The following is a 56,052-nucleotide window of genomic DNA, read 5'->3' as shown; positions in this document are numbered from 1 at the left end:
GCACGTTGGGGAAGGTGAATCCGCAGGCGGTCATGAACACGAACAGAGGGATGACCGTTCCCCACAGGCCGAGCCCGAGCTGGTCGGTGACGATGATCGCGGCGCCAGCGAGCACGAGCACAGCGGTCGAGTACGCCATCACCCACTGCGGGCCGAAACGCGCAGCCAGCCTCGATGCGACCTGCACGCCGATCACGACGCCCAGCGAGTTCATGGCGAAGAGCATGCCGTACTGCTGCGCGTCGAGCCCGTGGGTCTGCTGGAAGAGGAACGGCGACGCCGAGAGGTAGGAGAACAGGCCCGAGAAGGTCATGCCGCCGATGATGAGCACGCCGATGAAGACACGGTCCGAGAACACGGAGCGGTAGCGCTGCAGCACCGTCGCCCCGCCGCGCTCCTGCCGCCGGGCCTTGGGCAGGGTCTCCGGGATGTAGAGCGCCGCCGCCAGCAGCATGACGACTCCGTAGACGGCGAGCACGACGAAGATGCCGCGCCATGGCATCAGGGTGAGCAGCCACGAACCGATGAGCGGCGCGATGACGGGCGCCACCCCGGTCACGAGTGCGAGGCGAGACAGCATGACGACGAGGCGGCGTCCGCCGAACAGATCGCGGACGATCGCCATGGCCACGACGCCGCCGGCCGCGGCACCGATGCCCATGACGACTCTCGATGCGCTCAGCAGTCCGAGGTCGGGGGCGAACGCGGCGGCGACGCTGGCGACGACGTGGAGTGCGGTGACCGCGACAAGCGGCAGCCGGCGGCCGATCTTGTCGCTGAGCGGTCCCACGACGAGCTGCCCGATCGCGAATCCGATCATGGTGCCGGTCAGCGTCAGCTGGATGGCCGCCGCGGTGGTCTGGAAGTCGTCCTCGAGCACGGGGAACGCCGGTAGATACAGGTCGATCGTGAAGGGACCGAGCGCGGTGAGCGCACCGAGCACGATGATGTACAGCACCCGCCGAGAAGTGGGGATCGAGTCGCCCGGGTGCAGCATGATCGGCGCGGTGGCCGGGTTCGAGCCGAGCACGCGGATCGCGCCGGTCGGCGTGGAGGTGCGGATGCTGCCGGTGGAGGTCCGGATGCTGCCGGTCGGGGTTCGTTCGACCGGCGGTGTCGAGATGGTGTCTGTGCGTGGAGCGTCGGGCACGACGGTCCTTCCGGTGTCTGGGCGCGTGCGACGTCGAATCGATTCGACGTTGGGGGAAGCATCAATGCTATCGGCTCGATCCCGACCGTCCGTGCGCTGCGGGGTCGAAAACGCACCTCAGAGCGCTCTTCGACGTGCGTTTTCGACCTGGCACCGCCGACCAAGACCGGCGGCCGCTGCGGCCGCGGCTGGTGTCAGCGCGCGACTCGCTGCAGACCCGATTCCAGGTCGGCGATGAGATCGCTGACATCCTCGATGCCGACCGACAGCCGTACGACGTTCTCCGGCACGGCGAGCGCCGTCCCGCGGACGGAGGCGTGCGTCATCTCCGGCGGGTAGCCGATCAGCGACTCGACGCCGCCGAGCGATTCGGCGAGCTGGAACAACTCGGTCGACTCCGCGAACGCGCGCGCCGCGGCAGGTCCGGCTGACAGTGCGAGCGACAGCATCCCGCCGAAGCCGCTCATCTGCCGTGCGGCGACCTCATGGCCCGGGTGGGCGGCGAGCCCCGGATAGAAAACCTGCTCGAACTCGGGGCGTTCCGCCGCCCATTCGGCGATGGCCTGCGCGTTCTCGGAGTGCTGCCGCATCCGCACCGCCAGCGTCTTGATCCCGCGTGTCGTGAGCCATGCATCCAGCGGGGCGGAGACCGCTCCGACGGCGAACTGCTGGAACTTCACCTGCTCGAAAAATCGATCGTCGGCGAACACCACCGCTCCGCCCAACACATCCGAGTGCCCGCCGAGATACTTCGTCGTGGAGTGCACGACGAGGTCGGCGCCGAGCGAGAGCGGCTGCTGCAACGCCGGCGACGCGAACGTGTTGTCGACGACGACGACCGCGCCAGCCGCGTGGCCGATCTCAGCGATCTGTGCGATGTCGATGACCTTCAGCAGCGGGTTGCTCGGCGTCTCGAGCCAGACGATCTTGGTCTCGGGACGAAGGGCGGCACGGATGACGTCGGCATCGGCCAGTTCGACCGTCGTCGTCTGGATCCCCCACGGTGCGAGCACCTTCGTCAGCAGGCGGTACGTGCCGCCGTAGACGTCATTGCCCAGCAGCACGTGGTCACCCGGGGCGAGCAGCCCGCGCAGCAGCGCATCCTCCGCTGCGAGGCCCGAGGCGAACGACAGGGCGGCATGGCCACCCTCGAGAGCGGCGAGCTGGGTCTCCAGCGAGGAGCGCGTGGGGTTGCCCGCCCGGTTGTATTCGTAGCCCTCGCGGAACCCGCCGATGCCGTCCTGCACATGCGTGGACGACTGGTAGATCGGCGGGATGATCGCACCCGTCGTCGGGTCGAACTCCTGCCCGGCGTGGATGGCTCGGGTGGCGAAAGCGTGGTCGGACATGGCCTCAGCCTACGACTGCCGCTTCAGCGGCATCCCCTCCTGTTACGCCCCGAGACGCCGTGCCCGCCGCTCCGGCAGACAGATACGCGAGGAGGTCCTGCCGGGTGAGGACGGTGTGCGGCTTGCCGTCTTCGGTGACCAGCAGCGCATCGACGTCGGCGAGCGCCGCTCTCGCCTGCGCCACAGGGGCATGGATGCCGATGAGGGGCAGCCGCTCCGCCGCGTGGGCCCCGACCGCGTCGGTCGGCTTCGCATCGCCGCTGAAGAGGAGATCCAGCAGCCCCTTCTCATCGACGGTGCCGAGCACCTCACCCATCATGACGGGCGGCTCGGCGCTGAGGACGACCAGCTGCGAGACGCCGTACTCGGCCATCATGCCGATCGCCTCGAGCACCGTGTCGCTCGGGTGCGCGTGCACGAGGTCGGGCAGACGCACGCCGGCCGTTCGAGATGCCTGGGCCGCACGGGCGTTCAGCACATCGGCGACGGTCTCGCCCTCGTCGATCTCGCTGAAACCGTAAGAGCGCATCCAGCCGTCGTTGAAGATCTTGCCGAGGTACCCGCGACCGCCGTCGGGCAGCAGCACGACCATGACCGCATCCGCCGGCAGCGATCGCGCCACCCGGAGCGCGCCGACCACGGCCATCCCGCTGGATCCCCCGACGAGGATCCCCTCCTCGCGGGCCAGCCGGCGCGTCATCGCGAAGGCGTCGGCGTCGCTGACCGCGACGATCTCGTGGGGCACCTGCGGATCGTATGCGCCCGGCCAGATGTCCTCGCCGACGCCCTCGACCAGGTACGGCCGCCCCGTGCCGCCGCTGTAGACGCTTCCCTCCGGGTCGACTCCGATGATGCGGACCCGGTCGTCGGAGATCTCGCGCAGGTAGCGCCCGGTACCCGTGATCGTCCCTCCGGTGCCCACGCCCGCGACGAAGTGCGTCACCGAGCCGTCGGTGTCACGCCAGATCTCCGGACCCGTCGTCTCATAGTGGCTGCGCGGGCCATTCTGGTTCTCGTACTGATTGGGCTTGAATGCACCGGGGATATCGCGCGCCAGCCGGTCGCTCACGCTGTAGTAGGACTCCGGGCTGTCGGCCGGTACCGATGTCGGCGTCACCACGACCTCGGCTCCGTAGGCGCGCAGCACGTCGATCTTGTCGGCACCGACCTTGTCGGGCAGCACGAAGACGCACCGGTAGCCGCGCTGCTGCGCCACCAGCGCCAGACCCACCCCGGTGTTGCCGCTGGTGGGCTCGACGATCGTGCCGCCGGGAGCGAGTTCGCCGGCAGCCTCGGCGGCGTCGATGATGCGCGTCGCGATCCTGTCCTTCGCCGATCCGCCGGGGTTCAGGTACTCGAGCTTCACGAGCACGGTGCACGCCACGCCCTCGGTGACGTGGTGCAGCTTCACCAGAGGGGTGTCACCGACGAGATCGATGATGGATTCGGCGTACTTCATGCCTTCAGGGTACGTGCGCGGATGCCGCGGCCGGGGGTGTGTTTCCCGGCCGCGGCATCCGTCGCCTCACTGGTCGGCAAATCAGCCCTTGGTCGACCCTGCCAACAGGCCCCGGACGAAGTAGCGCTGCAGAGCGAAGAACACGATCAGCGGAACGATGATCGACACGAAGGCACCGGCGGTCAGCAGGTACCATCCCTCGCCGCGACCGGTGATCTCGGCCAGCACCTTCGTGATCGGGGAAGCGGCGCCGTCTGCGAACACCAGAGCGACGAGCAGGTCGTTCCAGACCCAGAGGAACTGGAAGATCGCCACCGAGGCGATGGCGGGCATCGTTAGCGGCAGCACCACGCGGAAGAAGATCTGTCCGCGGGAGGCTCCGTCGACGCGTGCGGCCTCGATGATCTCGCCGGGGATCTCCGACATGAAGTTGTGCAGCAGGTAGATCGCCAGCGGCAGCGCGAACATGGTGTGGGCGATCCACACCTGCGCATAGCCGCCCGCGACGTCGAGCCCCAGCGTGATCTGCAGACCGAACAGGTTGATTCCCCGCGAGAACGACGACAGCAGCGGCACCAGAGCCATCTGGATCGGCACGATCTGCAGCGCGAACACGAAGATGAACAGCGCGTTTCGCCCCTTGAACTCGATCCACGAGAACGCGTACGCCGCCATCGCCGCGATCATCAGGGGGATGATCGTGGCCGGGATGGTGATGACGATCGAGTTGAAGAAGGACTCCAGGATCGTCAGCTGCGTCGTGCCGGACTGCAGCACCGCCGCATAGTTGTCCAGCGTCAGCTGTGGGTTGGTGAAAACCGTCCACCAGCCGGAGCTGTCGATGGCGTCCCGATCGCGGAACGACGAGATGAACAGGCCCAGCGTGGGCATGGTCCACAGCACTGCGATGACGATCGAGGCGACGGTGGCCCATGGCCGGCTGAGGCGCTTGCGCGCTCGACCGGCGGAGGCCTCGAAGCGTCCGGCGGTCGTGATCGACCTCGTGCTGGCGCCGGTCTCTGACTTCACGGTGTCGGTCATCGGATCTCCCGCTGCTTCTTGATCTGGCGCGCGTTGTAGATGACGATCGGCAGCACCAGGATGAACAGGATGACGGAGAGCGCAGCGCTGCGTCCCGCCTCGAACTTGGAGAACTGGGTGTACATCTCATTCGCCAGAACCGACGTGCCGTAGTTTCCGCCGGTCATCGTCCGCACGATGTCGAACACCTTCAGGGAGGCGATCGAGATCGTCGTCAGCACCACGATGAGTGCCGGGCGGATCGACGGGATCGTCACCGATCGGAAGCGTTCCCAGGCGTTCGCGCCGTCGAGTTCCGCCGCTTCCAGCAGCTCGGCAGGCACGCCCTTGATGGATGCCGAGAGCACCACCATCGCGAAACCGGTCTGCACCCAGATCAGCACCACGATGAGGGCGAGGTTGTTCCATGGGTTGTTCAGCAGGAACTGCTGCGGTTCTCCGCCGAACCAGACCAGGATCTGGTTGAGCAGGCCGATCTGCTCGAACTCGGGACCGCGATAGGCGTACACGAAGCGCCAGATGATGCTGGCACCGACGAACGAGATCGCCATCGGCATGAAGACCAGCAGCTTGTAGATCTTCTCGCCGCGGGTGCGGTCGATGAAGACCGCGTAGGCGAGCCCGACCATCGTGGAGATGGTCGGCACGAGCAGCACCCAGACGATCGTGTTGATCACCGAGGTGACGCCGTCGGACTGCGTGAAGATCCAGAGGTAGTTGGAGAAGCCGACGAAGTCGTTGCCCGTGGAGTTCCAGAACGACGCGTACACGGTCTGGATCGAGGGCAGGATGAGCCCGGCGAGCAGCAGCAGCATCGCCGGCCCCATGAAGGCGACCAGCTGGATGAGGTATCCGGCTCCGGCACGGGAGCGGTAGTCGAGGAAGAAGAACAGCGCGCCGACGGCGACTGCGACCCCCATCGCCCAGTAGTACGAGTTGAAGAACCACATCACCGCGAGCGGGATGAGCAGGCACATCGCGAGGCGGATGCCCGTGTAGAGCGCGCCCTTGCGCGGCGCGATGTCGACGAGAAGCAGGATCACCACCACGACCACCGCGAAGGCGATGACCACGGCGACAGCCTGGAGGATCGGCGGGAGCGCCCCGATCCATTGGAAGAACACAGTAGCGTTCACGGATTCCCCTTCATGAGACGGAGCTGATCAGCGGAGAGCGCGGCGGTGCGCGGTCCGGGTGCGAGAAGGAGGGCCGCCCATCGGGCGGCCCTCCTCATCCGATCAGCTGGACGGCCAGCCGGTCTGGATCTGTGTGAGCACCTCGTCCGTCGAGGTTCCGTTGATCCAGGCGACCATACCCTTCCAGAACGTGCCGGACCCGACGGCACCGGGCATCTGGTCAGAACCGTCGAAGCGGAACGTCACCGAGTCGTCCTGGAGGAGCTTGATGGACTCCTGCAGGATCGGATCCTCGACCACGTCGAGGTTGACGCCCTTGTTGGCCGACGTCACGCCACCCAGCGCCAGACGGCTGTCCGCCCACTCGGGGCTCGAGAGGTACTCGAGCACCTTCTGCGTCGCCTCGGAGTCGCTGAACGCGCCGACGATCTCGCCGCCACCCGTGATGAGCGTCTCGTCCGGGCTGGTGCTCGGCAGCAGGAACGCCCAGACGTCGCCGTCCTCGGCGAAGTTGGTGCCCTCGGGGAAGAAGCCCGAGAGGAACGACGCCTGGTGGGTCAGTGCGCACTCGCCGCTGGCAACCTTCGCGGCGACGTCGCCGAATGCGGTCGAGTTGATCGAGCGCACGTCACCGAAGCCGCCGTTGACGTACTCCGGGTTCAACAGCAGTTCGCCGGTCGCGTCGAACGCCGCCTTGATCTGCGGGTCGGTGAAGGGGATCTCATTCTTGACCCACTGGTCGTAGACGTCAGGGCCGGCGTTGCGCAGCACGAGGTCTTCGATCCAGTCGGTGCCGGGCCATCCGGTCGCGACGCCCGACTCGAAGCCGGCACACCACGGCGCCTGGCCGCTTGCGGTCTTGATCGTCTCGGTGAGCGTGAGCAGCTCTTCCCAGCTCGTCGGCTCCTCGACGCCCCACTCGGCGAACTTGGTCGGCGAGTACCAGACCCAGCCCTTGACGCTGGCCATCAGCGGCGCGCCGTAGAACTCGTCCTCGTACGTGCCGAACTCGACCCAGCCCTCGGTCCAGTACTCGTTCGCGTTCTCCTCGACGGCGTCGGGCGCCGGCTTCAGCAGGTCACGCGATGCGTAGTCGGCGAACAGACCCGGCTGCGGGAAGATCGCGATGTCAGGCGGGTTGCCGCCCTGCGCGCGGGTGCCGAGCTGGGTCTCGAAGTCCTGGCTGCCCTCGTACTTGATCTCGATGTCGTTCTCCTTCTCGAAGTCCGCCCAGGACTCCTGAAGAAGTTCCGCCTCGGCGTCGACGATGGTGCCGTAGATCGTGACGGTGTTGTCTCCGCCGTCGCCGCCGCCATCGCCTCCCCCGGTGGGCGCACCAGGAGCTCCACATCCCGCCAGGGCGATGCCCGTGACGCCGAGAAGGGCGAGCGGCGCGAGTCGCCGGTGTCGCTGTGACAGTGCCATGTGATTTCTCCTCTTCGAGTTCCACGTTCCCCGCAGGGGTGCGGCCGTCGGCCGCGCCGGTCCTGCACCCGAAGCCGCGCGGCGGCATCGTTTCGGGAACCGATTCCACGCCAACCTACTTGGCATGAGCATCCCGGCACAATGGGGATTGGTCACAAGCTCGCAACCATTGCCCGCCCGCATCTCCATGGCATGGGAGCGCTCCCGTCGCCCTTGTCTGAAACCGGTTCCCTTTTCTCGCCGCTGCGGCTACGCTGTGCACGGTGCGCGACGCCGCGCTCCGTCTTCGAGGAGGACTCATGAGCACGATCGCGGATGTCGCCGCCCGTGCCGGAGTCTCGAAAGCCACGGCCAGCAGAGCCCTCAGTGGTCGCGGCTACGTCTCGGAGAGCACGCGGCTCCGGGTGGCGGATGCTGCACGTGAGCTGGCATACGTGGCGGATTCCACGGCGACCAGCCTGGCCACCGGCCGCACGCACGCCGTCGGGGTGATCGTCCCCTCGGTCGAGCGATGGTTCTTCGCAGAGCTGATCGAGGGCATCCAGGGGGCGCTGTTGGAGCACGCCTACGATCTCGCCCTCTACAGCGCGCCCGACGGGTCCGACACGCGCTCCGCCGTGTTCGACGCGGTGCTGCCCCGGCGCCGATTCGACGGACTGATCGCTGCCGGCATCCAGCCCGGGTCGGACGAACTCGATCGCCTGCTCCAGCTGGGGCGGCCGCTCGTGAGCGTCGGCGCGTACGGCGAGGGCTCGAGCACGGTGTCGATCGACGACGCCGCAGCCGCTCGCATCGCCACCGAGCATCTCATCGATCTGGGGCACACCGTCATCGGTTTCATCGGCGGCTCCGCCGAGTCGCACGGTCACAGTTTCGGCGACGGCAGGCGGCTGGCGGGCTATCACGAGGCGATGCAGGCGGCGGGACTCGGCGCGCACATGCACGCCGTGCCCTCTCCCCCGACGATGCCCGGCGGCTATCAGGCGTCCGTCGACCTGCTCGGCGATCGGCGGCGACGTCCGAGCGCTGTCATCGGCGTCTGCGATGAGGCGGCGATCGGGGCCATCATCGCCGCGCGACGACTGGGCATCGCCGTGCCGACCGAGCTGAGCGTCGTCGGCATCGACGATCACCAGCACGCCGAGATGTTCTCGCTGACGACAATCCGGCAGCAGCCGCGCGAGCAGGGCCGAGAGGCGGTGCGGCTGCTGCGTCGCCTGCTGGAACGGCCGGACGGTGCCATCGAGCGCGTGGTGGCGGCATCCGCTCTCGTGGTGCGCAACTCGACCTCGCCGATCCGCTGAGATCCCGCAACCGCGCTGTCTTCCACGGATGCACGAAGGCCCCGGGGCGAACCCCGGGGCCTTCGTGAATCCTGAGACGCGATTACTTGAGGGTAACCGTTGCGCCTGCCTCTTCGAGAGCAGCCTTCGCCTTCTCGGCGGCCTCCTTGTTGGCGCCCTCGAGGACGGCCTTGGGAGCACCGTCGACGACGGCCTTGGCCTCGCCGAGACCGAGCGAGGTGAGCTCGCGAACGGTCTTGATGACCTGGATCTTCTTGTCGCCAGCAGCCTCGAGGATGACGTCGAACGAGTCCTTCTCCTCCTCGGCCTCGACGGCGCCACCAGCGCCGGCGGCGCCTGCGACGGCGACGGGGGCAGCAGCGGTGACCTCGAACTTCTCCTCGAACGCCTTCACGAAGTCGTTGAGCTCGACAAGGGTCAGGCCGGCAAACTGCTCGAGCAGCTCCTCGGTGGTGAGCTTCGCCATGATGTATCTCCTAATAGATGGGGTTTGTGAAAAAGATCGCCGGTCGCTTACGCGGCCTCAGCGGTCTCCAGCTTTTCGCGAAGCGCGTCGATGGTGGCCGCAGCCTTGCCCATCGTCGCCTTCATCATGCCCGCAGCCTTCGCAAGCAGAACCTCACGGCTCTCGAGCGAGGCGTACTTGTTGACCTCGTCGGCGGAGAGAGCGTTGCCCTCGAAGACGCCGGCCTTGATCACCAGAAGCGGGTTGGCCTTGGCGAAGTCACGCAGAGCCTTGGCGGTGGCGACGAAGTCGCCGTGCACGAACGCGACAGCCGACGGACCCTTGAGGTCGTCGTCCAGCGCACTGATCCCCGCGTTGTTCGCGGCGATCTTGGTCAGCGTGTTCTTCACCACGGCGTACTCGGCGTCCTGACGGATGCTGTTGCGCAGCTCCTTGAGCTGGGCAACCGTCAGACCGCGGTACTCGGTCAGCAGGACGGCGTTCGAGTTCTCGAATGACTTCGTGAGCTCGGCGACCGATGCATCCTTCTGCGCCATGGTCACTCCTTATGTGTACGAGGGACCTCACGGTGGTGAGGCTCCGACCTCGACCGCACGTCTGCAGAACAGCAGCGGTGCAACAGAAAAGCTCCGGCGCAAGCGCACGGAGCTTCGAGAAGATCGTGACACCTGCGCGGGCCCCTGCGATGCAGAGCTTCGATCGCCTCGCACTCGCGTGCACGACGATGACCAGCGGTCTTCGGTTGCCTCCACTCTAACCCACCGCGCGCGCTCACCCAAATCGTCTCAGTGCCTGTCCGCCGCACGCCCGGTGTGGCCCGCGAGTGCGTCGGCTGCCCGGATGAGCGCGAGATGCGACAGCGCCTGCGGGGTGTTGCCCGCGTGACGCCCCGCACCGACGTCGTACTCCTCGGCGAGCAGGCCGACGTCGTTGGGCAGCGCCAGGAGCCTCGCCATCAGTTCGTTCGCGTCGTCGACGCGCCCGCTGCCGGCATACTGCTCGACGAGCCAGAAGCTGCAGGCGAGGAACGGATGCTCGCCGCCCGGCAGTCCGTCGACGCCGGTCTCGGTGCGGTACCTGAGCAGGAATCCGTCGCGCAGCAGGGTGTCCTCCATGCGCGCGACGGTGCGCAGCATCCGCGGGTCGTCGGCGGCGCAGTACCCCACCTGCGGCAGCACCAGCAGCGAGGCGTCCACCTCGCGGGAGCCGTAGTGCTGCACGAAGCACCCGAGCTCCGGATCGACGCCGTGCTCGTCGATCTCCCGACGCAGGTCGTCGCGCACCCGCTCCCAGCGGTCGGCATCGCCGGTCAGGCCGTGCTCCCGCACCGCCCGCACACCGCGATCGAGAGCCGCCCACATCATGACGCGGGAATGCGTGAAGCGCTGGGGCTCGCCGCGGATCTCCCAGATGCCGTTGTCGGGCCGTTCGATCCCGTCGATGACGTTGCCGATGAGCGCCCGCTGCAACGGCCACGAGAAGTCTGTCTCGTCGAGACCCGCGATCCGCGCCGCTTCCAGGGCGACCAGCACCTCGCCGATCACGTCGCCCTGATACTGGCCGACGGCGCCGTTGCCGATGCGCACGGGAGCTGCACCGCCATAGCCGGGCAGGCTGGTGAGTTCGCGCTCGGTGAGATCGCGCTCACCGGCGATGCCGTACATGATCTGAACCTCATCCGGTTCGCCCGCGACCGCGCGAAGGAGCCACTGCCGCCAGTGATGCGCCTCGAGCAGGAACCCGTGGGCGATCAGCACCTCAAGGGTGAGGGCCGCGTCCCGCAGCCAGACGAACCGGTAGTCCCAGTTGCGGGATCCGCCGAACTCCTCGGGCAGCGACGTGGTGGCGGCGGCGACGATCCCGCCGGTGTCCTTGTTGGTGAGCGCGCGAAGGACGAGGAGCGAGCGCACGACCTCATCGCGGTGCGGTCCGTCGTGCTCGATGCCGCCGGCCCATCCCTGCCACCACGACCTCGTATGCGCGAACGCCTCTTCCACGTCGAGGGGCTCCGGCGGATGCCGGTGCGAGGCGAACCAGCTGAGGACGAGATCGCGCCTCTCGCCGGCCGCGACGGTCAGGTCGGCCCGGTGCACGTGGTCGTCGGCGACCAGCGCCACGCCGCGGACGATCACCGCCTCCGGGCCGGCGGTCGCGTGAAGGGCCGGCGCCTCGGCAGTGCCGACTTGACGCACCCAGGGGAGAGTCCGCGAGTAATCGAAGTGCAGTCGCAACTCGGTACAGAACTGGACGCTGCCCGAGATGCCGATCACACGGCGGACGACGTCGCTGCGGCTGTCGTGCAGCGGCATGAACTCGTGCACCTCGGCGATACCGGTCGTGGTCTCCCACCGGGTGACGAGGATGAAGGTGTCCGGCAGGTACCGCCTCTGCGCAGTGGCGGTGCTGTCGACCGGGCGAAGACTCCAGCATCCGTTGCTCGAATCGCCCAGGAGCGCACCGAACACCGACGGTGAGTCGAAGCGCGGCAGGCAGAGCCAATCGATGTCGCCGCCGCGCGAGACCATGGCCGCGGTGCGGCAATCACTGAGGAGCGCGTAGTCCTCGATCGGGGCTGGCATCGCAACGATTGTGTCATGGCCGCATCCCGGGCGAGCGGATACGGTGGAGCAATGACCGATGCGACGACGCTGGTGATCTTCGGGGTCTCAGGAGACCTCACCTCCCGGTTGCTGCTTCCGGCACTGGGGCAACTGCTCACACTCGAGACGTCCCGCCGCGTCCGGCTGATCGGTGCCGACCGGGAGGACTGGTCGGATGCCGACCTCCAGACGCTCGTGAGCACGGCCTTCGCCTCCGCTGATGCAGCAGGTGCGGTCTCGCGGGTCGACATCACCTACCGCAAGACCGACATCACACGGGCGGACGATCTCAGCGCGTTGCTCTCGGACTGCTCGGGGCAGGTCGCGCTGTATTTCGCCGTGCCGCCCGCGGTCACCACGGCCGCGTTCCAGGCGCTCACGCCCGAGATGCTGCCCGAAGGTGCGGTGCTGGTGATGGAGAAGCCTTTCGGCGTCGACGAGGCGAGCGCGCGGTCGCTGAATCGGGTACTCGCCAGGCTCGTCCCGGAGAGTCAGGTGTTCCGCGTCGACCATTTCCTGGGGCGCTCCACCACTCTTAATCTGCTGGGTGCGCGGTTCGCCAACCGGCTGCTGGAGCCGCTCTGGTCGGCCGAGAGCATCGAGTCGGTCGGCATCGTGTACGACGAGAAGCTGGGCCTCGAGGGGCGCGCCGGCTACTACGACAACGCCGGGGCCATGGTCGACATGATCCAGAGTCACCTCCTGCAGGTGCTCGCCGTGCTGGCGATGGAGGAGCCGGCCACGCTGGGCGAGGTCGACTTCCGCGCGGCGACCACGGCCGTGCTTCGGGCGACCACGGTGTGGGGGGATGACCCTGCCACCGCATCTCGGCGCGCGCGCTACACCGCGGGAACCGTCGCGGGCGTCGAGAAGCCGTCGTACGTCGACGAACCGGGCGTCGACCCGAGCCGCAACACCGAGACCCTCGCCGAGGCGACCTTCGAGGTGCGCAACGCCCGCTGGGCCGGCGTGCCCTTCACCCTCCGCTCAGGCAAGGCGCTGGGTGACCCGGCGCGGGAGATCGTCGTGCGTTTCCGGCCGGTCCGGCATGTGCCGACCGGCCTCACCGGGTCCGCCGACGGCGCGGTGCTCCGCTTCTCCCTCGGCCCCGACCGCATCTCGCTCGAGCTGAACCTCAACGGCGCCGACGACCCCTTCGAGCTGGAGCGTGCCACGCTCTCCGCCGATCTCGGTCAAGGCACGCTCCGCGCCTATGCGGAAGTGCTCTCCGGCGTGCTCGACGGCGATCCGACCCTCGCCGTCCGGGGTGACGCCGCAGAGCAGAGCTGGCGGATCATCGAGCCGATCCTCGCAGCCTGGCGGCGCGATGAGGTGCCACTGGACGAGTACGTCGCCGGCTCCGCCGGCCCCGCCTCGTGGGCCGCGGTGCGCTGACTTCGGTAATTGCGTCTGACGCCGAGTGCACCGGATGCTGTCGAATGCACGGGACATTTGCGTGAAGAAGCTGTGCATTCGGCGCGAACCCGCGCACTCGGTGGGGGCGCCGGTTCCGATCTTCAGGGAGACGCGATACTGAAGGAGGCGAGCCGCTCCGCCAATCGCCGTGCGGTCACGATGTGCTCGAAGCCCCATCGTGCGAATCGCCGCTGGGTGCGCCCGCGGATCCAGTCTTCACGCTGCTTCTCCTCGAGAAGCACCTGCTCGATGCTCTTTCCGGACCTCAGCGCCTCATCGAGGTACTTGCGCTCACCGTCGAACTCGCCGTAGCTGTCGACATCGTCGAGCCCGAAGTCGATGAAGTACCGCTTGCCGTCAGGTCCCTCGATCGGAACCTGCAGCTCGGGGGCCGCGAAGCCCAGCCGGTGCAGCTGCAGCCGGCTTACGCTCTCGCCGGGCAGCTGCGCTCGGCCGTCGGCGAATTCCGACACCCATCGCGCTTGACGGATTCCGCGCGCCCCGGAGGCGGCGGCCAGCCGCTCGCTCATCGCTTGACGCCAGGATGTGACCGCATCCAGGTCCCACTCCCACCGTCGCTCGGCCATCTGTCGTTCCGCAGCATCAGCGAGGGTCACGGCCGCTTCCAGAGGCAGGGTGCGGATGAGATCGAACACGGTGCGAGCGAGGCTGGTGCAGCGGATGCCGTCGATGGCACTCGTGTCGTCGACGGGCAACGGTGCGACATGCCGTCGCACATCCCGTGCACTCGAGATTCGCGACGGAGCGTCCGTGGTCATGTGCACCCGGGCGAACCTGATCCGGTACAGCGGCAACCTCCACAGCACGGCGGCCGAGGTGTGCGACATGACCGCGTTCCCAGAACAATCCCGCGCGACGGCGATGACGTGCGCTCGGTGGCGACCCTCGGGCCACAGCACCTCGCGGTCCTCGACGAGGATGTACCAACCGCGCCGGATATGGAACAGCATCCCTCCGCGCACTGCATCGGCGATGGACCGATCGGTCCATCCGTTCAGGAGGAGGTCCCGGCGGGAACGGACCAGATGCTCCAGGTGCGGTTCGGTGCGGGTGAGCATCCCTCACCCTGCTTCTCCGCCACGTCCGCCGGATGCCGGTGCCACGCGACCCGTGGAGAAGTTCTGCGATCGGTCGATCGTGCAGGACGAGGGCTACGCGCGCCGCGGATCGGCGACTGCACCGGATGCTGTCGACTGCGCGGGATATCCGCGCGGAGAAGCCGTGCGCTCGGCGCGATCCCGTGCACTCGGCGCAGCCGTGGGGCGAGACGACGGGGTTGGGGCGGAGGACAGGGGTGGGGACGAAGGGACAGGGCGGCGTGTGCGGACGGAGACGTCCGATGACGGGGTTAGGCTCGACAGGTGACCCCCGAACTCACCGCACGCATCGTCGCGGACTCCCGCGACCGCGTCGCGTGGATGAGGGCCAGATCACGCGGGATCACGGCGACGGATGTGGCCGGACTCACCAGCGAGAGATCGATCACTCGCGCCGCTGACGCCAAGCTGGGCGGCGGCCCACGCTTCGGGGGCAACGCCTACACCGACCACGGCCGACGGCGAGAGCCCGAGATCGCGGGCTGGGTGGCAGCCACTCACGGCATCCTGCCGTCCTCCGCTTTGTTCCGCGCCGAAGTCGAACATCGGCATCTCGCAACCCCCGACGGCATCGCTGTGGATACGGCCGGCCGCGTGCAGCTCGCCGAGATCAAGACCACCAATAAGCCGTGGCGGGGAATCCCCCGTACGTACCTGCGGCAGGTGTGGTGGCAGCAGCATGTGCTCGGCGCCGAGCGGACGCTCTTCGTCTGGGAGGAGCACAACGACTTCGCTCCGATCCACGACGAGCCTCGCTGCGTGTGGATCGACCGCGACGAGCGCGAGATCGCGAAGCTCGTCGGCCTCGCGACCTCGCTCATCGACGAGCTCTACCGCCGCACCACAGGACAGCAGCCGCCGACCCGAGTCATGGATGCCGTCGCCAGCCGCCGCGAGCAACTGCGCGAGCGAGACGCATTCCGGGCGCTCGCACTCGCGGACTGACGAGGGATCCTCGCGACTGTCCCCTCATCATCGGAGCGACAGCCACGCTGCCGAAGACCCGATCAGCCGACCAGCAGCAACCCACATGACCACCGAGGATCCCCGGCACAGTCACGGTCATCGAGCGCGGCTCGAGTAGTTGACGTGGGTCAACCATCAGCGTATAGTTGAGTCAGTTCAACTACTTTCGCGCGCCGCCGTCGTCGCAGCATCCGTTCTCTTCCCTGCGAAAGGTCGCCCATGACCACCGACTCCCCCACCCGTATGACGCACCGGCAGGTGCTCGAGGCACTCACCGGCCTCCTCCTCGGCATGTTCGTCTCGATGATCGCCGCCACCGTCGTCTCGACGTCCATGCCCGTGATCGTGCACGATCTCGGCGGCGATCAGGCGGCGTACACCTGGGTGATCACCGCCACCCTGCTGACCACGGCGATCTCGACCCCCATCTGGGGCAAGCTCGCCGACCTGTTCAACCGGAAGCTGCTGATCCAGATCGCGCTCGTGCTCTTCGTCGTCGCCACCGCCGCCGCCGGCTTCGCGCAGGACACGAACACGCTCATCGCCTTCCGTGCCGTCCAAGGACTCGGCGCCGGCGGACTCGCCGCCCTCAGCCAGGTGATCATGGCCGACATCATCAGCCCGCGCGAGCGCGGCCGCTACATGGGCCTGTTCGGCGCGGTGATGGCCGTCGCGACCGTCGGCGGACCGCTGCTCGGAGGGTGGATCACCGACGCGATCAACTGGCGCTGGAACTTCTTCGTCGCACTCCCGTTCGCGATCGCAGCCCTCATCCTTCTGCAGAAGACGCTGCATATCAGCCCTCAGAAGGCGCGCAAGGTCTCGATCGACTATGCCGGCATCGTGCTGCTGTCGACCGCGGTGTCGCTGCTTCTCATCTGGATCACCAACGCCGGCTCCAGCTTCGACTGGTGGGGCATCGAGACCGTCCTCATGCTCGGCGGCGTGCTCGTCGCCACGGTCGCCTTCATCGTGGTCGAGGTGAAGGTCACCGAGCCTCTCATTCCGCTGTCGCTGTTCCGCAGCCGCACCTTCACCCTGTCGGTGATCGCGTCGATCTCGATCGGCATCGCGATGTTCGGCACCTCGGTGTATCTCGCCCAGTACATGCAGCTGTCGCGGGGCGCCTCCCCCACCGAAGCAGGCCTGATGACGCTGCCGATGATGGCGGGACTCCTTCTCTCGTCGATCTTCATCGGCCAGCTCGTCACCCGCTACGGCCGCTGGAAGGGCTACCTGATCCTGGGCGCCGTGCTCCTGATCGCCGGGTCCACGATGCTGTCGACCTTGCACTACGACACGGACTTCGTCCTCGTGTCGATCTACATGTTCCTCACCGGCGCTGGCGTCGGCATGACCATGCAGAACCTCGTGCTCATCGTGCAGAACGTCGCCAAGCCCAGCGAGATGGGCGTGGCGAGTTCCGGCGTCACGTTCTTCCGCAGCCTCGGCGGCACGATCGGCGTCTCCGTGATGGGTGCCGTCGTCGCGAACACGATCACCGGACTGTTCGCCGAGGGCAAGGAGCAGCTCGCCAAGACGATCGCAGGCCTCGGCGAGAAGGGGGCCGCGGTCGCGGAGGAACTCGCCAGCGGCACGCTGCCGGAGGTTCGCCTGCTGCCCGAGCCCGTTCGCGTGATCGTCGAGGACTTCTATGCCCAGGCGATCTCGCACGCGTTCCTCATCGGAGTGCCGATCGCCGTGCTGAGCCTCATCGCGATCCTGTTCCTGCCGAACGCTCCGCTCACGACGATGACGACGGTCGAAAGGGCCCAGGCGGATGCCGCAGCGACGGCGACCGTCGAGGATGCCGCCGATGTGGCGCTCGCCGATGCGACGGCGTTGTCCGGCGCGCCGACGGGCAGTGCGCCGACCGTCCGCCGGCCTGCAGCGGATGGCGAGGGCGACGATGTCCGACGTTGAGGCACGGACCGCCGCCGTCCGCGCTCTGGAAGCGGAGTTCGGCGAGCTCATCACGCACTTCCGCCGGGTGATCCTGGAGAACGCGAACCGCGTCAGTCCCGGCATGCTCCCAGGCGCGTACAAGACGCTCACGACGATCGCCCGGTGCGAGGAGGTCACGGTGTCGGCGCTCGCGGAGCGGATGCTGGTGGACAAGAGTCAGGCGAGCCGGATGGTCCGCGAGCTCGAGGAACTCGGGCTCGTCGAGCGCTCCGCCGATCCCCGGGACGGCCGTTCGTTCCTGCTGCGACTGACGACCCTCGGCACCGATCGTTTGGCGGCCGCGCGTCTCCCGCAGGAGGGAATGCTGATGAACACCCTTCAGGACTGGAACCTGCAGGACATCGAGAACCTGACGCGGCTGCTGCATGCGCTCGCGAACGGTGTGACACCGGGCGCGGGCGACTAGTCGGACGGCACCGCCGTGCCGAGGATGCGTCGCGCTTCGAGCGCCACCTCCCCAGCGATCGTGTCGAGCAGGTCGGATCGCAGGTTCCACTGTTGCCAGTAGAGCTGGACCCGCAGCTCCGGGCCACCGAGCGGCACGAGCTCTCCTGTCTGCTGCGGAAGCGGTAGCATCCCCCAGCCGAGTCCGAGCCGCACCGCGAGTGCGTAGTCGTGGGACGCGGGCACGTAGTGCCGAGGCACACCCTGGTGCGAGACGCCCTGAGCGCTGAGCCACTCGTGTTGCAGTGCGTCGCGGCGGTCGAAGTCGACGAACGGTGCCCTCGTCAGGGCGTCCGGCGTCACGCCGTCCGGGAACCACCGGGTCGCGAACCCCTCCGTCGCCATGGCTCGGTACTCGAGTACCCCCAACGGCGTGGTCGAGCAGCCCGCCACCGGCGTCTCCTCGCTCGTGACCGCGGCCATGACCGTGCCGGATTCGAGGAGCCGGACTGTGAAGTTCTGGTCGTCGCGGTGCAGATCGAAGTCGATCTCATGCCGGTCGGACAGCCGCGCGAGAGGCGGGAGGAACCAGGTGGCCATCGAATCGGCGTTCACGGCAAGCGGCACGCGGATGCGCTCCGTCCCGCCGTCGGGGTCGAGTCCGGCGAGCGCGTCGTGCTCGAGGAGTGCCACCTGGCGGGCGAGTCTCACCACCGCCTCACCCGCTTCCGTCGTCCGCGCCGGTTTCGAACGGACGAGGAGGACGCGCCCGAGCTGCTGCTCGATGGTCTTCAGCCGCTGACTCACCGCCGAGGGGGTGATGTGAAGGCGCCGCGCTGCCGCATCGAGAGTGCCCTCGTCGACGACCGCCGCGACCGTCGCCGCGAGTTCCGGATCGATGCGCATGAAGCAATGCTAATGGTGCGGAAGGAATCTTCGCTGGTTTTGATGATGCGCGAGACATAGCGTGGAGTCATGCTTCCTCTGCTCGCCGGTCTCGGACTTGGACTGTCGCTCATCGTCGCCATCGGCGCACAGAACGTGTTCGTGCTGCGCCAGGGCATCCGCCGCGAGCATGTCATCGCCGTCGTCGCGATCTGCGCAGTGTCGGATGCCGTGCTCATCGTCGCCGGTGTCGCGGGTCTCGGGTTCGTGCTCTCCGCTGCACCGTGGCTGGTGTATCTGGCCCGGTGGGCAGGAGCGCTTTTCCTGCTCGGCTATGGGCTGCTCGCCGCACGACGCGCCTGGCGCGGCCAGGAAGGTGCAATGCGGGTCGAGGAGAGCGATCCGAACGAGTTCTCGTCGAGCAAGCAAGTGACCCGAGGCGGGACGACCACGCGCACCGCCCTCGCACCGGTCGCACTCACCGTGCTGGCCCTCACCTGGCTGAACCCGCATGTCTACCTCGACACGGTGCTCATGCTCGGCTCGATCGCGGCCACTCACGGCGACGACCGCTGGCTCTTCGCCGCCGGAGCCGTCGTCGCCAGCGCCGTCTGGTTCACCGCTCTCGGATTCGGTGCTCGCTACCTCGGGCGCTGGCTGCGCACCCCGCGATCGTGGCGCATTCTCGACGCGGCCATCGCGGTCATCATGATCGCAATCGCCGTCAGCCTCGTGCTTCCGGTCCTCGGCGGGTGAGTTTCGCTGCGCTCGGTGCCGGCGACGGTCACTGCACCGCGACGCGTCCGAGTTCGACGAGTGTCGCCTCCGGGGTGAGCGGATGAAAGGCTGCAGCTCTGATGTCGCGATAGCACCGTTCGATGATCGAACCGCGGAAGAACGATGCGCCGCCGGCGACCTGCATGGCCAGATCGCAGACCTCGACTCCGCGCTGTGCGATCTCCGCCTTGGCGGACATCACCGACAGGTACATGTCATATGAGGGCGTCGGGTCGTCACCGACGACCGCGAGTGCCCCGTCGAGGGCCCATGAGGCGATCCGCAGCTTCTGCCGCATCGTTCCGACGAGTCGCTGCACGAGCGGATCGGTGGCCCGCGGCCGGGCCGCAGCGAGAGCCGCCTCGTATGCGGCCTCGGAGACGCCGAGATAGGCCCCGGCGACGATCGAGAAGCCGATGCTCGCGATCACCTGAAGGGGCGGATCGACGATCCCATACGGCCGATCAGCGAGGACGCGCTCTGCAGACACGAACACATCGGTCAGCACGACGTCATCACTCGCCGTACCCCGCATCCCCAGGGTGTCCCAGGTCGCGTCGACCTCGACACCGTCTGCGCTCATGGGCACAGCCATGTTGAGCACCCGTCGTCCCCGCTCCGGGTCGTCGAGAACGAACATCGTCGACATCACCGTTCCATGAGAGGACTGGCTCGCGAAGCGTTTGCGACCCGAGACGCGATAGCCGCCTTCGGCTGCGACCGCCACTCCTGCCGGATGGGTGAAGTCTCCACCCCCTGTGGAGACCAGAACGATGCCCTCGTCGGCCACGCGGCGCAGCGTCGCCTCCGCGCCGGGCATGCCACGACGATGGCGCCAGGCCGTGAAACAGGTCACATGCTGATGCATGGCACTGGCGAGAGCGGTCGATCCGCAGTGATGGGCGAGTTCGCGTTGCAGAGCGGCGAGCTGTGCCACGGAGGCACCGTCGCCGCCCAGAGCGACAGGGACGGCCGCTTTCAGCAGCCCTGCCTGACGGAGCGCGTCATAGGCCTCTGTCACGAAGGTTCCATCACGGTCGTGCCTGGCGGCGTGCGCCGCGAGTGTCGGGCCGATCGCGGCTGCCCGCTCGAGGAGGGACGTGGCCCGGTGAGGGGTGGCGGTATCGGGCTGTTGTGTGATCGTCATGGTCTCAGCATCCGCGGGGCGATGCCGGTCGCCCCAGTGCGGATTCGGGACTCAGCCGGTACGAAAACAGGACTACCCGCGGCGAGCGAACGGGGCGACTATGGAGCATGACCGAATATGGGCGATACTGCCCGGTCGCCGTCGCCACCGAGATCGTCGCGGACCGGTGGACGCCGCTCGTGGTGCGCGAACTCATCCTCGGCAATACCCATTTCAACGACATCGCTCGGGCCATGCCGAGCATCTCGCGGTCACTTCTCGTTCAACGGTTGCGGCACCTCGAGCGGGCCGGTGTGCTGGAGCGGTGGCCGGCACCGACCGGACGCGGCACCGTCTACGTGCTCACTCCTGCGGGACGAGCCCTCGAGCGCGTCATCGATGCACTGGCCCGCTGGGCGATAGAATGGCACTTCGAGCAACTGGAGCCGCGGACCGTCGACGCTCAGACGCTCATGTGGTGGATCCATCGCCGGGTCGCGCCTGACCGCTTCCCGCCGGTGCGCGCCGTCGTCGAGTGGCAGCACACCGCGCCGAGGCCCGAGACGATCTGGTTCGTACTCGAGCACGGTGTGATCTCGGTATGCGTGCAGCACCCGGGGTTCGATGTAGACGTGGTGGTCAGGACCTCAACCGGGGACCTTGCTGACGTCTTCCAGGGAACGGCGAGCTGGGCCGAGGCCGTCGGCGCCGGCCGCATTGCCGTGACCGGCGCGCCTCGGCTGGTCTCGCTGCTGCCGACCTGGTTTCGCTGGAGTCCCTGGGTCGAGCCGACGCGGGAGCGCGCGCATCGGGTCGCCGGAGCGTGACCACGGACCGACCGGTTCCGCTCGCAGGTCGACATGCGAAAAGGCCCCCGCCTCACGGCGGGGGCCTTTCGCGGTGAGTCGACTCAGATCGCGTTGACGTCGAGCGGGATGCCGGGGCCGAACGTGGTCGACACCGCACCCTTCTGGATGTAACGGCCCTTCGAGCTCGACGGCTTCAGGCGGACGATCTCCTCGAGAGCGGCGTCGATGTTCTCGTTCAGCTGCTCGGTGGTGAACGAGGCCTTGCCGACGACGAAGTGCACGTTGGCGTGCTTGTCGACGCGGAACTCGATCTTTCCGCCCTTGATCTCCTCGACGGCCTTGGCCGGGTTCGGGGTCACGGTGCCGGTCTTCGGATTCGGCATGAGGCCGCGCGGACCCAGCACCTTACCGAGGCGACCGACCTGGCCCATGAGCTCAGGGGTGGAGACGGCGGCGTCGAACGACGTCCAGCCGCCGGCCACCCGCTCGATGAGCTCGGCGCCGCCGACCTCATCGGCGCCGGCCGCGATCGCGGCCTCGGCGGCGGGGCCGGTCGCGAACACGATGACGCGAGCGGTCTTGCCGGTGCCGTGGGGCAGGATGACGGTGCCGCGCACCATCTGGTCCGCCTTGCGGGGGTCGACAGCGAGCTTCAGCGCGACCTCGACGGTCGAGTCGAACTTCGCCGAGCCCGTCTCCTTGGCCAGGGCGACAGCCTCAGCGGGAGTGTAGAAACGGTCTGCCTCGATCTTCTCGACGGCAGCCTTGTAAGCCTTGGACTTCGTAGCCATGATTATTCTCCTCAGCCCTCGACCGTGATGCCCATGGAGCGGGCGGTTCCGGCGATGATCGAGATCGCGGCCTCGATGTCGTTCGCGTTCAGGTCGGCCTGCTTGGTCTCGGCGATCTGACGGACCTGGTCCTTGGTGATCTTCGCGACCTTGACGGTGTGCGGGGTCGCCGAACCCTTGGGGATGCCGGCGGCCTTCTTGATGAGCTCCGCAGCGGGCGGGGTCTTCAGGATGAACGTGAAGCTGCGGTCCTCGTAGACGGTGATCTCCACGGGGATGACGTTGCCGCGCTGCGACTCGGTCGCGGCGTTGTACGCCTTGCAGAACTCCATGATGTTGACGCCATGCTGACCGAGCGCGGGGCCGATCGGCGGCGCCGGGTTGGCTGCACCGGCGTTGATCTGAAGCTTGATCAGGCCGGTCACCTTCTTCTTCGGTGCCATTCTTGTTTCCTTTCATTCGAGCGGATGCCTGGCATCCGTTCTCCCGCGAACCCGGCATCTCCGGGCTGCGGTCGCCTGCGTGCACGCCGAAGCGGCACACAAACCACACAAGTCTACCCGATCCGGGCCGCCACCCGTAGCCACGCGTGTCAGGCCGAAACGCACAGGGGCCGCCGGTCTTCGATGCGTTTGCGACCGTGCATCCGACGCGGGCACTCCGCCTAGTCGCGGTAGAGCGCCACCATCCGCTCCCCGAGCTCGCGGAGCGCTGCTCGCACCTCGGCGGGTTCGACCACCTCCACGGCCCCCGTCCACCCCGCGAGCTGCTCGGCCAGGGCCTCCACCCGATGCGCGCTGACCTCCATCCACACGCCTCCGGCGTCGGCGAGCGCCTCGTCCAGCATCCGAGCCTGCGCCCCGAAACGATCACTGAGCGCCCTGGCCGCCCAGGGCTCGACACGCACGACCGCACGTACAGCCCCGCGGAAACCCTCGACCCGCTCGACCATCTCGGCCCAGGCGCGCGCCCGATCGAATCCCGCCGACGCAGCGCCTGGGACCGAGAGCACGCGGAGTTCCGCGATCCGGTCCGCCCGCAGCGTCCGCAGCCGGTTCTCATCCGCGACATCCGTCCCCGGGCGCACGGGCGCTGCGATCAGGTACCAACGGGATCCTCTGCTGCCGACCATCAGCGGCACGAGCTCCGACTCGGTGTCACCGGAAGCTCCCTGGTATCGCACCTGCACGCGGGAGCCATCGGCGATCGCACGCTGCAGGTGCGCCACCACCGGCGGAGGAGGGTCGCCCTCGGTCGTACCCCATGGCGCGTCACGGATTGTGGCCGCGGCAATGCGCTGTGCACCCTCGCGAAACGGCTCAGGCACAGCGCGGACGAGCTTGCGCATCGCCGCGATCCGCTCCGGTGACGTCGCACCGCTCTGAGTCAGCGCGACGAGCAGTGAGCTGACCTCGGCCTGAGTGAGGCCGGTGAGGTCGGTTCGCGCGCCTCCGATCAGACGCCAGCCCCCTCCCCTGCCCCGAGTCGGATAGATGGGCACGCCCGACATCGCGAGCGCCTCCAGGTCGCGGCGGGCTGTGGGCACGGACACCTCCAGCTCAGCGGCGAGCTCGGCGGCGGTGAGCTGCGGGCGCCCCTGGAGGAGAAGGAGAGCCTGGATCAGACGGTCGGCACGCATTCCAAAACTCTTTCTGAAGTGATCAATTGGTGATCACTTCAATCGAGAGCATAGAAGAAGTAGCAGAACAGCCCCTTCAGAAGGAGAATCTCATGTTCCGTGGCCTTGCCAACCTGAACCTCGTCGCAGCGGATATGGATGCCGCCGTCCGCTGGTACACGTCTGTCTTCGACGCGCCGCCGTACTTCGTGCGCCCGGAGCAGGGCCCCGCGCAGTACGTGGAGTGGCGATTCGGCGACGACGAAGACGAGTTCGCACTCATGGACGCACGCTTCCGCACCGCTCGGCGAGCCGGGCGGTGCGCTGATGAGCATGCACGTCGATGATGTCCGCGCCACCTTCGATCGCCTGATCGAATTGGGTGCTCGTGCGTTCGACCCGGTGACCCAGCGCGGAGACGGCTGGTGGTCGGCATCCGTCACCGATCCCTTCGGCAACCTGATCGGACTCATCCAGAGTCCGCACTGGGCCGCGCAGCACGCGAGCTGAGCGCACGAACGCCCCACCGGACTGGTCCGGTGGGGCGTTCTCGCGGGCTGATGCCTTAGAGCTTGGTGACCTGGTCGAACGACAGCTCGACCGGGGTCTCGCGCTCGAACAGGGAGACGAGCACCGTGAGCTTGCCGCTCTCGGGCTTGATCTCGCTGATCGAACCGGGAAGACCCGCGAACGAGCCCTCCTTGATGGTGATGGTCTCGCCGACCTCGAAGTCGACCTCTGCCGGCAGCGGACGGGCGACGGCCAGGCCGCCCTTCGAGGCGATGTTCTTCGCGGTCGGGACGTCCTTGACCTCGACGAGCGACTTCAGCATGTTGAAGGCCTCTTCGAAGCGCAGCGGCGTCGGGTTGTGCGCGTTGCCCACGAAGCCGGTGACGCCAGGGGTGTGGCGGACGACCGACCAGGTGTCTTCGGTGAGCTCCATCCGCACCAGCACGTAGCCGGGGATGCGCACGCGGGTGACCATCTTGCGCTGGCCGTTCTTGATCTCGACGACGTCCTCCATCGGGACCTCGACCTGATAGATCTCGTCCTCGACCTCGAGCGTGGACTTGCGTTGCTCGATGTTCGCCTTCACTTTGCGCTCGAACCCGGCGTAGGAGTGGATGACGTACCACTTGCCCGGGAGCATGCGCAGGTCGGCGCGGAAGGCCTCGTACGGGTCTTCCTCCACGTCCTCGTCATCGGAGCCCGTGGCATTCTCGTCGTCGCCGTTCACGTCTGGACCGTCATAGGGCTCGACCTCGTCGGCCGACGCGGCCTCGAGGTCGGCGACCTCCTCGGCCACGGCATCGTTGAGCACCTCAGCGGCGGCCTCGGACTCGGCTGCTTCGTTCAGGTTGAGAGCATCGTTCACGATCGCGTCCGCCTCCGGGTCGTCGATTTCGATTTCGTCGTCCGTGCTGCTGTCTTCAGCGTCGTCGCCCTCGATGTGCAGGGCGACGTGCTCTGCCGAGGTGACTGCCTTCTCCTCCGCGGCGAGGACGTTGCCCTCCTGGGCTTCGTCTTCCTCGCTGGACTGCTCTGCGGCTGTCGCCCAGTCGGCATCGTCGGAATATCGTTCAGACACGTTGTTTCTTTCCAATCACTGCGGCGCGAGCCGCGAGGGCGTCATCAGCCAGGGATTCCGAACACCCAGTGCGTGACCCAGGCGAACAGGCTGTCCAGGCCGTACACGATTCCCATGACGATGAGAACGAAGACGAGCACCACGGCAGTGAACTTGAACAGCTCCTTGCGTGTCGGGGTGACGACTTTGCGCAGCTCGGAGATGACCTGGCGGATGAACAGTGCGATCCCGCCGAAGAACCTCCCGAAGGCGTTCTGCTTCTTCTCACGGGTGGCGCCGGCCGCGACGACCTCGCCGCGCGGTTCGTCCTGATCCATCCTGAATGTACCTTTCGTGTGTCAGCGTTGCGCTGACGCGCAGGGCGGACAGGAATCGAACCTGCAACCTGCGGTTTTGGAGACCGCTGCTCTGCCAATTGAGCTACCGCCCTAGAGACCCGAGGTCTCGAGGAAGCCTGCGCTCCGCCTCCGAGTCTGCGATCAGTTGATCCCAGGCACGGCGAAAGAATGCAGACAACAACTGCTGTCCCAGCATACGGCATCCTCGACCCGCGCTCGAATCGGCACCCGGGAGCCGCGCGCGTCAGAAAGCTGCCGAAGACCGCGTCACCCGCGCCGCGCGGAATCCGCGGTATACGCCGCAGACCCGAACGCCTCTCAGGATGGTCGTGGCGTCGATCGAGTCTCACGGCACACAGTAATCGGGCCACCGGATCCAACGATGGGGCCAGGCGGTCGCTTCGGGCTCCCGGGGAAGCAGCTAGACCGCGAACTCAGGATCGAGGATGCCCCCGCGCGGTCTGCGGACGCCGGTGCCGCGAAGGCGCCGCCCGTCCGGCAGCTCGATGACACCCGGCTCGTCGTTCCATCACCCCACGCGCCGAGGTAGGGTTTTCCCCACCTCATCCGAGGGGTCGCCGCAGTGACCGGGGAGCACGCCGGCTCGTAGCGTCGAAGTCATGGTGAGCACCGAGAACCTGAACCTGTTCGCACAGTGGGCCGTCGATCTGATGGAGGCCCTCGGAAGCATCGGCGCCGGCGTCGCCGTGGCGGTGGAGAACCTCTTCCCACCGATCCCGAGCGAGATCATCCTGCCGCTGGCGGGCTTCGCCGCCAGCCGAGGGTCTTTTCCGCTGTGGGAGGTGCTGCTGTGGACGACCATCGGCTCCGTCGTCGGAGCCCTCGTGCTGTACGGGCTGGGGGCCTGGCTCGGCCCCGCTCGCCTTCGCCGCATCGCCGATCGGATGCCGCTGGTGAAGGTGAGTGACGTCGACCGCACCGACGCGTGGTTCTCGCGTCATGGTTCGAAGGCGGTGTTCTTCGGACGGATGATCCCGATCTTCCGCAGTCTCATCTCGATCCCCGCGGGGATCCAACGGATGCCGATCGGGCGGTTCATTCTGCTGACGACGGCCGGCAGCGCGATCTGGAACACGGTGTTCGTGGTGGCGGGCTACCTGCTCGGGGCGAACTGGCATCACGTCGAGCGGTACGCCGACGTGCTGCAGTATGTGGTGATCGGCGCCGTCGCGGTGGCCGCAATCGCGTTCGTGATCGTGCGACTGCGCCAGAGGAGCGACGGCAGAATGGTGTCATGAGCGGGGAGATCGTCGGCACGCCGAGCGAGAGTCCCCGGCCCTTGCCGACTCGGCGCGGGGCCGCGGTTCGCACTCTCACTCGGGGCGTGCTCAGCGCCGTGGCCGGGATCGGGTACGTGCCCGTCCTCGTGCTCGCATTGCTGATGGCCCCGGTGCGACCAGCGCAGACGGTCGCGCGCTGGATCGCTCGACGACTGACCTGGGCAGACGGCGTGTCTCGACGGGACCTTCCTGAGGGAGGGCGGCTCTTCGGCCTGCTGGCGACCTCCACTGTGCTCGGGATGCTGAGCGCGAGTGTCGTCACCTTGATCATCCTCGGCGCGAGCGTCAGCGTCCAGATGATCGTCGCGGCCGCGACCTCGGGACCCGTCACCCTGTTCAGCGCCGACCCGGGCCGAGTCACCTGGAGCACCGTCGCCGCGTTCACCGCACCCGGCGCTGTGCTGCTCTTCCTCGCGATCTCCGGCATCGCCGGAATCGCGTGGCTCGAGCGCCAGATGTGGACGGCGTTCGCCCGTCCCGGTGCCGGTGAGCTCGCGCAGGAGGTGACGCGTCTTCACACGACTCTCGACGACGTGGTCGCCGCCGTCGATGCCGAACGCCGACGGATCGAACGCGACATCCATGACGGGGTCCAGCAGCGGGTCGTCGCGCTGTCGCTTCTGCTCGCGCGCACCGAGCGCGCAGGAGAATCTGCCGAGGGCGCCGTGCTCTTGGGTCGGGCGCGCATCGAGGCGCAGCACCTCCTCGATGAACTGCGTGACGTCGCCTGGCGCACCTACCCGGCGATGCTCGCTCGCGACGGGCTCACAGTGGCACTCGAGGCGCTGCGCGATCGCACTCCGGTGGCTGTCCGGCTGCGCGCCGATGCGCGCCCCGTCGACCGCGTCGTGGAGACCACCGCGTACTTCGTCGCGAGCGAGGCCGTGACGAACGCCGTCAAGCACGCGAACGCCGCTGAGATCGAGATACGCACGCGGTTGGAGCACGGCACACTCGTCCTCACCGTCGAAGACGACGGCGTCGGCGGCGCCGACCCGACCGGGGCGGGACTGTCGGGGATCGCATCACGAGTCGCCGCACAGGACGGCAGGCTGCACATCGAAAGCCCGCACGGAGGCCCCACCAGGATCGAGGCGGTGATCCCGTGCGGATAGCGCTGGCCGACGACTCGGCACTCCTGCGGGAGGGGATCGCACAGTTGCTCACCGCCGAGGGGCACCACGTGACAGCAGCCGTCGGCACGGCCGACGAACTGATCGCCGCCATCGCCGAAGATGCACCGGAGGTCGTCATTGTCGACGTGCGGATGCCGCCGGACTACGTCGACGAAGGCGTCCGTGCAGCGCTGAGCATCCGCGCCGAGCACCCCGGCGTCGGAGTGCTCGTGCTGTCGCAGCACGTCGAGCGCCGGCACGCTCGCGATCTGCTGGACGGCCGCGGCGGCGTGGGGTATCTGCTGAAGGACCGCGTATCGGACATCGCCGGCTTTCTCGACGCGATCCAGCGAGTGGCCGACGGCGGCACCGCGTTCGACCCTGAGGTGATCCGTCAGCTCATCGCATCGCGGGCCGAGCCGGACCTGCGCCTGAGCGACCTGAGCGAGAGAGAACGCGCCGTTCTCGAACTCATGGCACAGGGTCACAGCAACGCGGCCATCGCCGAGCGCCTGTTCCTCAGCCTCAGCGGGATCGAGAAGCACATCAACACGATCTTCACCAAGCTCGCCGTCGACAGCGGAACCGCGTACAACCGACGGGTCCTGGCAGTTCTCGCGTTCCTCGGCCGCTGACGGCTCTCGCCAGGCCTGGATGCGACGAGGCGGCACCCGGACCGGGCGCCGCCTCGTCATCCCTGCGCATTCAGCCGATGCGGATGAGCTTCTTGTTCACGAACTCGTCGGCCGCGAGGTGCCCGAGCTCGCGGGCGGTGCCGCTGCGCTTGATCCCGCCGAAGGGCAGCTCCGGGCTGTCGGCGAGCACGAGGTTCACGTACACCATGCCCGCCTCGATCCGGTCGGCCACGCGCTGCGCCTGCTCCGGGTCGGTCGTGAAGACGTAGGAGCCCAGACCGAAGGTGGTGTCGTTGGCGAGCTGGACAGCGGCATCCTCGTCGGCGACGCGGTACACGACGGCCGCCGGGCCGAAGAGCTCCTCGTGATAGACGTTCATCGCGGGGGTCACGTCGGCGAGGACGGTCGGGGTGAAGAAGGCACCGTCGCGAGTGCCGCCGGTGAGCAGCGTCGCACCCTGCTCGACAGCCTGATCGATCTGCGCCTGCAGCCGTTCGGCTGCCGCCTCGGACGACACCGGGCCGAGCACGGTGTCATCGAGCATCGGGTCGGCCGGCTTCGCAGCGGCCATCGCGGCCGTGAACTTCTCCACGAACGCGTCATACAGCTCGTCGACGATGATGAAGCGCTTGGCGCCGTTGCATGCCTGACCGTTGTTGTCCAGACGTGCGTCGACGCCGGCCTGCACCGTCGCGTCGAGGTCGTCGGTGGAGAGCACGATGAACGGGTCAGACCCACCGAGTTCGAGCGCGACCTTCTTGAGGTGGCGCCCCGCGACCTCGGCGACGGCTGCACCGGCGCGCTCCGACCCCGTGAGTGAGACGCCCTGGACGCGCGGGTCCGCGATCATCCTCGCGATCTGCTCGTTCGTGGCCAGGACGTTCTGGTACGCGCCGGTCGGGAATCCCGCCTCGTCGTAGATCGCTGCGATCGCCGTGGAGGATTCGGGACACTGCGGTGCAGGCTTCAGCAGGATCGTGTTTCCGACGATCAGGTTCGGAGCCGCGAAACGCACGATCTGGTAGGCCGGGAAGTTCCACGGCATGATGCCGACGAGGGGTCCGAGCGAGGAACGTCGGATGATCGCCGATCCGTCACCTGCGATGTCGATCGGCTGGTCGGCCATGATGGCCTCGGCCTGGTCGGCGTAGTACTCGGCGATGTCGGCGGCGAAGTCGACCTCGCCCAGCGCCGCCTCGCGCGGCTTTCCCATCTCGCGCACGAAGATGTCGGCCAGCGCTTGGCGATGCTCGCGGTGAAGCTCGGCCACCCGGCGGACGAGGGCGGCGCGCTCGGCGACGCTCGACGAGCGGGACCATTCGCGGTGCGCGGTGTCTGCGGCCGCGATCGCCTCGTCGATCTGCTGATCGGTGAAGGTGTCGAAGGAGGCCAGGGTCTCCCCCGTCGCAGGATTGATGACGGCGTAGTCGGTCATGATTCTCGTCCTCTCACTCAGCTCTTCAGGCGACCGGGATCAGCGTGTACTTCGTCGACAGGTATTCATGGATGCCTTCGAAGCCGCCCTCGCGTCCGACGCCGGACTGCTTCACGCCGCCGAAGGGGGCCGCGGCATTCGACACGACGCCCACGTTGAGTCCCATCATGCCCGTCTCGAGGGCATCGATCATCCGCTGGCCGCGCTGCAGGTTCTCGGTGAACACGTACGACACCAGGCCGTACTCGGTGTCGTTGGCCAGACGCACGGCCTCCTCCTCCGATTCGAAGGTGGCGATGGCGAGCACCGGTCCGAAGATCTCTTCGCGGAGGATCGCACTGCCGGCGACGACGTCCGTGAGCACGGTCGGCTGGTAGAACGAACCGGTGCCTTCGAGCGCCTTGCCGCCGGCGAGCAGCGTCGCACCGCGCTCGACCGCGTCGTCGACGAGTTCGCCGGCCTTCGCCACGGCGTCGTCATCGATGAGCGGGCCGATGGCCACCCCCTCCTCGGTGCCGCGACCGATCCTCATCGACTTGACCCGCTCGGTGACGCGGCGTGCGAATTCGCTGGCGACGTCCTTGTGCACGATGAAACGGTTCGCGGCCGTGCACGCCTGACCGATGTTCCGGAACTTCGCAGCCAGCGCCCCCTCCACGGCCTTGTCGAGGTCGGCATCCTCGAACACGACGAAGGGCGCGTTGCCGCCGAGCTCCATCGACACCCGCAGCACGCCCTCAGCGGCCTGCGCGATGAGCTTGCGACCGACCTCGGTCGAGCCGGTGAACGACAGTTTCCGCAGCCGCGGATCGGCGATGATCGGAGCAGAGAGGGCGCTGGAGCGCGAGGTCTGCACGACGTTCACCACACCGACGGGAAGACCCGCCTGCTCGAGCAGCGACACGAAGAACATCGTCGTGAGCGGGGTGAGCGCCGGCGGTTTGATCACGACGGTGCAGCCGGCGGCGAGCGCCGGGGCGATCTTGCGGGTCGCCATGGCGAAGGGGAAGTTCCACGGGGTCACGAAGAACGACGGACCCACCGGGCGCTGCGAGACGACCATGTGGCCGGTCCCCTCGGGGTTGAGCCCGTAGCGGCCGTTGATCCGCACCGCCTCTTCGCTGAACCAGCGCAGGAACTCGCCGCCGTACGCGACCTCGCCTCGAGCCTCGGCGACGGGCTTTCCCATCTCGAGCGTCATCAGCAGCGCCAGATCCTCTTTGTGCTCCTGCACGAGGTCGAATGCGCGGCGGAGGATGTCGCTGCGGGTGCGTGGTGCGGTGGCCGCCCACGCGTCCTGGGCGGCGACCGCGGCGTCGAGTGCGCGGATGCCGTCGCCGGGCGTCGCGTCGGCGATCGAGCGGATGACCTCGCCGGTCGCGGGGTCCTTCACATCGAAGGTTCCGCCGGTCTCGGCATCCGTCCACCGGCCGCCGATGAACAGGCCCGTGGGGACGCTCTCGAGAAGGGCCTGCTCGGCCGGAGCGATCTGAGTGCTCATGGGGTTCACTTTCTGTGGGATGTGATGCGGGTCAGCGACGGCGACGGCTGGGCGGGGCGTCGAGGCTGAGGGTCTCGCCGCGGAAGAAGGCCGGGCGGCGGACCGCCTGCCAGATCATGACGGCGACCCCGGCGACGATGATGACCATGCCGAGGATGAACACGATGCCGACACCGCCGATCTGGGAGCCGGACCCGTATGCCGGGTCCATCGAGTCGATCAGCGTCGTGAAGAACAGCACGGTGAGGATGATGCCGCCCACCAGCGGGAACAGGAACGTGAAGAAGACGTTGCGGGTCGAATCGAACCACTGCTTGCGGAAGTACCAGACGCAGGCGAACGCGGTGATGCCGTAGTAGAAGCAGATCATCATGCCGAGCGTGAGGATCGTGTCCCACAGCGTGTCCTCGCTGACGACGCGCATGACCGCGTAGAACGCCGAGGCGACGACGGCCGAGACGATGGTCGCGTACCCGGGGGTGAAGAAGCGGGGACTCACCCTCGCGTAGGACTTCGGCAGGGCGCCGTAGTGCCCCATCGCGAGCAGCGTACGAGCCGGCCCCACGAAGGTCGACTGCAGCGATGACGCGGAGCTTGTGAGCACGGCGAGCGAGACGAGGAAGGCGAGCGGGCCGAGAATGGGTCCGGAGAGGTGGAAGAACACGTTCTCCTGGATGTCTTCGTTGCCCAGGCCCAGCTCTCCGGTGCCGACGCCGGCGAACATGATCATCGCCACCGCCAGCAGCAGGTAGAGCGAGACGATCGTCAGCACCGTGGCGGTCGCCGCGCGTCCGGGGGTCTTCTCGGGATTCTTGGTCTCCTCGTTCATCGTGAGGGTGACGTCCCACCCCCAGAAGATGAAGATCGACAGGGAGAGCCCCGCGGCGAGGGCGCTGAAGGAGGAGATCGCGAACGGGTTGAACCAGTTCAGGTCGAACGGCTGGACGTCGAAGCCGTTGCCACCCACGGCCTGCGCGATCGCCGCGCCGGCGAAGAACACCAGCACGAGGATCTGGAAGCCGACGAGCCAGTACTGCAGCTTCTGGGTCGTCTGCATGTCGCGGTAGGACACCCAAGTCGCGCCGAGCATGAACAGCAGGCAGACGGCGATGTTGATCCACGTCACGCTCGCGAGATCGGCGATCGCGGGGTCACCGGTGATCTGCGACAGCAGCAGGAAGAGGAAGTCGACGGCGACGCCGGCAAGATTCGACAAAACGAGGATCGTGGCGACCACGAGCCCCCATCCGGCCATCCAGCCCACCCAGGGACCGAACGCGCGGGCGGCCCAGGTGAACGAGGTGCCGGAGTCAGGCATCCGGTTGTTGAGTTCGCGGTAGCCGAACGCGACGAGGAGCATCGGGATGAACCCGATGAGGATGATCGCCGGGATCTGTGCGCCGACCTCGGACGCCACCGGGCCGATCGCGGCGGTGAACGTGTACGCCGGCGCGATGCAGGATATGCCGATGACGATCGCGCCGATGAGGCCGACCGTCCCGGCGCTGAGACCCTTCTTCGAGATCCCGCCGGTCACACCGGATTCGGGCACCGTCGCCCTGTTGATGCTGGACATCAGAGAACTCCTGCCTCGGCCCGCGTGCGCGGGACGACGATCATCGGTACGGGCAGCTCGCGCAGCATCTTCGCCGCGGTGGAGCCCAGGAAGAGCCGGCGGGGCTGAGCGAGCCGGCTGGAACCGACCAGCATCACCTCACCGGCGAGCCACGACAGGTGCGCGACGGCGTCCTCGACGCTGTCGCCCGCGGCCTTCTCGACCTCGGCGGTGGTGCCGTCGGGGAGGAGCTCGCTGGCGACCGCGAGCACATCGTGCTCGTGTGCGTTGCCGACGAGTCGCACGGCGCCGGTGTCGAGCCCGGGCGGGACGTCGAAGGGGACGAGCGAGACGAGCCGCAGATCGACGCCGCTGTCGACGGCCAGAGCCACGGCCTCATCGAGCAAGGCCTCTGCCCCCGGCCGGGTGCCGACGGCAGCGGTGACGCGGGAGATCGCGTGATCATCCTGCTGCGCGGCTCCCGTCGGCGCCAGTGCGACCGGGATCGTCGAGGAGTGCAGCAGTTCGGATGCGACGCTGCCGAGGCGATGGCGGCCGAAGAGACCGCCGCCGGCCGCTCCGATGACGATCAGTCGTGCACCGAACTCCTCGCCTGCCGCGATGAGTCCCGCAGCGTACGATTCCGCGAATCGGACGTGACCGCTGCGGACGAGCTCCTGGGGAAGCCGCACGATGGCGTCGTCGAGCCAGCGGCGTGCCTGCGAGCGGATGTGATCCTCGTACGCCCGCTCGGGCGGCACCGCGGCGCTTCGCGTGCCCTCGTTGGGGAGCACGATCACCAGGTGCAGCGTCGCCTTCAGGCTGCGGGCGAGTCGGGCGCCGAGCGCTGCGGCATCCGCCCCGGCATCCGTCGCGGTGTAGCCGACGACGATCGAGCCGCTCATGCGAAGACCTCCGCTGCGTGTCCGGCCGACCGGCTGGCGGTGACGATGTTCGACGCGGCGAGACGCCCCATCCGGATCGCGCCGTCGACGTGCTGGTACCCCGCGCCGGCCAGGTCACTGCATGCGAAGTGGACGGGGCCGACGGCGGCGCGCAGGTCGGCGCCGTAGCGGTGCAGGCCTCCCATGTCGAAGCTGGCGGCGTAGGCGCCGCGCGTCCACTCCTCGCTGCCCCAGTCGCTCTCGTAGTAGACGACCGGGTTCGCAGCCTCAGGACCGTAGTAGTGCGAGAGCGACTCGAGGACGCGCTCCTTGCGCTCCTCGGCAGACAGCTCGAACACGTCGTCGGCGTTCTGATCGGACACGAATGCCACCAGAGTGCCGCGCTCGTCGGCGTGATTGGTGTTGTCATACGCCTCATGGCACAGCTCGTACGGGCTGAACGCGGTGCCGCTGAGTCCGTTGTCGCGCCAGAACGGCCGGTCGTAGACGGCGTGCACCTTGATCACGAAACCCATCGAGAGGTGCTGGTGCATCTGGTGCTGCCTGCGCGGGAGGGCCGGCACGAACGAGATGCGGCTGTACAGCACCGGGGCGTGCGCCAGGATCGCATAGCGTGCGCTCACGGTGAGTTCGTCGGACGTTGCGGTGACACCCGCGTCCGACCATTCCAGCGATCGGACCGGCTGGTTCAGCATTACGTCGTCGCCTAGGCGTTCCGCCAGCAGCTGCGGCACCTGCTGAAGCCCTCCGACCACGCGCTTGTCGAGGATGAAGTCGGCATCGACCAGGTGGGAATAGGAACCAGCGGATGCGGCCATGAGAAGCGACTGCAGCAGGGAGAAGGCGTGGGTGGGTTTCGTGAGCATCGCCGACCCTGTCGCGAAGGCGAGGTTGCGGACAGCCTCGTCGTCGTCGGTCTGCGCGCGCAACCACGCGTCCCAGGTGATCGAGTCCCATTCGGCGGCCTTCGCATGCGCCCATGGGCGGTCCGGATCGATCTCGGAGACCATGGCGTCGAGGCGATCCGTGATCTCGGCGATGGTCCGCTCGGTCTCGGCGGAGACGGGGAACATCTCACCGGTGAAACGTGAGACGGTGCCATCGGGCCCGACGTAGACGCTCTCCCCCTCGCGGTAGCGGCTGAAGGTCTCCAGGCCCAGCTCCTCGATTGTCTCGATGAGGGCATCCTGATCGGGCGAGACCCACTGTCCGCCGATCTCGAGCATCGCGCCGTCGATGACGTCGGTCCACAGCCGCCCGCCCACGCGGTCGCGAGCCTCGAGAACCGCGACGGAGAGCCCGGCCTTGCGCAGGTCGTTCGCCGCCGTGAGCCCCGCGGCTCCGGCTCCGATGATGAGCACGTCGCGAGTGATCTCGGTCATCTGCAACTCCTTCGTCGATGAAGTGCCGGCCGCGACACGAAATCCCCCGATTCAGGTCGCGGCCGGACGTGGGTGTCATGCCGCGGCGAGCGCCGCGGCGACGATGTCGATTCCCTCGTTCAGGAGATCGTCGCCGATCGAGAGCGGGGGAAGGAAGCGGATGACGTTGCCGAAGGTGCCGCAGGTGAGCACGATGACGCCCTGCGCGATACATTCCTTCGCCACGGCGGCGGTGAGCGCCGCGTCCGGGGCCTTCGTCTCCGGGTCGACGAACTCCGCGGCGACCATCGCCCCGTGGCCGCGGACGTCGCCGACGCGCGGGTCAGAGGCCTGGATGTCGAGGAGCCGGCCGGTGAGGAGGTGTCCGATCTCTCGCGCCCGCTCGATCATCCCGTCGTTCTCGAACACGTCGATGGCGGCGAGTGCGGCGGCGCACGCGATCGGGTTGCCTCCGTAGGTGCCGCCGAGACCGCCGGAGTGCGAGGCGTCCATGATCCCGGCGCGGCCCGTCACCGCGGCGAGCGGCAGCCCGCCGGCGATGCCCTTCGCCGTGGTGATGAGGTCGGGCTCGATGCCGAACAGCTCGCTGGCGAACATGGCGCCAGTGCGGGCGAAGCCGGTCTGCACCTCGTCGGCGATGAACACGACGCCGTTCGCCCGGCACCAGTCGACGATCGCCGGCAGGAAACCGTCGGCGGGGACGATGAAGCCGCCCTCACCCTGGATCGGCTCGATGATCACGGCGGCCAGGTTGTCCGCGCCGATCTGCTTCTCGAGCTGCAGGATCGCACGGGCGGCGGCCTCGGGACCGCTCAGTCCGTCACGGAACGGGTAGGACGCCGACGCGCGGTAGACCTCCGGCGCGAACGGACCGAACCCGCTCTTGTAGGGCATCGATTTGGCGGTGAGCGCCATGGTGAGGTTCGTGCGGCCGTGGTAGCCGTGGTCGAACGCGACGACGGCCTGCCGGCCGGTGTGCTTGCGGGCGATCTTGACCGCGTTCTCGACCGCCTCCGCGCCGGAGTTGAACAGAGCGCTCTTCTTCGCGAAGGCGCCGGGTGTGATGCGATTCAGCGCCTCGGCCACCTCGATGTACGACTCGTAGGGCGAGATCATGAAGCAGGTGTGCGTGAACTGTGCGGCCTGGGCCGCGACAGCCGCGGCGACCTTCGGGTGCGCGTTGCCGACCGTGGTGACGGCGATGCCGCTGCCGAGGTCGATGAGCGAGTTGCCGTCGGCGTCGACGACGACTCCGCCTCCTGCGGCGACCGCGGCGACCGGCACGGTGTGGCCGACGCCGGCGGCGACGGCATCCGCCTTGCGCGACAGGATCTCCGCTGAGCGGGGACCGGGGAGCTCGGTGACCAGGCGACGCTGCTGCGGGAGCCCGGGTCCACCCAGGGGGATGGTTGCCGTTGCGGTGTCAAGGAGTGCCATGTCGGCGAGCGTATGCCCGCCCGCCGGCGCTCGCATTCGCCCGGTTGTACAATATTGACCTCTGATTCATCAGCATGTACAACAACGAGGTCCGATGCCTTCCGTGGAGCAGCCGACGCTGGGCACGCTGCTGCGCCGTCGCGACCTGGGCCTCCGCCTCGTCTCGGCAGCCGACGCGCTGCGCGACGGCGCACTCGATCGTCCGCTGAGGTGGGTTCACAGCTCTGATCTCGCCGATCCCACCCCGTTCCTGGCCGAAGACCTCGCGCTGCTCACGACCGGCACGCAGTTCGTCGAAGGAGACGCCGACGCGGCGGCGACCTACGTCGGGCGGCTGACGGATCGCGGCGTGGTCGGACTCGGTTTCGGGACCGACGTCCACCGCGCCGGGATCCCGGACGAACTCGCTGAGGCGTGCGCCGCGCGCGGCATGCCCCTGTTCGAAGTCCCCTACCGCACGCCGTTCATCGCCGTTGCGCGGGCACACTCCGAAGCCATCGCCGCGCAGGCTTATGCCCGGCGCTCCTGGGCACTGGACGCACAGCGCGCTCTCGCCCTGGCCGCCCTTCGGCCGCGCGGTCTCGACGCCACCGTCGCAGAACTCAGTCGCCGGCTCGACGCCTGGGCTGCGATGTTCGATGCCGCCGGCGCCGTCATGCTCGCCCACCCTCGGGGCACCATCGACGAGGAGAGCCTGGGCACACTGGCCGACCGGGTCGCCGAGATCCTCGCCAGGGGCCTCGAGGCCGGGCAATCGCTCGTGATCGCGGGACGGGCGTTCATGCTGTTCACCGTCGGCCGGGGCGGGCATCTGCGCGGAGTGCTCGCCGTGGCCACCGAGTCCCTCGACACAGAGGCGCGCTCCGTCGTCACCTCTGTGATCGCGATGGCCGGACTCGCCATGGAGCAGAGCGAGCAGCTCGCTCGCAGCCGACGAAGACTCCACACCCAGTTGCTTGAGTCTCTTCTCGCCGACCAGCCCACCCTCGCCAGACGCGTCCTCGGCGGCCTTCCTCCCGCACCCGTCGTCGTCGCGATCGCGCCGGACGCTCCGGCCGGGTCGCTCACGGACTGGTGGGAGCGCCGGCGTGCCGACCACGGCACCGCGTCGTTCGTCGCGGAATCCCCCGACGGCGTGGTGATCTGTCTGGCGGCCGGTGATGAGGAGCTCCTCGATGACGTCGCGGCGCGATTCGGCATCCGTTTGGGTGTCTCCGAGCCGGAATCCTACGATTCCTTCTCACGCGCCCATGACCAGGCCCTCGCCGCACTCCGCCTGCACGGCGCCGGTGCCGTCCGCTACGCCGACACGGTCGGCAGCAGCATCCTCAGTGCGCTCGCGACGGACGAAGCGCGTCTTGTCGCGGAATCGCGCCTCGCGCCCCTGAGGGAGCGTGATCGGGAAGCAGGAGCGGACCTGGAGCACTCACTGCTTCGCTGGCTGGAGCACGATGCGAGAGCCGAGCCCGCGGCAGCAGCGCTGGGCATCCATCGCCACACCCTGCGTTCGCGCATCGCGCAGGCAGGGGCGCTGCTGGGGATGGACCTGTCGACGTTCCCCGCCCGCGCAGAGCTCTGGACCCTTCTGCAGACAGCGAGGGACTGAGCCATACCCCTCGCCGGGACAGAACCACCGCTCAGGACGGCGCGTGCGCCTCGAGGAACTCGTACACGTCGGTCGTGTCGACCCCGGGGAAAGCACCGGTGGGCAGCGTGGCCAAGAGGGTCCGGGGCGTCTTGACGTTCGGCCAGGAGTTGTCACGCCACCGCGCCTCGAGGTCGGCCGGTGCCCGTCGGCAGCAGACCTCGACCGAATGCGTCGAGATTCCGCGATTCGGGGTGTCCCGCCCCACGAACCACCTCGTGTCGTCGAAACGCACACCGACGCTCACCGAGTGCAGCCCCTCGCTCGAGGCCTCGACCCGCGCCGTGCACCAGTACGTGCCGTTGCCGGTGTCGGTGTACTGGTAGTACGGGTTGAACCGGTCGTCCTCGTCGAACACCACCCGGCTCGTCCAGCGGCGGCAGCACATCTGCCCTTCGATGGCGCCGAGGCGATCGGTCGGGAAGTTCACGTCGTCGTTCTCGTACGCCTTCGTGATGGTGCCGGACTCGTGCACCTTGAGGAAATGCACCGGGATGTCGAGGTGCCGCGTGGCGAGATTGGTGAACCGGTGGGCGGCTGTCTCGTACGACACCGAATACGCGTCACGGAGATCTTCGATGGAGATCGCCCGCCGCTGCTTGGCGTCCTTCAGCACCGGGACGACGTGCGCCTCCGGGATCAGCAGCGCCCCGGTCAGATAGTTGGTCTCCACCCGCTGGCGGAGGAACTCGGCATAGCTGCGCGGTTCGGCGTGCCCGAGGATCCGGCTCGAGAGCGCCTGCAGCACGGCCGTCCGGGCGTCACCCTTCGCGGAGACCTGGCTGGAGAGGTAAAGCCGGCCGTTGGACAGATCGGCGACGCTCCGGGTGGTCTGCGGAAGGTCGGAGGCGTAGTGCAGGGTGAAGCCGAGGTACGCGGCGATCTCGGAGGCTGCGCGCTGGGTCAGTGGCCCGCCCGGGTGGGCGATCGCGGCGAGGATCTCGGATGCCTTCTGCTCGAGGTCCTCGAAATGGTTGTCCTGCCGGCGCATGAGGTCGCGCAGCTCGACGTTCGCGCGGCGGGCCTCTTCCGGGGTGGCGGCGCGTTCGTCTCGCAGCCGATCGATCTCGCCGTGCAAGGCGAGCATGGCGCGCAGCGCCTCGGTGGGCACCGACTTGGCGATCCGGAACGGCGGGATGCCGAGCGAGGCGAACGTCTGGCCGCTCATCGCTCTCTCCAGCGCGACCTCGATGGCGCTGCGCTCGTCGAGCGGCTCGTTCTCGAGCAGCGCGTCGATGGAGACACCCAGTGCGCGGGCGATGGCCTGCAGCTGGCTGAGCTTGGGCTCCCGCTTGCCGGTCTCGATCATGGACAGCTGGCTCGGCGCTCGCCCGACGGTGCCGGCGAGGTCGTCGAGGGTCAGCCCCCTCGCCGTGCGGAGCGCGCGGATGCGGCGACCGATCGTGAGGGTGTCGAGGGTTTCCGAGGCAGCAGCAGTGCTCATGTGCCCGATTCTGTCATACAACAGAATTTCGCTCGATCTTCACTCCGTCAGCACATCGGATATCTGCAGAACTTCACCCACAGTGGAACCACGCCACTCCGCCGGCGCTCCTGCAGACAGCGGGTCGTCCGCCGGAACCACCACGAGGAGGAAACATGAGCATCCACCCCACCCCCGGTCGCCGCCCGCTGCGAGCGGGAGATCAGACGCAGACCGCTGCGGAGCTCCAGCAGATCTGGGATGAGGATCCTCGCTGGGACGGCATCGAGCGCACCTACACGGCCGACGATGTCGTCCGCATCCGGGGCTCCGTGCGCGAGGAGTCGACCCTCGCGCGACGCGGCGCCGAGAACCTGTGGAACCTGCTGCACACCGAGGAGTACGTCCGGGCGCTCGGCGCCTACACCGGTGGCCAGGCGGTGCAGCAGGTGCGTGCCGGCCTCAAGGCCATCTACCTCTCGGGCTGGCAGGTGGCCGCCGACGGGAACCTTGCCGGCCACACCTACCCCGACCAGTCGTTGTATCCGGCGAACTCCGTTCCGGCGGTCGTCCGTCGGATCAACAACGCGCTCATCCGCCAGGATCAGCTCGAGCACGCAGAGGGCGAGATCACGCGGGATTGGCTCGCACCGATCGTCGCCGACGCCGAGGCCGGGTTCGGCGGGCCGCTGAACGCCTATGAGCTCGCACAATCGCTCATCCAGTCCGGTGCTGCCGGCATCCACTGGGAGGACCAGCTGGCCAGCGAGAAGAAGTGCGGCCACCTCGGCGGGAAGGTGCTCGTACCAACGCAGCAGCACATCCGCACCCTCAATGCGGCTCGTCTCGCCGCAGACGTCGCCGATGTCCCCACCGTCATCATCGCGCGCACCGACGCCCTCGCCGCCGATCTGCTCACCAGCGACGTCGATGAGCGCGATCAGGCCTTCACCACCGGCGACCGCACGAGCGAAGGTTTCTACCGGATCCGCCCCGGGATCGACTCGGTCATCAGCCGAGGGCTCGCCTTCGCGCCCTACGCCGATCTGCTCTGGGTCGAGACCGGCGAGCCCGACATCGAGCTGGCACGTGAGTTCGCGGCCGCGATCCACGACAGATTCCCCGGCAAGCTGCTCGCCTACAACTGCTCGCCGAGCTTCAACTGGCGCCGCCACCTCTCGGATGCCGAGATCGCCACCTTCCAGCAGGAACTGGCGGAGCTCGGCTACAGGTTCCAATTCATCACCCTGGCGGGCTTCCACGCGTTGAACCACTCCATGTTCGACCTCGCCCGCGGCTACGCCGATCGCGCCATGAGCGCCTACGTCGAGCTGCAGGAAGCCGAGTTCGCCGCCGAGGCGCACGGCTACACCGCCACCAAGCATCAGCGCGAGGCGGGCACCGGCTACTTCGACGTCATCTCCACCGCGCTCAACCCCGACAGCGCCACCCTCGCCCTGGCCGGCTCCACTGAGACCGCTCAGTTCCACTGACCGCGCGGTTCCGCTTCGCACCGAATCAGACAAGGAACACGACCATGAACACCATCACCACGGCCCCAGCCGAGACCACGCATCAGGGTCCTGCGATCCACATCAGCGGTCCGATCCGCGCCCGCTACGACGAGATCCTGACCCCCGAGGCGATCGCCTTCCTCACCGAGTTGCACCACCGGTTCTCCGCCCGGCGGCACGACCGGCTCGCCGACCGGATGCGCCGCCGGTTCGAGATCGGCAACGGCCGCGATCCGCGGTTCCGCGACGACACGGCGCACATCCGCGAGGATGCCGAATGGCGCGTCGCCGGCGCGGGCCCGGGCCTCGAGGACCGCCGGGTCGAGATCACCGGCCCCACCGAACCGAAGATGACCATCAACGCGCTGAACTCGGGTGCCAAGGTGTGGCTGGCAGATCAGGAGGACGCCACCAGCCCGACGTGGAAGAACGTCATCGAGGGGCAGCTCTCGCTGCGCGACGCCATCCGCGGTGAGCTCTCCTTCACCTCAGCCGAAGGCAAGGAGTATCGCGTCACCGCCGAGCGCACCCCGACGATCGTGATGCGTCCACGCGGCTGGCACCTCACCGAGAAGCACATCGAGTTCACCGATCGTGCCGGTCGCCGCATGGCCGCCTCCGGATCGCTGGTGGACTTCGGGCTGTACTTCTTCCACAATGCGAAGGCGCTCATCGATGCGGGGCGCGGACCGTACTTCTACCTCGCGAAGACCGAGTCGAGCGAGGAGGCGAAGCTGTGGGACGACATCTTCAGCTTCAGCGAGGAGTATGTGCAGATCCCTCACGGCACGATCCGGGCGACCGTTCTGATCGAGACTCTGCCTGCCGCGTTCGAGATGGACGAGATCCTCTATGAGCTGCGCGACCACTGCGCCGGCCTCAACGCCGGGAGGTGGGACTACATCTTCTCGATCATCAAGAACTACCGGGGCCGCGGCGCGCGGTTCGTGCTCCCCGATCGCAGCGAGGTGACGATGACGGTGCCGTTCATGCGGGCGTACACCGAACTCCTCGTGAAGACGTGCCACAAGCGGGGCGCCTTCGCGATCGGCGGCATGAGCGCGTTCATCCCGAACCGCCGCGACGCCGAGGTCACCGCACGTGCGATCGAGAAGGTCGCCGCCGACAAGAAGCGCGAGGCCGGCGACGGCTTCGACGGCACGTGGGTGGCGCATCCCGATCTGATCCCGACCGCCCAGGCCGAGTTCGATGCGGTGCTCGGAGATCGCCCCAACCAGGTCGATCGTCAGCGCGACGACGTGCATGTGACGGCATCCGATCTGCTCGATCTGCACATCGGTCGTCCGATCACCGCGCGCGGCGTGCGCGAGAACGTCTCGGTGGCCATCCGCTATCTCGAGGCGTGGCTGCGAGGTCTCGGCGCCGTGGCGATCGACAACCTGATGGAGGATGCGGCGACGGCGGAGATCAGCCGGTCGCAGGTGTGGCAGTGGATCCATCAGGACCGCACCGTCGAGGACGGCACGGTCATCAGCCCGGACCACATCGAGGGACTGATCGCCGAGGTGCTCGACGAGGTCGAGCGCAACGAGGGCGACCGCTTCGACGACGCTGCCGACCTGTTCCGCGAGGTCGCGCTGCAGGAGGAGTTCCCGGCGTTCCTCACCGTCGGCGCCTACGCTCGCCATCTGGTGGACCAGGACTGACACGACCAGAAGCCCCTCGCTCCCGCCGCTGCGGAAACGAGGGGCTTCGCCGTGCTCCTGGCTGGCCGAGGCCACACGGCGGTCAGCGCACCACCGGAGGCTCGGCGTCCAGCCGAGCGCGGACGTCCGCGTCGAGAACGAGATCGGCGGCTGCGAGCGCCTCATCGAGTTGTGCGACGCTGGAAGCCCCGATGACGGGGATCACCGGCACCTCAGCGCCGAGCAGCCAGGCCAGGGCGACCTGATTCGCGGTGGCGCCGATGTCGGCCGCGACCTCGTGCAGGAGAGCGCGGCGCACGTGGCTGGTGGGATGGTCGACGCCACCCCAAAGCGGCTTGTCGAGCCGCGCGATACCGCCCTGGTGAAGGGGCGAGTACACCGTGATCGCCAGCGGCGGGCGCTCTGGTGTCCCGGTGGATGCCGCGTAGTCGAGCAGGCCGGGGGTGACGAAGTTGTTGCGGCCGTACTTCGGGGCCGGGTGGAGGTAGCTGTACTGCTGCTGCACGAACCCATAGGGCGCTACTCCCTGACGCTTCGCCTCCTCACGCGCCTCGACGACCCGCCAGGTGGCGACGTTCGAGATGCCGGCGATACCGATGAGCCCGTCGCGCTGCAGCTCACCGAAGGCATCGACCGTCTCGGCAAGGTCGGTGTCGAGATCGTCGACATGGCCGTAGAGCACATCGATGTGATCGACGCCGAGATGCCTCGCGCTCTCCGGCGCCTGCCTGCGGACGACCTCGGCCGAGAGCCCCTCATAGTTCGTCGGCGGTGTGGTGGACAGCGGAAGAGCCGGGTCCTTCTGCGCAGCGCCCAGTTTCGTGGCGATCCGCAGATCATCGCGGTTGCGGCGCTCGCGCATCCAGCGGCCGAGCAGGTCCTCGCTGTCGCGGCCGTGGCCGCCCGACCACACGCTGTAGTTGTTCGCAGTGTCGATGAACGTTCCTCCGGCTTCGACGAAACGGTCGAGAACCGCCCGGGAGGTCTGCTCGTCCGTGCGGGTGCCGAAGTTCATCGCGCCCAGGCACAGTGTCGAGACGTCGAACGAGGTGGTGCCGTTGGAGACGGTGCGGTACTGCATGGTGGTCCTTTCGTCGTTGATCCAACGGTAGGGAGAAAGTGGCCAGGGACTACACTCCAATCACAATGCAGAAGACCAGACCGATTCTCGCGTGGGAGACACTGCTCGACCTCGACTCGGGTGCGGATGCCGGCATGACCGCGCTTCGGCAACCGCTGCGCGGCCGTCTGGAGCGGGCGCTGCGCGCAGCGGTCGCGGAGGGACGGTTGCCGACGGGTGCGGCGCTGCCCGCCAGTCGCGTGATGGCCGAGACGCTGGGGGTGTCGCGGTGGGTCGTCACCGAGGCCTACGGTCAGCTGGTCGCCGAGGGCGTGCTCGAAGCCCGAACCGGTTCGGCGACCCGCGTCGCGGCGAGCGCGGCGCCCTCGGCCCTCGAAGGCGATTCGGACGCCCGCAACCGGCCCGCTGGCGTTACCCTTGCCGGCGTTACCCGGCCCCCGACCGACGCCAGGGGACCACGCGCTCCACGTTTCGACCTTCGTCCCGGCATCCCGGATCTGCGGGCGACACCGCGGTCGCGCTGGAGCTCGGCGCTCCGCTCGGCACTGGTCACGCTGCCGGATCACGAACTCGCCGCTGCGCATCGATGGGGATACGCGCCGGCCCGCATCGCCGTCGCCGAGCATCTGTCTCGCTCTCGGCACGCGGTCGCCGTGCCGGAGAGGGTGCTGCTCACGCACGGTGCCGGCGACGGGATGCGCATCCTCGCCGAGGAACTGCACCGGCAGGGGCACCGCTGCATCCTCGTGGAAGATCCGAGCTGGCCGCGCCTTCGGGAGATCGCCGGCCGGGCAGGGCTCCGACCCATCCCGATCCCCGTCGACGACGACGGCATCGACGTGTCCGCGCTCACTGATGCGGCGTCTCGGAGCGGTGCCCGCATCGCGTTGCTGACCCCCGCTCATCAGTTTCCTCTCGGCGTCGCCCTGTCCGCTCCCCGCAGGGAGCAGATCGTCCGCTGGGCGCGCGATCAGGACGCCATCCTCATCGAGGACGACTACGACGCCGAGTTCCGCTACGACCGCCGGCCGATCGCGGCACTGCAGCGGCTCGCGCCCGACCGCGTCGCGCTGCTCGGCTCTCTCTCGAAATCCGTCTCACCCGCCCTCGGAATCGGCTGGGCGTTGCTTCCGGCCGGCATCGATCCCGAACCCTCCGCCTCATCGCCGTCGCTGATCGACCAGGCAGCCCTTGCCCGATTCATCCTGCACGGCGATTTCGAGCGACACCTGCGCGCATCGCGCATCCGGTTCCGCCGACGGCGCGCTCGCATGCTCGAAGCGCTGCGCACCGAGCTCCCCGCCCTCACCCCGTCCGGCATCGCGGCCGGGATGCATCTGGTGCTTCCGCTGCCGCCGGGGTGCACCGCGATGCAGGTGATCGCCGCCGCTCCCGCCGATCTCGCCATCACCCCGCTTGATCGCTATGCCGCCGATCGCGAGGCACCCGATGCCCTGGTGCTCGGGTACGGCAATCTCGACGACGCACTCGTCGAGGCGGCGGTGGCACGGGTCGCCGGGATCATCAGGGAGCTGGATCCCGGCAGGCGATGACGCGGGGCCTGTGGAGAACTCCGGTCGCCGAGGATGCAGGCCCGGTACGGTCCCTCCATGTCCGAAACGCGATCGCACTCCGTCCGCCGGCGCCGCCGGTCGATCGGGATCGTGCTCCTCTGGATCGCTGCGCTCTTCATCGGGCCGACTCTCGTCGCTCAGGCGCTCGAATCGTGGCTGGTTCCGGTCGGGATGCCCGCGGAAGCGCTGTTCCTCCTGGCGGTGCCGGTATGGCTCATGCAGGCGGCGTGGTGGCTGATCGGCGTGACGGCGATCGTCGGGCTGATGCTCGTCATCGGCACGCCGGGGTCGATCCGTCCCGCCGTCTTCGGCGCGGTCGTGCTGGTCACCGGGGTGATCACGGTCATCGGCTTTCATCTCGACGGAGCCCTCTTCCTGCCGTGGGCGCCACGATGAGCGGCTGCGGCACCGCCCGCAGCGCCCCGAGGTGACCGGTCACGCGCCCGTCACGCGAAAGAGGCGGCGACCGAGTTGCGGTGATAGTCGAAGACGATGCTCGTGCGCGTCGAGGCGACGCTGCTCTGCGCGGAGAGATGCTCGAGCACGAATTCGCGCATCTGCGACGAGTCTGCGACCGCGATGTGCAGCAGGAAGTCGTCGTCTCCCCCGAGGAAGAACACCTGGATCACCTGCGGCAGCCCGCGGACTCGGTCGGCGAACTCGACGATGCTCTCTCGCCGGGCGCTGGGCCGAAGGCTCACGCCGATGACGGCCTGCAGACCGGCCCCCAGCGCACGCTCATCGACGCTGGCGTGAAACCCGGTGATGACCCCGCGATCGCACAGTGACCGCAGTCTCGCGTGAGCGGTCGAGGGGGCGACTCCCAGCCGCCCGGCAAGCTCCGCGTTGGTCATGCGCCCGTCGGCCGTCAGCAGGCTGACGATCTGCGCGTCGACGGCGTCGAGCCGCTGAGGCTGAACAGTGTTCGGCGGGACGGCCGCAGGAGGCGTGTTCATGCGAATCATTATTCAGGATTCGGCATCCGATCGAATATTCTCCATTGAATCTGTTGCCCGATCGACGGTTCTGCGATTCTGGGGAGGTAACCGCACACGCCGAACCCGGGAGGATCAATGAAGATCGGGGTGCCCACAGAGGTCAAGAACAACGAGAACCGCGTCGCGCTCACGCCCGCCGGTGCCGACCGGCTCGTCCATGAAGGTCACCGCGTCCTCGTGCAGTCCGGCGCAGGACTCGGCTCGCGCATCGACGACGATGCGTATCGGGCAGCCGGAGCCGAGATCGTCCCGTCAGCGGCCGAGGCATGGGGCGACGCCGACCTCGTGATCAAGGTGAAGGAGCCGATCGCGCAGGAGTACGGGTTCCTCCGTTCCGACCTCACGCTGTTCACCTACCTGCACCTCGCCGCCGATCGGGCGCTCACCACCGCGCTCGTCGACGCCGGCACCACCGCCGTCGCCTATGAGACGGTGCAGCTTCCCGACCGGACGCTGCCATTGCTGGTTCCGATGAGCGAGATCGCCGGCCGCCTGTCCGTCACGATGGGCTCGTACGCGTTGCTGCGCTCCAACGGCGGCCGCGGCACGCTGCTCGGCGGCATCGCGGGAACGCCGCGAGCCAAGACCGTCGTGATCGGCGGCGGAGTGGCTGGCGAGCACGCCGCCGCGAACGCCCTCGGCCTCGGTTCGAAGGTCACGGTGATCGACATCTCGCTGACCCGGCTGCGCGAACTCGAGCATCGCTACGGCGGAGCGCTCGAGACCCGCGCCTCGAGCCGCTACGACATCGCCGAGGAACTCGCCACGGCCGACCTCGTCATCGGCTCCGTGCTCATCCCGGGGGCGGCGGCGCCGAAGCTCGTCACCGACGACATGGTCTCGACGATGAAGGCGGGCTCGGTGCTGGTCGACATCGCGATCGATCAGGGCGGATGCTTCGAGGGATCGCGTCCGACGACCCATGACGACCCGACTTTCGCGGTGCACGACTCGGTCTACTATTGCGTCGCCAACATGCCCGGCGCTGTGCCCGAGACCGCCACGCGCGCCCTCACCAATGCCACACTCCCGTACGTCTCCGCCATCGCCGGGAAGGGATGGGAGCGGGCGGCATCCGACGATGCGGCTCTCGCCAAGGGTCTGAACGTGCAGGGCGGTCGCATCACCCTGGCCGCGATCGCCGAGGCACACGGGCTGCCGGTCGCCTGACACGACACCCGACGTGGTGTGAAAGATCTGGCGATGTTGTCGAGTGCCGCGATGGTCAGGTCCGCAGCGACGCGAGTACGCTCGTAGGCGTGACCGAACGCGCTCCCCTCTCTCGCAAGCTGTCCGCCATCGCCGAGTCGGCGACGCTGAAGGTGGATGCCAAAGCCAAGGCATTGAAGGCCGAAGGCAAGCCCGTCGTCTCCTATGCCGCTGGCGAACCGGATTTCGCGACGCCGCAGTTCATCGTCGACGCAGCGGCCGCAGCGCTCGCTGACCCCGCCAGCTACCGCTACACGCCGGCGCCGGGCCTGCCCGCGCTTCGCGAGGCGATCGCCGCCAAGACACTGCGCGACTCCGGGCTCGAGGTCTCACCCGCCCAGGTCATCGTCACCAACGGTGGCAAGCAGTCCGTGTACCAGGCATTCCAGGCGGTGGTGAACCCGGGCGACGAGGTGCTCCTTCCCGCTCCGTACTGGACGACCTACCCCGAGGCGATCCGTCTGGCAGACGGCACCCCCGTCGAGGTGTTCGCCGGAGCCGACCAGGACTACAAGGTCACTGTCGAGCAGCTCGAGGCGGCGCGCACCGATCGCACCACGGCACTCGTGTTCGTCTCCCCGTCGAACCCGACGGGCTCGGTGTACACCGCCGAGGAGACGAAGGTGATCGGCGAGTGGGCCGTCGAGCACGGGATCTGGATCATCTCCGACGAGATCTACCAGAACCTCACCTACGAGGGCGCCACTGCGACCTCGATCGTCGCGGCGGTGCCGGAGGCGGCGAACCAGACGATCCTCGTCAACGGCGTCGCCAAGACGTACGCGATGACCGGATGGCGCGTCGGCTGGATGGTGGGTCCTGCCGATGCGATGAAGATCGCCGGCAACCTGCAGTCGCACCTGTCGAGCAACGTGAACAACGTCGCGCAGAAGGCGGCGATCGCGGCTTTGAACGGCCCGCAGGACGAAGCATCCGAGATGCGCGAGGCTTTCGATCGCCGACGCCGGCTCATCGTCGCCGAACTGTCGAAGATCGAGGGGATGCGTGTGCCCAACCCGCTCGGCGCCTTCTACGTGTACCCCGACGTGCAGGGATTGCTGGGTCGCACGTGGGGTGGCGTGACGCCGACGACGTCGCTCGAGCTCGCCGACCTCATTCTCGAGCAGGCCGAGGTGGCCGTCGTTCCAGGCGAGGCGTTCGGGCCGAGCGGCTACATCCGGATGTCGTACGCGCTCGGCGACGACGCGCTGCTCGAAGGCGTGCAGCGACTGCAGCGGCTCTTCGCCTGATCACGCCTCGGCCTGGAACCCCACGAGCCAGCTGATGCCGTAGCGGTCGGTGAGGGTGCCGTCGTGGTCGCCCCATGGTCGCTCCTGCAGCGGATCGATCACCTGACCGCCGTCGGCGAGCGCGTCGAACCAGCGGGTGAGCGTCGCAGGATCCGCGGCGCCGAGCAGTGAGAACATGGCACCGTTGATGTGAACTGCGTCCTGGTCCGGCCCGGCATCCGCGGCGGACAGCGCCACAGCGCCGCGGATCTCGCCGTGCGCGATCGAGTCGCCCGCGCCGTCGGTGCGGCCGAACTCGGCATACGTGTGGAGGTCGAGTTCCCCGCCGAAGATGCCGTGGTAGAAGCGCAGCGCCTCGGCCGCGGTTCCGGGGAAGAAGAGATAGGGAACGATTCCGGTCATCCGCCGAGCGTACCCGGCGGCGCCGACTCCTAGAGCTCCACGCCGATGAGCACGGGCTCCGGCTGCAGCAACAGCCCGAACTCGGCCTGCACCCTGCTCTGGATGAAGCGAGCCAACTCCGCGACCTCGCCGGCCGTCGCACTGCCCCGGTTGGTGAGCGCCAGCGCGTGCTTGGTCGACACCGAGGCGCGTGAGCGCGGCAGCTTGAATCCCTTCCGGATGCCGGCCTGCTCGATGAGCCACGCCGCGCTGACCTTGACGTCCGGGGCCTCGTGATGCGGCGCCGGGAGGTAGCCGTCGTAGGCTGCGAGCGGGATCACCGTGACCGAGTCCAGGTCCGGCGCCACGGGCCAGCGCGGGCACTCGGCAGGCAACGCCCGCGCCACGACCTCGGGCACCACCGCATTCTGGAAGAACGAGCCGACCCCGTGCGTGTCGGGGTCGTGCTCGTCGAGCAGCATCCCCTTCGACGCACGGGTCGCGAGGATGCGCTCGCGCACCCAGCTCAGGGGAACCGCGCGGTCGTCCTGGAGACCGAGAGCCCGCCGCAGCTGATCTCCGCGCACCGTCCGCTCGGTCGCGACCAGCAGATCGACCGTCACCGAGAGGATGACGGCACGCCGTTGCGGCTGAGCGCCGTAATGGTGCTTGAGCACCGAGGTGCGAAAGCCCAACCCGAGTTCTTCCGCCGGGACAGCGGAGACCTCGCCGGTGGACTCGTCGATGAGGTCGACCTCGACGAGCGTCTCCTGGATCTCCTGGCCGTAGGCGCCGATGTTCTGGACGGGTGAGGCGCCGACGGTGCCAGGGATCCCCGACATGGCTTCGAGGCCGGCGTAGCCGCGTTCGACGGCGTATGCGACGAGATCGTCCCACCCGTGGCCTGCCTGCACCCGCAGGCGGATGCGGCCCGGATGTGGAGAGGGGAGTTCCTCGATGCCGTTCGTGAGCACGCGGATCACCGTGCCGTCGAAGGAGTCGTCGCCGACGAAGAGGTTCGAACCACCGCCGAGCACGAACCAGTCCTCGCCGCGAGACCACGTCTCTCGCAGGGCGCTCACCAGCTCGTCGGTCGTCGCGGCCTGCAGCATCCTCCGCGGCGCAGCTCCGGTGCGAAGCGTCGTGAGTTCCGACAGGGGAACCGGATCCATCTCCGGTGAATTCTCGAGTGTCATGTCAGACCGCGACGCGCAGCTGCGCCTTCACGAGCACGGTCGCGCCGGCGGACGTCACCTTGAGGTCGATGCGTGCCGCCGAGTCGTCGACGGCCGCGACGGTGGCGAGCACGTGCACGTCCGCCCCCTCCTGCGGGTCGACGATCACGGGCTTGGTGAAACGCACGCCGTAGTCGAGGATGCGCACGGCCGGGTCGAGCGCCGCGAGCACGACGGAGGAACCGATGCCCATCGTCAGCATCCCGTGCGCGAGCACACCGGGAAGGCCGACGGATGCCGCGACGTCGTCCCGGTAGTGGATGGGATTGAAGTCACCGGACGCACCCGCATAGCGTACGAGCGACTCGCGGGTGAGGTGAACCGTCCGCTCGGCGATCACGTCTCCGACTGAATAGGTCATCACTCGCCCTCTCCTTCTTCGCCGGAGCCGACCAGGAGCACGCTCGTGGCGGTGACGACGTGAGTGCCCTCGGCGTCGGTGATCTCGGCTTCGCTGGTGATCATGGCGTTGCCCGCCATCATCCGGATGCCGGTCACCGTGAGCCGCGCGGTCAGCTCATCGCCGGCGACGATCGGGCGGGTGTAGGCGAAACGCTGCTCGGCGTGGATCGTGCGGGCGAGTTCGATCCCGGAGTCGGCCTCGGCCAGCAGCTGCTGCAGGGTGTGGTCCTGGATCACCATCGCGAATGTCGGCGGGGCCACCACATCGGCGTAGCCGGCTGCGCGGGCCGCCTCGACGTCGGTGTGCTGCGGCGCTTCGGCGAAGACCGCACGTGCGAACTCACGCACCTTCTCACGTCCGACGAGGTACGGGGCAGTCGGCGGGAAGTCTCGCCCCACGAGTTCGGTGTTCACTGGCACCCTTCGATCCTACCGACGACGTGGAGGGGCGACTCTCCGCCGGCGCTCAGCTCGAGCCGTCCGAGTCAGCGCCTGCGGCGCCCGCGGATCGCCTTGAGCGTCATCTGGATCGCGATCACGACCAGATAGGCAGCGAAGAGGATGTTGCCCACTCCGGGCTCGATCACGGTGGCGAGCCAGGCGCCGAGTGCCGTCGTCGTGCAGGCCGAGAGGCCGATCACCACCGCCGCCCGCAGATCGACGTTGCGATGGCGGATGTTGCCTACCGTGCCGGACACCGCCGTCGGAATCATCATCAGCAACGAGGTGCCCTTGGCGACCAGATCGCTCGTGCCGAACGCGATCATGAGCACCGGCACCACGATCACTCCCCCGCCGACCCCGATCAATCCCGCGAGGATGCCGGTGCCGACACCGACCGCCACCAGCGACAGGCCGCTGAGCCAGGTGAGTGTGAACTCGGCGTCACGGGAGGGGATCACCAGGAACAGGCTGATGATGACGATGACGAGGAATCCCACGAACCCCCATCGCAGCGCCGTCTGCGAGATGCGCGGGAGCAGCCGCGTGCCGATCTGCGCTCCGACCACGGCCCCAGCGGCGAGGATGATCGCCGGAACCCAGGCGACGGATCCGCTCACGGCATACGAGACGACGCCGATGCTCGCCGTCGGCACGATCGCGGCGAGTGATGTCCCGGCGGCGAGGCGCTGATCGAAGTGCAGCAACAGCACCAGCAGAGGGACGATCACGGTGCCACCTCCGACCCCGAACAGCCCCGACAGGAGCCCGGCGATCAGCCCGATGATGACGAAGGCCGTGTAGGCGCGAGGCCCACGGTGCAATCCGGCCGCGGCATCGCCCACTTCTCGTTCCCCTCACGCCCGCATCGAACGACGGGAGTGGTTCCAGCCTAGACCTCGCGTGCTCGCCGCTCGCGCGTCAACTGATGACGATCGGTGTGCCCAACGGGAGAATGCCTGCGAGGTAGGTGATGTCGTCGTTGTTCAGTCGGATGCAGCCATGACTGGCCGCCTGTCCGATGCTGCTGCTGTCATCGGTGCCGTGCATCCCGATCTGACCCGGTCCGCCACCGAAGCTGTTGAGGACGTCGGAGAACGCCGAGATTCCGTAGGCGTATGGTCCATAGCCCTGGTTCGTCGGCGCGAGCAACTCTGTGAGGTAGAAGCTTCCCAGCGGGGTCGGAGTGTCGCCCGTTCCTACTGCGGCGCTGAACGTCTTGACGGGCACGTTGTCCTGCAGCAGTGTGACCGAGCGGTCGGTCGTCGAGACTTCGAGACTGTAGTCGACAGCGGCGATCGTGACGTCGCTCTTCCGCACCCAACCGACGGTCCCGTTGGGACGCATCGGCAGTTTCACTCGCAGCCAGTCCCCCTGGGCTTCCTCGACGAGGAAGACGAGCGGTGCGCCGGAGGCGGTCGGGTTGGCGAACCGGGAGACCTCGGCGCCGTCCGGCGCGTCGAGCGCGACCGTCTCGGCGACGACTGCGGTCGCGACCTGAGCCACGCTCACCTCGACGGGCTGCGGCGTGCCCGAGGGCGGCTTCGGCGGCGATTGTGCCGGGGCACGCGACTCCGTCGGCGCGGGCGCCGGTGAGGAGCATGCCGTCAGCGCGGTGACCGCGAGGACCATCGCCACGAGCAGGGCGGCCGTTTTCGTCGTCATATCAGTCGTGCCCTCCCGTCCGACGCGTGAGTGCCCCGCCCGGGCAGCCGGGCGGGGCACTCACGCGAACTGTCAACCTGTGAAATCAGCCGGGCGCTGGATCGGCGTCGGTACCGGTGCCACAGCCTGAGCGGCGAAGTGGTAGGTGTTGCCGCCGAAGGTCACGCTGCGCACCAGTGCAGTGTCACCCGGATCGACGAAGACGCCGACGGCGAGCACCTCGGGAACGCCGTCCTGCGCGATCGCATCATCGAACGCCTCGACGATCTCGTCCCAGGTGTGCTCTCCCTGCGAGAGGATCAGGACGTCGCCGATCGCGACGTTCTGGCTCGAGAACCAGGTGCCGCCCGGAGTCGGAGCTCCGGTCGGGACAGGACGCAGAGTCGTGAACCCGAGATTTCCCTCGACGGTCGAGTTGAAGAAGATCGGGTACTGGAAAGTCAGGGTGCCGTCCGCGTCGACATCCGATCCCTCGACGAGGGCAGCGAATTCGGTGCCGGCCGCGATCGGGATGATGCCGCCGTAGAGGAACTGCGTCCGCCCGGTGAGAGTGATGCCGGTCGCGTCGTCCACGGGCGCGGTCTCGGGCTGCGGGTCCCCGGTGAACCATCCGTTGGGGTAGCTCTCACCCTCGGTACCCTGCGAGTTGTCGGGAACGTAGATGTCCGCGGCGATCGCGGGGCCGGCGATGGCGAGCGAACCGGCGAGCGCGAGCGCGAACCCTGTCGCACCGATACGTGACTTCTTCATTGACACTCCTTTGTGTGACCCGTGCCGGGCGTGGCAGCGCACGAAGACAGCCGCGTGCGGGTGGATACCGGAAATCTATCCATAGCCGCCGCATAAGTCCAGGAGCTCGACGAAGCGTCATTCTTCCGAGACTGCATCGACACGAAAGAACCCGCCGTCCTGAAGGACGGCGGGTTCTCTCGTGACGCGAGAGTCGTTACTCGGACTTCTCCTTGACGGCATCCGCTGCGGCAGCCTCGGCTGCCTCACCCTCGGCCTGCGACTCGGCACCGGCGTCGGCGGCATCGGCCGACGAGGTCTCCTCGGCGGGAGTCTCCTCTGCGGCGTTGGACTCTTCGACGGGAGCTTCCTCCACGGGGGCCTCCTCGGCCGGCTTCTCGGTCTTCGCGGCCGACTTCTTGGTCGACTTCGCCTTCGGCGTGACGGGCTCGAGAACGAGCTCGATCACGGCCATCGGCGCGTTGTCGCCCTTGCGGTTGCCGACCTTCGTGATGCGGGTGTAGCCGCCCTCACGCTCGGCGACCAGCGGCGCGATCTCGGCGAACAGGGTGTGCACGACTTCCTTGTCACCGATGACCGAGAGCACCCGACGACGCGCGTGAAGGTCGCCGCGCTTGGCGAACGTGATCAGCCGCTCGGCGAGCGGACGAAGACGCTTGGCCTTGGTCTCGGTCGTCTTGATCGACTTGTGAGTGAAGAGAGCCGCCGCGAGGTTGGCAAGCAGCAGGCGCTCGTGGGCGGGGCCGCCTCCGAGGCGGGGACCCTTGGTGGGCTTAGGCATAATCGTCTAACTCCTGGTCAGAATTTCGGGAAGGTCAGAAGGACTCGTCGTCGTTGCCGCCGTAGAAGTGGGCGCCGTCGAAACCGGGCACCGAATCCTTGAGCGACAGACCGAGCGAGATGAGCTTGTCGCGCACCTCGTCGACCGACTTCTGGCCGAAGTTGCGGATGTTCATGAGCTGCGTCTCCGACAGGGCGACGAGCTCGGACACCGTGTTGATGCCTTCGCGCTTGAGGCAGTTGTACGAGCGGACCGACAGGTCGAGGTCCTCGATGGGCATGGAGAGCTCGCTGGAGCTCACCGCCTCGACCGGCGCCGGGCCGATCTCGATGCCCTCGGCCTCGACGTTCAGCTCGCGGGCGAGGCCGAACAGCTCGGTGAGAGTCTTGGCAGCCGAGGCGACAGCGTCACGCGGGAGCATCGAGGACTTGGTCTCGACGTCGAGGATGAGCTTGTCGAAGTCGGTGCGCTCACCGGCACGAGTCGCCTCGACCCGATAGCTGACCTTGAGAACCGGCGAGTAGATCGAGTCGATCGGGATCTGACCGGCCTCGGCGTACTCGTTGCGGTTCTGCGTGGCCGAGACGTAGCCGCGACCGCGCTCGATGGTGAGTTCGAGCTCGAACTTCGCGGTGTCGTTCAGGGTCGCGATGACGAGCTCGGGGTTGTGCACCTCGACACCGGCCGGAGCCGAGATGTCTGCGGCGGTCACTTCGCCCGCACCGGTCTTGCGCAGGTACGCCGTGATGGGCTCGTCGCGCTCGGACGAGACGACCAGCTGCTTGATGTTGAGGATGATCTCGGTGACATCCTCTTTCACACCGGGGATCGTGCTGAACTCGTGCAGCACGCCGTCGATGCGGACGCTGGTGACAGCGGCTCCAGGGATCGACGAGAGAAGGCTGCGACGAAGCGAGTTGCCGATCGTGTATCCGAAGCCGGGCTCCAGAGGCTCGATGATGAACCGGCTCCGGTTCTCGACGATCTTTTCCTCGGTGAGTGTGGGACGCTGTGCAATGAGCACTCTGTGTTCCTTTCGATCACATGACCGCTATATGA

General features: G+C 67.9%; 53 protein-coding genes and 1 tRNA gene (1 of these 54 only partly in view). 18 read left to right on the top strand and 36 right to left on the bottom strand.

The window, feature by feature from the left end; all coding sequences use genetic code 11:
- From RIN18_RS08410 to RIN18_RS08385, 6 genes are all read right to left on the bottom strand, one after another.
- Positions 1-1,150 carry the 5' portion of a multidrug effflux MFS transporter gene (locus tag RIN18_RS08410; protein ID WP_375163513.1) on the bottom strand. The gene continues 233 nt to the left of window position 1, outside the view, so 1,150 of the gene's 1,383 nt are visible here — the first part of the coding sequence; its start codon is at positions 1,148-1,150; the stop codon falls past the left edge of the window.
- Between the two features lie 194 nt (positions 1,151-1,344).
- The gene (locus RIN18_RS08405) at positions 1,345-2,499 is read right to left on the bottom strand and encodes a cystathionine gamma-synthase (protein WP_309103516.1); all 1,155 of its coding nucleotides are present in this window, start codon (positions 2,497-2,499) and stop codon (positions 1,345-1,347) included.
- A gap of 4 nt (positions 2,500-2,503) precedes the next feature.
- Complete coding sequence (locus RIN18_RS08400; RefSeq protein WP_309103515.1) at positions 2,504-3,958, bottom strand: cystathionine beta-synthase; 1,455 nt, start codon at positions 3,956-3,958, stop codon at positions 2,504-2,506.
- A gap of 81 nt (positions 3,959-4,039) precedes the next feature.
- On the bottom strand, positions 4,040-4,999 hold the full coding sequence (locus RIN18_RS08395) for a carbohydrate ABC transporter permease (RefSeq protein ID WP_309103514.1): 960 nt from the start codon (positions 4,997-4,999) through the stop codon (positions 4,040-4,042).
- A complete protein-coding gene (locus RIN18_RS08390; RefSeq protein ID WP_309103513.1) occupies positions 4,996-6,135 on the bottom strand; it encodes a sugar ABC transporter permease in 1,140 nt (379 codons plus the stop codon). Before RIN18_RS08390 ends, RIN18_RS08395 begins: the two co-directional genes overlap by 4 nt.
- Positions 6,136-6,237: 102 nt before the next feature.
- Positions 6,238-7,560, bottom strand: a complete 1,323-nt coding sequence (locus RIN18_RS08385; protein WP_309103512.1) for an extracellular solute-binding protein — start codon at positions 7,558-7,560, stop codon at positions 6,238-6,240.
- Positions 7,561-7,859: 299 nt separating this feature from the next.
- Here RIN18_RS08385 and RIN18_RS08380 point away from each other — a divergent pair, with 299 nt between their 5' ends.
- The gene (locus RIN18_RS08380; RefSeq protein ID WP_309103511.1) at positions 7,860-8,864 is read left to right on the top strand and encodes a LacI family DNA-binding transcriptional regulator; all 1,005 of its coding nucleotides are present in this window, start codon (positions 7,860-7,862) and stop codon (positions 8,862-8,864) included.
- An 82-nt stretch (positions 8,865-8,946) separates the two neighbouring features.
- On the opposite strand, the gene rplL is transcribed toward RIN18_RS08380, so the two are convergent.
- The 3 genes from rplL to RIN18_RS08365 all read right to left on the bottom strand — a co-directional run bounded on the left by rplL (position 8,947) and on the right by RIN18_RS08365 (position 11,909).
- Positions 8,947-9,330, bottom strand: coding sequence for a 50S ribosomal protein L7/L12 (gene rplL / locus RIN18_RS08375; RefSeq protein ID WP_309103510.1), 384 nt, complete (start codon positions 9,328-9,330; stop codon positions 8,947-8,949).
- Between the two features lie 47 nt (positions 9,331-9,377).
- Positions 9,378-9,866 carry a 50S ribosomal protein L10 gene (gene rplJ / locus RIN18_RS08370; protein ID WP_309103509.1) on the bottom strand — a complete coding sequence of 163 codons (489 nt, stop codon included), beginning with the start codon at positions 9,864-9,866 and terminating at the stop codon, positions 9,378-9,380.
- A gap of 249 nt (positions 9,867-10,115) precedes the next feature.
- Complete coding sequence (locus RIN18_RS08365; protein WP_309103508.1) at positions 10,116-11,909, bottom strand: glycoside hydrolase family 15 protein; 1,794 nt, start codon at positions 11,907-11,909, stop codon at positions 10,116-10,118.
- A gap of 51 nt (positions 11,910-11,960) precedes the next feature.
- Between RIN18_RS08365 and RIN18_RS08360 the strand changes: the two genes are divergently transcribed.
- A complete protein-coding gene (locus RIN18_RS08360; protein WP_309103507.1) occupies positions 11,961-13,325 on the top strand; it encodes a glucose-6-phosphate dehydrogenase in 1,365 nt (454 codons plus the stop codon).
- A 122-nt stretch (positions 13,326-13,447) separates the two neighbouring features.
- On the opposite strand, the gene RIN18_RS08355 is transcribed toward RIN18_RS08360, so the two are convergent.
- Positions 13,448-14,425, bottom strand: coding sequence for a hypothetical protein (locus RIN18_RS08355; protein ID WP_309103506.1), 978 nt, complete (start codon positions 14,423-14,425; stop codon positions 13,448-13,450).
- Positions 14,426-14,728: 303 nt separating this feature from the next.
- Here RIN18_RS08355 and RIN18_RS08350 point away from each other — a divergent pair, with 303 nt between their 5' ends.
- From RIN18_RS08350 to RIN18_RS08340, 3 genes are all read left to right on the top strand, one after another.
- On the top strand, positions 14,729-15,409 hold the full coding sequence (locus tag RIN18_RS08350) for a YqaJ viral recombinase family protein (protein WP_309103505.1): 681 nt from the start codon (positions 14,729-14,731) through the stop codon (positions 15,407-15,409).
- 240 nt (positions 15,410-15,649) lie between these two features.
- Entirely contained in the window at positions 15,650-17,353 is a 1,704-nt protein-coding gene (locus RIN18_RS08345) for an MDR family MFS transporter (protein WP_309103504.1), read from the top strand.
- A complete protein-coding gene (locus RIN18_RS08340; RefSeq protein ID WP_309103503.1) occupies positions 17,340-17,801 on the top strand; it encodes a MarR family transcriptional regulator in 462 nt (153 codons plus the stop codon). The genes RIN18_RS08345 and RIN18_RS08340 overlap by 14 nt, the downstream gene beginning before the upstream one ends.
- Here the strand turns inward: RIN18_RS08340 and RIN18_RS08335 are convergent.
- On the bottom strand, positions 17,798-18,685 hold the full coding sequence (locus RIN18_RS08335) for a LysR family transcriptional regulator ArgP (RefSeq protein WP_309103502.1): 888 nt from the start codon (positions 18,683-18,685) through the stop codon (positions 17,798-17,800). The genes RIN18_RS08340 and RIN18_RS08335 overlap by 4 nt on opposite strands.
- 69 nt (positions 18,686-18,754) lie before the next feature.
- Here RIN18_RS08335 and RIN18_RS08330 point away from each other — a divergent pair, with 69 nt between their 5' ends.
- Positions 18,755-19,420, top strand: coding sequence for a LysE/ArgO family amino acid transporter (locus tag RIN18_RS08330; protein ID WP_309103501.1), 666 nt, complete (start codon positions 18,755-18,757; stop codon positions 19,418-19,420).
- A 28-nt stretch (positions 19,421-19,448) separates the two neighbouring features.
- On the opposite strand, the gene RIN18_RS08325 is transcribed toward RIN18_RS08330, so the two are convergent.
- The gene (locus RIN18_RS08325) at positions 19,449-20,588 is read right to left on the bottom strand and encodes an acyl-CoA dehydrogenase family protein (protein WP_309103500.1); all 1,140 of its coding nucleotides are present in this window, start codon (positions 20,586-20,588) and stop codon (positions 19,449-19,451) included.
- Positions 20,589-20,695: 107 nt separating this feature from the next.
- On the opposite strand from RIN18_RS08325, the gene RIN18_RS08320 reads away from it, so the two are divergent.
- On the top strand, positions 20,696-21,394 hold the full coding sequence (locus RIN18_RS08320; RefSeq protein ID WP_309103499.1) for a helix-turn-helix domain-containing protein: 699 nt from the start codon (positions 20,696-20,698) through the stop codon (positions 21,392-21,394).
- Positions 21,395-21,477: 83 nt separating this feature from the next.
- On the opposite strand, the gene rplA is transcribed toward RIN18_RS08320, so the two are convergent.
- The 3 genes from rplA to RIN18_RS08305 all read right to left on the bottom strand — a co-directional run bounded on the left by rplA (position 21,478) and on the right by RIN18_RS08305 (position 23,806).
- Entirely contained in the window at positions 21,478-22,167 is a 690-nt protein-coding gene (gene rplA / locus RIN18_RS08315; protein ID WP_309103498.1) for a 50S ribosomal protein L1, read from the bottom strand.
- Between the two features lie 11 nt (positions 22,168-22,178).
- Positions 22,179-22,610: a 50S ribosomal protein L11 gene (rplK, locus tag RIN18_RS08310; protein ID WP_309103497.1), complete on the bottom strand. Its 432-nt coding sequence runs from the start codon at positions 22,608-22,610 to the stop codon at positions 22,179-22,181.
- A gap of 221 nt (positions 22,611-22,831) precedes the next feature.
- Positions 22,832-23,806 (bottom strand): WYL domain-containing protein, encoded by a 975-nt coding sequence (locus RIN18_RS08305; protein WP_309103496.1) that lies wholly within the window; start codon positions 23,804-23,806, stop codon positions 22,832-22,834.
- 138 nt (positions 23,807-23,944) lie between these two features.
- Between RIN18_RS08305 and RIN18_RS17645 the strand changes: the two genes are divergently transcribed.
- A complete protein-coding gene (locus RIN18_RS17645) occupies positions 23,945-24,295 on the top strand; it encodes a VOC family protein (protein ID WP_375163512.1) in 351 nt (116 codons plus the stop codon).
- A gap of 55 nt (positions 24,296-24,350) precedes the next feature.
- Here the strand turns inward: RIN18_RS17645 and nusG are convergent, their stop codons facing one another.
- From nusG to RIN18_RS08280, 3 genes are all read right to left on the bottom strand, one after another.
- A complete protein-coding gene (gene nusG, locus RIN18_RS08290; RefSeq protein ID WP_309103493.1) occupies positions 24,351-25,373 on the bottom strand; it encodes a transcription termination/antitermination protein NusG in 1,023 nt (340 codons plus the stop codon).
- A 44-nt stretch (positions 25,374-25,417) separates the two neighbouring features.
- Positions 25,418-25,690, bottom strand: coding sequence for a preprotein translocase subunit SecE (gene secE / locus RIN18_RS08285; protein ID WP_309103492.1), 273 nt, complete (start codon positions 25,688-25,690; stop codon positions 25,418-25,420).
- A 40-nt stretch (positions 25,691-25,730) separates the two neighbouring features.
- A tRNA-Trp gene (locus tag RIN18_RS08280) sits at positions 25,731-25,803 on the bottom strand.
- Between the two features lie 528 nt (positions 25,804-26,331).
- Here RIN18_RS08280 and RIN18_RS08275 point away from each other — a divergent pair.
- The 3 genes from RIN18_RS08275 to RIN18_RS08265 are packed head-to-tail and all read left to right on the top strand — an operon-like array spanning position 26,332 to position 28,762.
- On the top strand, positions 26,332-26,970 hold the full coding sequence (locus tag RIN18_RS08275; protein WP_309103491.1) for a DedA family protein: 639 nt from the start codon (positions 26,332-26,334) through the stop codon (positions 26,968-26,970).
- Positions 26,967-28,127 carry an ATP-binding protein gene (locus RIN18_RS08270; RefSeq protein WP_309103490.1) on the top strand — a complete coding sequence of 387 codons (1,161 nt, stop codon included), beginning with the start codon at positions 26,967-26,969 and terminating at the stop codon, positions 28,125-28,127. The genes RIN18_RS08275 and RIN18_RS08270 overlap by 4 nt, the downstream gene beginning before the upstream one ends.
- Positions 28,118-28,762 carry a response regulator transcription factor gene (locus RIN18_RS08265; RefSeq protein ID WP_309103489.1) on the top strand — a complete coding sequence of 215 codons (645 nt, stop codon included), beginning with the start codon at positions 28,118-28,120 and terminating at the stop codon, positions 28,760-28,762. Before RIN18_RS08270 ends, RIN18_RS08265 begins: the two co-directional genes overlap by 10 nt.
- A gap of 70 nt (positions 28,763-28,832) precedes the next feature.
- Here RIN18_RS08265 and RIN18_RS08260 read toward each other — a convergent pair whose 3' ends face one another.
- From RIN18_RS08260 to gabT, 6 genes are all read right to left on the bottom strand, one after another.
- Positions 28,833-30,197, bottom strand: coding sequence for an NAD-dependent succinate-semialdehyde dehydrogenase (locus RIN18_RS08260; protein WP_309103488.1), 1,365 nt, complete (start codon positions 30,195-30,197; stop codon positions 28,833-28,835).
- Positions 30,198-30,222: 25 nt separating this feature from the next.
- The gene (locus tag RIN18_RS08255; protein WP_309103487.1) at positions 30,223-31,698 is read right to left on the bottom strand and encodes an NAD-dependent succinate-semialdehyde dehydrogenase; all 1,476 of its coding nucleotides are present in this window, start codon (positions 31,696-31,698) and stop codon (positions 30,223-30,225) included.
- Positions 31,699-31,729: 31 nt separating this feature from the next.
- The gene (locus RIN18_RS08250; protein WP_309103486.1) at positions 31,730-33,274 is read right to left on the bottom strand and encodes an APC family permease; all 1,545 of its coding nucleotides are present in this window, start codon (positions 33,272-33,274) and stop codon (positions 31,730-31,732) included.
- Entirely contained in the window at positions 33,274-34,158 is an 885-nt protein-coding gene (locus tag RIN18_RS08245; RefSeq protein ID WP_309103485.1) for a universal stress protein, read from the bottom strand. Before RIN18_RS08245 ends, RIN18_RS08250 begins: the two co-directional genes overlap by 1 nt.
- The gene (locus RIN18_RS08240) at positions 34,155-35,540 is read right to left on the bottom strand and encodes an NAD(P)/FAD-dependent oxidoreductase (protein WP_309103484.1); all 1,386 of its coding nucleotides are present in this window, start codon (positions 35,538-35,540) and stop codon (positions 34,155-34,157) included. The genes RIN18_RS08245 and RIN18_RS08240 overlap by 4 nt, the downstream gene beginning before the upstream one ends.
- A gap of 75 nt (positions 35,541-35,615) precedes the next feature.
- A complete protein-coding gene (gabT, locus tag RIN18_RS08235) occupies positions 35,616-36,977 on the bottom strand; it encodes a 4-aminobutyrate--2-oxoglutarate transaminase (RefSeq protein WP_309103483.1) in 1,362 nt (453 codons plus the stop codon).
- A gap of 94 nt (positions 36,978-37,071) precedes the next feature.
- On the opposite strand from gabT, the gene RIN18_RS08230 reads away from it, so the two are divergent.
- Complete coding sequence (locus RIN18_RS08230; protein WP_309103482.1) at positions 37,072-38,583, top strand: PucR family transcriptional regulator ligand-binding domain-containing protein; 1,512 nt, start codon at positions 37,072-37,074, stop codon at positions 38,581-38,583.
- Between the two features lie 31 nt (positions 38,584-38,614).
- Here RIN18_RS08230 and RIN18_RS08225 read toward each other — a convergent pair whose 3' ends face one another.
- Positions 38,615-40,066, bottom strand: coding sequence for a helix-turn-helix domain-containing protein (locus RIN18_RS08225; protein ID WP_309103481.1), 1,452 nt, complete (start codon positions 40,064-40,066; stop codon positions 38,615-38,617).
- Between the two features lie 155 nt (positions 40,067-40,221).
- On the opposite strand from RIN18_RS08225, the gene aceA reads away from it, so the two are divergent.
- A complete protein-coding gene (aceA, locus tag RIN18_RS08220) occupies positions 40,222-41,538 on the top strand; it encodes an isocitrate lyase (protein ID WP_309103480.1) in 1,317 nt (438 codons plus the stop codon).
- Positions 41,539-41,582: 44 nt separating this feature from the next.
- Positions 41,583-43,226: a malate synthase A gene (aceB, locus tag RIN18_RS08215; RefSeq protein WP_309103479.1), complete on the top strand. Its 1,644-nt coding sequence runs from the start codon at positions 41,583-41,585 to the stop codon at positions 43,224-43,226.
- Positions 43,227-43,308: 82 nt separating this feature from the next.
- Here the strand turns inward: aceB and RIN18_RS08210 are convergent, their stop codons facing one another.
- Positions 43,309-44,307 (bottom strand): aldo/keto reductase, encoded by a 999-nt coding sequence (locus RIN18_RS08210; protein WP_309103478.1) that lies wholly within the window; start codon positions 44,305-44,307, stop codon positions 43,309-43,311.
- Between the two features lie 65 nt (positions 44,308-44,372).
- On the opposite strand from RIN18_RS08210, the gene RIN18_RS08205 reads away from it, so the two are divergent.
- Complete coding sequence (locus tag RIN18_RS08205) at positions 44,373-45,860, top strand: PLP-dependent aminotransferase family protein (RefSeq protein WP_309103477.1); 1,488 nt, start codon at positions 44,373-44,375, stop codon at positions 45,858-45,860.
- Positions 45,861-45,917: 57 nt separating this feature from the next.
- Positions 45,918-46,277 (top strand): hypothetical protein, encoded by a 360-nt coding sequence (locus tag RIN18_RS08200; RefSeq protein ID WP_309103476.1) that lies wholly within the window; start codon positions 45,918-45,920, stop codon positions 46,275-46,277.
- Positions 46,278-46,327: 50 nt separating this feature from the next.
- Here the strand turns inward: RIN18_RS08200 and RIN18_RS08195 are convergent, their stop codons facing one another.
- Positions 46,328-46,846: an Lrp/AsnC family transcriptional regulator gene (locus RIN18_RS08195; protein ID WP_309103475.1), complete on the bottom strand. Its 519-nt coding sequence runs from the start codon at positions 46,844-46,846 to the stop codon at positions 46,328-46,330.
- A 108-nt stretch (positions 46,847-46,954) separates the two neighbouring features.
- On the opposite strand from RIN18_RS08195, the gene ald reads away from it, so the two are divergent.
- The gene (gene ald / locus RIN18_RS08190; protein ID WP_309103474.1) at positions 46,955-48,049 is read left to right on the top strand and encodes an alanine dehydrogenase; all 1,095 of its coding nucleotides are present in this window, start codon (positions 46,955-46,957) and stop codon (positions 48,047-48,049) included.
- A gap of 89 nt (positions 48,050-48,138) precedes the next feature.
- Positions 48,139-49,338: a pyridoxal phosphate-dependent aminotransferase gene (locus tag RIN18_RS08185; protein ID WP_309103473.1), complete on the top strand. Its 1,200-nt coding sequence runs from the start codon at positions 48,139-48,141 to the stop codon at positions 49,336-49,338.
- Here the strand turns inward: RIN18_RS08185 and RIN18_RS08180 are convergent, their stop codons facing one another.
- The 9 genes from RIN18_RS08180 to RIN18_RS08140 all read right to left on the bottom strand — a co-directional run bounded on the left by RIN18_RS08180 (position 49,339) and on the right by RIN18_RS08140 (position 56,017).
- Positions 49,339-49,740, bottom strand: coding sequence for a VOC family protein (locus tag RIN18_RS08180; protein ID WP_309103472.1), 402 nt, complete (start codon positions 49,738-49,740; stop codon positions 49,339-49,341).
- A 29-nt stretch (positions 49,741-49,769) separates the two neighbouring features.
- On the bottom strand, positions 49,770-50,915 hold the full coding sequence (locus RIN18_RS08175) for a UDP-N-acetylmuramate dehydrogenase (RefSeq protein WP_309103471.1): 1,146 nt from the start codon (positions 50,913-50,915) through the stop codon (positions 49,770-49,772).
- Position 50,916: 1 nt separating this feature from the next.
- Positions 50,917-51,315, bottom strand: a complete 399-nt coding sequence (locus RIN18_RS08170; protein WP_309103470.1) for a MaoC/PaaZ C-terminal domain-containing protein — start codon at positions 51,313-51,315, stop codon at positions 50,917-50,919.
- Positions 51,315-51,776, bottom strand: coding sequence for a MaoC family dehydratase N-terminal domain-containing protein (locus RIN18_RS08165; RefSeq protein ID WP_309103469.1), 462 nt, complete (start codon positions 51,774-51,776; stop codon positions 51,315-51,317). The genes RIN18_RS08170 and RIN18_RS08165 overlap by 1 nt, the downstream gene beginning before the upstream one ends.
- A 65-nt stretch (positions 51,777-51,841) precedes the next feature.
- The gene (locus RIN18_RS08160) at positions 51,842-52,642 is read right to left on the bottom strand and encodes a sulfite exporter TauE/SafE family protein (protein WP_309103468.1); all 801 of its coding nucleotides are present in this window, start codon (positions 52,640-52,642) and stop codon (positions 51,842-51,844) included.
- 76 nt (positions 52,643-52,718) lie between these two features.
- Positions 52,719-53,462: a L,D-transpeptidase gene (locus RIN18_RS08155; RefSeq protein WP_309103467.1), complete on the bottom strand. Its 744-nt coding sequence runs from the start codon at positions 53,460-53,462 to the stop codon at positions 52,719-52,721.
- A gap of 72 nt (positions 53,463-53,534) precedes the next feature.
- On the bottom strand, positions 53,535-54,212 hold the full coding sequence (locus tag RIN18_RS08150) for a hypothetical protein (protein ID WP_309103466.1): 678 nt from the start codon (positions 54,210-54,212) through the stop codon (positions 53,535-53,537).
- Between the two features lie 196 nt (positions 54,213-54,408).
- Positions 54,409-54,993 (bottom strand): 50S ribosomal protein L17, encoded by a 585-nt coding sequence (gene rplQ, locus RIN18_RS08145; protein WP_309103465.1) that lies wholly within the window; start codon positions 54,991-54,993, stop codon positions 54,409-54,411.
- Positions 54,994-55,027: 34 nt separating this feature from the next.
- Positions 55,028-56,017: a DNA-directed RNA polymerase subunit alpha gene (locus RIN18_RS08140; protein ID WP_309103464.1), complete on the bottom strand. Its 990-nt coding sequence runs from the start codon at positions 56,015-56,017 to the stop codon at positions 55,028-55,030.
- Positions 56,018-56,052 lie beyond the last annotated feature (35 nt).

Source organism: Microbacterium sp. (assembly GCF_031179285.1).
In the GTDB taxonomy this organism is placed as follows: Bacteria; Actinomycetota; Actinomycetes; order Actinomycetales; family Microbacteriaceae; genus Microbacterium.
Note: the sequence above shows the minus strand (reverse complement) of the source record. Positions and strands in the feature narration are given on the sequence as shown.

Excerpts from the sequence above, each read along its gene's own strand:
- RIN18_RS08335 (WP_309103502.1), bottom strand. The coding sequence starts at position 18,685 with ATGCGCATCGATCCGGAACTCGCGGCGACGGTCGCGGCGGTCGTCGAC.
- RIN18_RS08175 (WP_309103471.1), bottom strand. The coding sequence starts at position 50,915 with ATGACACTCGAGAATTCACCGGAGATGGATCCGGTTCCCCTGTCGGAA.
- RIN18_RS08365 (WP_309103508.1), bottom strand. The coding sequence starts at position 11,909 with ATGCCAGCCCCGATCGAGGACTACGCGCTCCTCAGTGATTGCCGCACC.
- aceB (WP_309103479.1), top strand. The coding sequence starts at position 41,583 with ATGAACACCATCACCACGGCCCCAGCCGAGACCACGCATCAGGGTCCT.
- secE (WP_309103492.1), bottom strand. The coding sequence starts at position 25,690 with ATGGATCAGGACGAACCGCGCGGCGAGGTCGTCGCGGCCGGCGCCACC.
- RIN18_RS08380 (WP_309103511.1), top strand. The coding sequence starts at position 7,860 with ATGAGCACGATCGCGGATGTCGCCGCCCGTGCCGGAGTCTCGAAAGCC.
- rplQ (WP_309103465.1), bottom strand. The coding sequence starts at position 54,993 with ATGCCTAAGCCCACCAAGGGTCCCCGCCTCGGAGGCGGCCCCGCCCAC.
- RIN18_RS08320 (WP_309103499.1), top strand. The coding sequence starts at position 20,696 with ATGACCGAATATGGGCGATACTGCCCGGTCGCCGTCGCCACCGAGATC.
- rplA (WP_309103498.1), bottom strand. The coding sequence starts at position 22,167 with ATGGCTACGAAGTCCAAGGCTTACAAGGCTGCCGTCGAGAAGATCGAG.
- RIN18_RS08395 (WP_309103514.1), bottom strand. The coding sequence starts at position 4,999 with ATGACCGACACCGTGAAGTCAGAGACCGGCGCCAGCACGAGGTCGATC.
- RIN18_RS08170 (WP_309103470.1), bottom strand. The coding sequence starts at position 51,315 with ATGACCTATTCAGTCGGAGACGTGATCGCCGAGCGGACGGTTCACCTC.
- RIN18_RS08330 (WP_309103501.1), top strand. The coding sequence starts at position 18,755 with ATGCTTCCTCTGCTCGCCGGTCTCGGACTTGGACTGTCGCTCATCGTC.
- RIN18_RS17645 (WP_375163512.1), top strand. The coding sequence starts at position 23,945 with ATGCCGCCGTCCGCTGGTACACGTCTGTCTTCGACGCGCCGCCGTACT.
- RIN18_RS08360 (WP_309103507.1), top strand. The coding sequence starts at position 11,961 with ATGACCGATGCGACGACGCTGGTGATCTTCGGGGTCTCAGGAGACCTC.
- rplK (WP_309103497.1), bottom strand. The coding sequence starts at position 22,610 with ATGGCACCGAAGAAGAAGGTGACCGGCCTGATCAAGCTTCAGATCAAC.
- RIN18_RS08250 (WP_309103486.1), bottom strand. The coding sequence starts at position 33,274 with ATGTCCAGCATCAACAGGGCGACGGTGCCCGAATCCGGTGTGACCGGC.
- RIN18_RS08345 (WP_309103504.1), top strand. The coding sequence starts at position 15,650 with ATGACCACCGACTCCCCCACCCGTATGACGCACCGGCAGGTGCTCGAG.
- RIN18_RS08230 (WP_309103482.1), top strand. The coding sequence starts at position 37,072 with ATGCCTTCCGTGGAGCAGCCGACGCTGGGCACGCTGCTGCGCCGTCGC.
- gabT (WP_309103483.1), bottom strand. The coding sequence starts at position 36,977 with ATGGCACTCCTTGACACCGCAACGGCAACCATCCCCCTGGGTGGACCC.
- rplL (WP_309103510.1), bottom strand. The coding sequence starts at position 9,330 with ATGGCGAAGCTCACCACCGAGGAGCTGCTCGAGCAGTTTGCCGGCCTG.
- RIN18_RS08305 (WP_309103496.1), bottom strand. The coding sequence starts at position 23,806 with ATGCGTGCCGACCGTCTGATCCAGGCTCTCCTTCTCCTCCAGGGGCGC.
- RIN18_RS08245 (WP_309103485.1), bottom strand. The coding sequence starts at position 34,158 with ATGAGCGGCTCGATCGTCGTCGGCTACACCGCGACGGATGCCGGGGCG.
- RIN18_RS08325 (WP_309103500.1), bottom strand. The coding sequence starts at position 20,588 with ATGACGATCACACAACAGCCCGATACCGCCACCCCTCACCGGGCCACG.
- RIN18_RS08260 (WP_309103488.1), bottom strand. The coding sequence starts at position 30,197 with ATGACCGACTACGCCGTCATCAATCCTGCGACGGGGGAGACCCTGGCC.
- RIN18_RS08405 (WP_309103516.1), bottom strand. The coding sequence starts at position 2,499 with ATGTCCGACCACGCTTTCGCCACCCGAGCCATCCACGCCGGGCAGGAG.
- RIN18_RS08400 (WP_309103515.1), bottom strand. The coding sequence starts at position 3,958 with ATGAAGTACGCCGAATCCATCATCGATCTCGTCGGTGACACCCCTCTG.
- aceA (WP_309103480.1), top strand. The coding sequence starts at position 40,222 with ATGAGCATCCACCCCACCCCCGGTCGCCGCCCGCTGCGAGCGGGAGAT.
- RIN18_RS08195 (WP_309103475.1), bottom strand. The coding sequence starts at position 46,846 with ATGATTCGCATGAACACGCCTCCTGCGGCCGTCCCGCCGAACACTGTT.
- RIN18_RS08225 (WP_309103481.1), bottom strand. The coding sequence starts at position 40,066 with ATGAGCACTGCTGCTGCCTCGGAAACCCTCGACACCCTCACGATCGGT.
- RIN18_RS08205 (WP_309103477.1), top strand. The coding sequence starts at position 44,373 with ATGCAGAAGACCAGACCGATTCTCGCGTGGGAGACACTGCTCGACCTC.
- RIN18_RS08340 (WP_309103503.1), top strand. The coding sequence starts at position 17,340 with ATGTCCGACGTTGAGGCACGGACCGCCGCCGTCCGCGCTCTGGAAGCG.
- RIN18_RS08150 (WP_309103466.1), bottom strand. The coding sequence starts at position 54,212 with ATGAAGAAGTCACGTATCGGTGCGACAGGGTTCGCGCTCGCGCTCGCC.
- RIN18_RS08275 (WP_309103491.1), top strand. The coding sequence starts at position 26,332 with ATGGTGAGCACCGAGAACCTGAACCTGTTCGCACAGTGGGCCGTCGAT.
- RIN18_RS08270 (WP_309103490.1), top strand. The coding sequence starts at position 26,967 with ATGAGCGGGGAGATCGTCGGCACGCCGAGCGAGAGTCCCCGGCCCTTG.
- RIN18_RS08385 (WP_309103512.1), bottom strand. The coding sequence starts at position 7,560 with ATGGCACTGTCACAGCGACACCGGCGACTCGCGCCGCTCGCCCTTCTC.
- RIN18_RS08240 (WP_309103484.1), bottom strand. The coding sequence starts at position 35,540 with ATGACCGAGATCACTCGCGACGTGCTCATCATCGGAGCCGGAGCCGCG.
- ald (WP_309103474.1), top strand. The coding sequence starts at position 46,955 with ATGAAGATCGGGGTGCCCACAGAGGTCAAGAACAACGAGAACCGCGTC.
- RIN18_RS08255 (WP_309103487.1), bottom strand. The coding sequence starts at position 31,698 with ATGAGCACTCAGATCGCTCCGGCCGAGCAGGCCCTTCTCGAGAGCGTC.
- RIN18_RS08200 (WP_309103476.1), top strand. The coding sequence starts at position 45,918 with ATGTCCGAAACGCGATCGCACTCCGTCCGCCGGCGCCGCCGGTCGATC.
- RIN18_RS08155 (WP_309103467.1), bottom strand. The coding sequence starts at position 53,462 with ATGACGACGAAAACGGCCGCCCTGCTCGTGGCGATGGTCCTCGCGGTC.
- RIN18_RS08355 (WP_309103506.1), bottom strand. The coding sequence starts at position 14,425 with ATGCTCACCCGCACCGAACCGCACCTGGAGCATCTGGTCCGTTCCCGC.
- RIN18_RS08210 (WP_309103478.1), bottom strand. The coding sequence starts at position 44,307 with ATGCAGTACCGCACCGTCTCCAACGGCACCACCTCGTTCGACGTCTCG.
- rplJ (WP_309103509.1), bottom strand. The coding sequence starts at position 9,866 with ATGGCGCAGAAGGATGCATCGGTCGCCGAGCTCACGAAGTCATTCGAG.
- RIN18_RS08180 (WP_309103472.1), bottom strand. The coding sequence starts at position 49,740 with ATGACCGGAATCGTTCCCTATCTCTTCTTCCCCGGAACCGCGGCCGAG.